The sequence below is a fragment of the Nocardia sp. NPDC051911 genome (assembly GCF_040681035.1).
Lineage (GTDB): Bacteria > Actinomycetota > Actinomycetes > Mycobacteriales > Mycobacteriaceae > Nocardia > Nocardia sichangensis.
Genome location: NZ_JBFAXY010000012.1, coordinates 132,067 through 187,879, shown reverse-complemented (window position 1 = coordinate 187,879; position 55,813 = coordinate 132,067). Strand labels below are relative to the sequence as shown.

Annotated in this window: 58 protein-coding genes, 1 tRNA gene and 1 pseudogene (1 of these 60 cut by a window edge); 44 read left to right on the top strand and 16 right to left on the bottom strand. The window is 69.6% G+C overall.

The genetic code is table 11. The features are described 5' to 3' along the window. The 3 genes from AB0L97_RS17670 to AB0L97_RS17660 all read left to right on the top strand — a co-directional run. Positions 1-1,320 carry the 3' portion of an LLM class flavin-dependent oxidoreductase gene (locus AB0L97_RS17670; RefSeq protein WP_364430534.1) on the top strand. 30 nt of this gene lie to the left of the window's left edge, so the window shows 1,320 of its 1,350 coding nt (coding positions 31-1,350); its start codon lies off the left edge, out of view; its stop codon occupies positions 1,318-1,320. Positions 1,321-1,789: 469 nt separating this feature from the next. Next, positions 1,790-3,010, top strand: coding sequence for an MFS transporter (locus AB0L97_RS17665; protein ID WP_364430531.1), 1,221 nt, complete (start codon positions 1,790-1,792; stop codon positions 3,008-3,010). A gap of 101 nt (positions 3,011-3,111) precedes the next feature. Next, positions 3,112-4,254: a lipase family protein gene (locus tag AB0L97_RS17660; protein WP_364430528.1), complete on the top strand. Its 1,143-nt coding sequence runs from the start codon at positions 3,112-3,114 to the stop codon at positions 4,252-4,254. 31 nt (positions 4,255-4,285) lie between these two features. Here the strand turns inward: AB0L97_RS17660 and AB0L97_RS17655 are convergent, their stop codons facing one another. Further along, positions 4,286-4,870, bottom strand: a complete 585-nt coding sequence (locus AB0L97_RS17655; RefSeq protein WP_355078292.1) for a TetR/AcrR family transcriptional regulator C-terminal domain-containing protein — start codon at positions 4,868-4,870, stop codon at positions 4,286-4,288. A gap of 103 nt (positions 4,871-4,973) precedes the next feature. Here AB0L97_RS17655 and bioB point away from each other — a divergent pair, with 103 nt between their 5' ends. The 6 genes from bioB to AB0L97_RS17625 all read left to right on the top strand — a co-directional run bounded on the left by bioB (position 4,974) and on the right by AB0L97_RS17625 (position 8,541). Next, complete coding sequence (bioB, locus tag AB0L97_RS17650) at positions 4,974-5,987, top strand: biotin synthase BioB (RefSeq protein ID WP_355078291.1); 1,014 nt, start codon at positions 4,974-4,976, stop codon at positions 5,985-5,987. Positions 5,988-6,019: 32 nt separating this feature from the next. Then, the gene (locus AB0L97_RS17645; RefSeq protein WP_355078290.1) at positions 6,020-6,247 is read left to right on the top strand and encodes a hypothetical protein; all 228 of its coding nucleotides are present in this window, start codon (positions 6,020-6,022) and stop codon (positions 6,245-6,247) included. Beyond that, positions 6,247-6,900, top strand: coding sequence for a DUF2567 domain-containing protein (locus AB0L97_RS17640; protein WP_364430523.1), 654 nt, complete (start codon positions 6,247-6,249; stop codon positions 6,898-6,900). Before AB0L97_RS17645 ends, AB0L97_RS17640 begins: the two co-directional genes overlap by 1 nt. Positions 6,901-6,989: 89 nt before the next feature. Further along, on the top strand, positions 6,990-7,523 hold the full coding sequence (locus AB0L97_RS17635; RefSeq protein WP_355078288.1) for a DUF1353 domain-containing protein: 534 nt from the start codon (positions 6,990-6,992) through the stop codon (positions 7,521-7,523). Between the two features lie 152 nt (positions 7,524-7,675). Further along, positions 7,676-8,221, top strand: coding sequence for an ATP-binding protein (locus AB0L97_RS17630; RefSeq protein WP_364430518.1), 546 nt, complete (start codon positions 7,676-7,678; stop codon positions 8,219-8,221). A 140-nt stretch (positions 8,222-8,361) separates the two neighbouring features. Then, positions 8,362-8,541: a hypothetical protein gene (locus AB0L97_RS17625; protein ID WP_364430515.1), complete on the top strand. Its 180-nt coding sequence runs from the start codon at positions 8,362-8,364 to the stop codon at positions 8,539-8,541. 70 nt (positions 8,542-8,611) lie between these two features. Here AB0L97_RS17625 and AB0L97_RS17620 read toward each other — a convergent pair whose 3' ends face one another. Further along, positions 8,612-9,376 (bottom strand): NUDIX domain-containing protein, encoded by a 765-nt coding sequence (locus AB0L97_RS17620; RefSeq protein WP_364430512.1) that lies wholly within the window; start codon positions 9,374-9,376, stop codon positions 8,612-8,614. Between the two features lie 77 nt (positions 9,377-9,453). Here AB0L97_RS17620 and nadA point away from each other — a divergent pair, with 77 nt between their 5' ends. The 3 genes from nadA (at position 9,454) to nadC (ending at position 13,103) form a co-directional block, all read left to right on the top strand. Next, positions 9,454-10,497: a quinolinate synthase NadA gene (gene nadA, locus AB0L97_RS17615; protein ID WP_364430509.1), complete on the top strand. Its 1,044-nt coding sequence runs from the start codon at positions 9,454-9,456 to the stop codon at positions 10,495-10,497. Between the two features lie 109 nt (positions 10,498-10,606). Beyond that, positions 10,607-12,175 (top strand): L-aspartate oxidase, encoded by a 1,569-nt coding sequence (locus AB0L97_RS17610; protein ID WP_364430506.1) that lies wholly within the window; start codon positions 10,607-10,609, stop codon positions 12,173-12,175. Positions 12,176-12,242: 67 nt separating this feature from the next. Then, positions 12,243-13,103 (top strand): carboxylating nicotinate-nucleotide diphosphorylase, encoded by an 861-nt coding sequence (gene nadC, locus AB0L97_RS17605; protein WP_355078283.1) that lies wholly within the window; start codon positions 12,243-12,245, stop codon positions 13,101-13,103. A 106-nt stretch (positions 13,104-13,209) separates the two neighbouring features. On the opposite strand, the gene AB0L97_RS17600 is transcribed toward nadC, so the two are convergent. The 3 genes from AB0L97_RS17600 to AB0L97_RS17590 form a co-directional block, all read right to left on the bottom strand. Further along, a complete protein-coding gene (locus tag AB0L97_RS17600) occupies positions 13,210-14,388 on the bottom strand; it encodes a winged helix DNA-binding domain-containing protein (protein ID WP_364430501.1) in 1,179 nt (392 codons plus the stop codon). Further along, positions 14,375-14,788 carry a hypothetical protein gene (locus AB0L97_RS17595; RefSeq protein WP_364430498.1) on the bottom strand — a complete coding sequence of 138 codons (414 nt, stop codon included), beginning with the start codon at positions 14,786-14,788 and terminating at the stop codon, positions 14,375-14,377. Before AB0L97_RS17595 ends, AB0L97_RS17600 begins: the two co-directional genes overlap by 14 nt. Positions 14,789-14,906: 118 nt before the next feature. After that, a complete protein-coding gene (locus AB0L97_RS17590; RefSeq protein ID WP_356967776.1) occupies positions 14,907-15,254 on the bottom strand; it encodes a helix-turn-helix domain-containing protein in 348 nt (115 codons plus the stop codon). Positions 15,255-15,360: 106 nt separating this feature from the next. On the opposite strand from AB0L97_RS17590, the gene AB0L97_RS17585 reads away from it, so the two are divergent. The 9 genes from AB0L97_RS17585 (at position 15,361) to hisH (ending at position 26,022) form a co-directional block, all read left to right on the top strand. Further along, a complete protein-coding gene (locus AB0L97_RS17585) occupies positions 15,361-16,581 on the top strand; it encodes an MFS transporter (protein ID WP_364430494.1) in 1,221 nt (406 codons plus the stop codon). 123 nt (positions 16,582-16,704) lie between these two features. After that, positions 16,705-17,589: a prolyl oligopeptidase family serine peptidase gene (locus tag AB0L97_RS17580; RefSeq protein WP_364430491.1), complete on the top strand. Its 885-nt coding sequence runs from the start codon at positions 16,705-16,707 to the stop codon at positions 17,587-17,589. 62 nt (positions 17,590-17,651) lie between these two features. Then, positions 17,652-18,512: an arylamine N-acetyltransferase gene (locus AB0L97_RS17575; protein WP_364430488.1), complete on the top strand. Its 861-nt coding sequence runs from the start codon at positions 17,652-17,654 to the stop codon at positions 18,510-18,512. A 56-nt stretch (positions 18,513-18,568) separates the two neighbouring features. Next, positions 18,569-20,320 (top strand): penicillin-binding transpeptidase domain-containing protein, encoded by a 1,752-nt coding sequence (locus AB0L97_RS17570; RefSeq protein ID WP_364430485.1) that lies wholly within the window; start codon positions 18,569-18,571, stop codon positions 20,318-20,320. 99 nt (positions 20,321-20,419) lie between these two features. Continuing rightward, positions 20,420-22,051: a protein kinase gene (locus tag AB0L97_RS17565; RefSeq protein ID WP_364430482.1), complete on the top strand. Its 1,632-nt coding sequence runs from the start codon at positions 20,420-20,422 to the stop codon at positions 22,049-22,051. Positions 22,052-22,262: 211 nt separating this feature from the next. Then, positions 22,263-23,600, top strand: a complete 1,338-nt coding sequence (hisD, locus tag AB0L97_RS17560) for a histidinol dehydrogenase (protein ID WP_355078274.1) — start codon at positions 22,263-22,265, stop codon at positions 23,598-23,600. After that, complete coding sequence (locus AB0L97_RS17555; RefSeq protein ID WP_364430478.1) at positions 23,597-24,730, top strand: histidinol-phosphate transaminase; 1,134 nt, start codon at positions 23,597-23,599, stop codon at positions 24,728-24,730. Before hisD ends, AB0L97_RS17555 begins: the two co-directional genes overlap by 4 nt. A 45-nt stretch (positions 24,731-24,775) precedes the next feature. After that, positions 24,776-25,390, top strand: a complete 615-nt coding sequence (gene hisB / locus AB0L97_RS17550) for an imidazoleglycerol-phosphate dehydratase HisB (RefSeq protein ID WP_039797249.1) — start codon at positions 24,776-24,778, stop codon at positions 25,388-25,390. After that, entirely contained in the window at positions 25,387-26,022 is a 636-nt protein-coding gene (gene hisH / locus AB0L97_RS17545) for an imidazole glycerol phosphate synthase subunit HisH (RefSeq protein ID WP_355078272.1), read from the top strand. Before hisB ends, hisH begins: the two co-directional genes overlap by 4 nt. A gap of 40 nt (positions 26,023-26,062) precedes the next feature. On the opposite strand, the gene AB0L97_RS17540 is transcribed toward hisH, so the two are convergent. Further along, positions 26,063-26,524: a hypothetical protein gene (locus AB0L97_RS17540; RefSeq protein WP_364430473.1), complete on the bottom strand. Its 462-nt coding sequence runs from the start codon at positions 26,522-26,524 to the stop codon at positions 26,063-26,065. 436 nt (positions 26,525-26,960) lie between these two features. Next, complete coding sequence (locus AB0L97_RS17535; protein WP_364430470.1) at positions 26,961-27,479, bottom strand: nuclear transport factor 2 family protein; 519 nt, start codon at positions 27,477-27,479, stop codon at positions 26,961-26,963. A gap of 256 nt (positions 27,480-27,735) precedes the next feature. Between AB0L97_RS17535 and priA the strand changes: the two genes are divergently transcribed. Genes priA through hisI form a run of 5 tightly spaced genes read left to right on the top strand, consistent with a single transcriptional unit; the run spans position 27,736 to position 31,460 of the window. Next, positions 27,736-28,467: a bifunctional 1-(5-phosphoribosyl)-5-((5-phosphoribosylamino)methylideneamino)imidazole-4-carboxamide isomerase/phosphoribosylanthranilate isomerase PriA gene (priA, locus tag AB0L97_RS17530; RefSeq protein WP_355078269.1), complete on the top strand. Its 732-nt coding sequence runs from the start codon at positions 27,736-27,738 to the stop codon at positions 28,465-28,467. Beyond that, the gene (locus tag AB0L97_RS17525) at positions 28,464-29,279 is read left to right on the top strand and encodes an inositol monophosphatase (protein WP_355078268.1); all 816 of its coding nucleotides are present in this window, start codon (positions 28,464-28,466) and stop codon (positions 29,277-29,279) included. The genes priA and AB0L97_RS17525 overlap by 4 nt, the downstream gene beginning before the upstream one ends. A gap of 4 nt (positions 29,280-29,283) precedes the next feature. Then, positions 29,284-30,057: an imidazole glycerol phosphate synthase subunit HisF gene (hisF, locus tag AB0L97_RS17520; protein ID WP_355078267.1), complete on the top strand. Its 774-nt coding sequence runs from the start codon at positions 29,284-29,286 to the stop codon at positions 30,055-30,057. Between the two features lie 59 nt (positions 30,058-30,116). Continuing rightward, positions 30,117-31,061 carry a TIGR03564 family F420-dependent LLM class oxidoreductase gene (locus AB0L97_RS17515; RefSeq protein WP_364430463.1) on the top strand — a complete coding sequence of 315 codons (945 nt, stop codon included), beginning with the start codon at positions 30,117-30,119 and terminating at the stop codon, positions 31,059-31,061. A 51-nt stretch (positions 31,062-31,112) separates the two neighbouring features. Continuing rightward, complete coding sequence (gene hisI, locus AB0L97_RS17510; protein WP_195082714.1) at positions 31,113-31,460, top strand: phosphoribosyl-AMP cyclohydrolase; 348 nt, start codon at positions 31,113-31,115, stop codon at positions 31,458-31,460. Between the two features lie 81 nt (positions 31,461-31,541). Here hisI and AB0L97_RS17505 read toward each other — a convergent pair whose 3' ends face one another. The 4 genes from AB0L97_RS17505 to AB0L97_RS17490 form a co-directional block, all read right to left on the bottom strand. Further along, entirely contained in the window at positions 31,542-31,994 is a 453-nt protein-coding gene (locus AB0L97_RS17505; RefSeq protein WP_356967890.1) for a MarR family transcriptional regulator, read from the bottom strand. A 201-nt stretch (positions 31,995-32,195) separates the two neighbouring features. Continuing rightward, the gene (locus AB0L97_RS17500; RefSeq protein WP_356967798.1) at positions 32,196-32,750 is read right to left on the bottom strand and encodes a permease; all 555 of its coding nucleotides are present in this window, start codon (positions 32,748-32,750) and stop codon (positions 32,196-32,198) included. A gap of 117 nt (positions 32,751-32,867) precedes the next feature. Further along, positions 32,868-33,323 carry a peroxiredoxin gene (locus AB0L97_RS17495; protein ID WP_356967800.1) on the bottom strand — a complete coding sequence of 152 codons (456 nt, stop codon included), beginning with the start codon at positions 33,321-33,323 and terminating at the stop codon, positions 32,868-32,870. A 135-nt stretch (positions 33,324-33,458) separates the two neighbouring features. Continuing rightward, positions 33,459-33,770 carry a hypothetical protein gene (locus AB0L97_RS17490; RefSeq protein WP_355078262.1) on the bottom strand — a complete coding sequence of 104 codons (312 nt, stop codon included), beginning with the start codon at positions 33,768-33,770 and terminating at the stop codon, positions 33,459-33,461. A 189-nt stretch (positions 33,771-33,959) separates the two neighbouring features. Here AB0L97_RS17490 and AB0L97_RS17485 point away from each other — a divergent pair, with 189 nt between their 5' ends. The 11 genes from AB0L97_RS17485 to AB0L97_RS17435 all read left to right on the top strand — a co-directional run bounded on the left by AB0L97_RS17485 (position 33,960) and on the right by AB0L97_RS17435 (position 45,493). Further along, on the top strand, positions 33,960-35,519 hold the full coding sequence (locus AB0L97_RS17485; protein ID WP_364430456.1) for an anthranilate synthase component I: 1,560 nt from the start codon (positions 33,960-33,962) through the stop codon (positions 35,517-35,519). Beyond that, complete coding sequence (locus AB0L97_RS17480; RefSeq protein WP_364430453.1) at positions 35,516-36,331, top strand: TIGR02234 family membrane protein; 816 nt, start codon at positions 35,516-35,518, stop codon at positions 36,329-36,331. Before AB0L97_RS17485 ends, AB0L97_RS17480 begins: the two co-directional genes overlap by 4 nt. Before the next feature lie 183 nt (positions 36,332-36,514). Further along, positions 36,515-37,333, top strand: a complete 819-nt coding sequence (trpC, locus tag AB0L97_RS17475; protein WP_039797261.1) for an indole-3-glycerol phosphate synthase TrpC — start codon at positions 36,515-36,517, stop codon at positions 37,331-37,333. After that, positions 37,330-38,595, top strand: a complete 1,266-nt coding sequence (gene trpB / locus AB0L97_RS17470; RefSeq protein ID WP_364430449.1) for a tryptophan synthase subunit beta — start codon at positions 37,330-37,332, stop codon at positions 38,593-38,595. The genes trpC and trpB overlap by 4 nt, the downstream gene beginning before the upstream one ends. Next, complete coding sequence (gene trpA / locus AB0L97_RS17465; RefSeq protein WP_355078258.1) at positions 38,592-39,392, top strand: tryptophan synthase subunit alpha; 801 nt, start codon at positions 38,592-38,594, stop codon at positions 39,390-39,392. The genes trpB and trpA overlap by 4 nt, the downstream gene beginning before the upstream one ends. Before the next feature lie 202 nt (positions 39,393-39,594). After that, a complete protein-coding gene (gene lgt / locus AB0L97_RS17460; RefSeq protein WP_364430445.1) occupies positions 39,595-40,719 on the top strand; it encodes a prolipoprotein diacylglyceryl transferase in 1,125 nt (374 codons plus the stop codon). 231 nt (positions 40,720-40,950) lie between these two features. Next, positions 40,951-41,448, top strand: a complete 498-nt coding sequence (locus AB0L97_RS17455; protein WP_364430442.1) for an NINE protein — start codon at positions 40,951-40,953, stop codon at positions 41,446-41,448. A gap of 211 nt (positions 41,449-41,659) precedes the next feature. After that, complete coding sequence (locus AB0L97_RS17450; protein WP_356967892.1) at positions 41,660-42,385, top strand: amino acid ABC transporter substrate-binding protein; 726 nt, start codon at positions 41,660-41,662, stop codon at positions 42,383-42,385. 12 nt (positions 42,386-42,397) lie between these two features. After that, on the top strand, positions 42,398-43,066 hold the full coding sequence (locus AB0L97_RS17445) for an amino acid ABC transporter permease (RefSeq protein WP_355078255.1): 669 nt from the start codon (positions 42,398-42,400) through the stop codon (positions 43,064-43,066). 103 nt (positions 43,067-43,169) lie between these two features. Beyond that, a complete protein-coding gene (gene pyk, locus AB0L97_RS17440) occupies positions 43,170-44,588 on the top strand; it encodes a pyruvate kinase (RefSeq protein WP_355078254.1) in 1,419 nt (472 codons plus the stop codon). 92 nt (positions 44,589-44,680) lie between these two features. Beyond that, complete coding sequence (locus tag AB0L97_RS17435; protein WP_355078346.1) at positions 44,681-45,493, top strand: acyl-CoA thioesterase II; 813 nt, start codon at positions 44,681-44,683, stop codon at positions 45,491-45,493. Between the two features lie 9 nt (positions 45,494-45,502). Here AB0L97_RS17435 and AB0L97_RS17430 read toward each other — a convergent pair whose 3' ends face one another. From AB0L97_RS17430 to AB0L97_RS17415, 4 genes are all read right to left on the bottom strand, one after another. Then, entirely contained in the window at positions 45,503-45,889 is a 387-nt protein-coding gene (locus AB0L97_RS17430) for a hypothetical protein (protein ID WP_364430437.1), read from the bottom strand. Positions 45,890-46,081: 192 nt separating this feature from the next. Beyond that, a complete protein-coding gene (locus AB0L97_RS17425; protein ID WP_355078252.1) occupies positions 46,082-46,702 on the bottom strand; it encodes a low molecular weight phosphatase family protein in 621 nt (206 codons plus the stop codon). Between the two features lie 245 nt (positions 46,703-46,947). Beyond that, complete coding sequence (locus AB0L97_RS17420) at positions 46,948-47,460, bottom strand: DUF4188 domain-containing protein (RefSeq protein WP_364430433.1); 513 nt, start codon at positions 47,458-47,460, stop codon at positions 46,948-46,950. A gap of 224 nt (positions 47,461-47,684) precedes the next feature. After that, positions 47,685-48,470, bottom strand: coding sequence for an amidohydrolase family protein (locus AB0L97_RS17415; RefSeq protein WP_364430430.1), 786 nt, complete (start codon positions 48,468-48,470; stop codon positions 47,685-47,687). Between the two features lie 93 nt (positions 48,471-48,563). Here AB0L97_RS17415 and AB0L97_RS17410 point away from each other — a divergent pair, with 93 nt between their 5' ends. After that, the gene (locus AB0L97_RS17410) at positions 48,564-48,965 is read left to right on the top strand and encodes a MerR family transcriptional regulator (RefSeq protein WP_364430427.1); all 402 of its coding nucleotides are present in this window, start codon (positions 48,564-48,566) and stop codon (positions 48,963-48,965) included. A 106-nt stretch (positions 48,966-49,071) separates the two neighbouring features. Here the strand turns inward: AB0L97_RS17410 and AB0L97_RS17405 are convergent. Then, positions 49,072-49,158 (bottom strand) — tRNA-Leu (locus AB0L97_RS17405). A gap of 224 nt (positions 49,159-49,382) precedes the next feature. Between AB0L97_RS17405 and AB0L97_RS17400 the strand changes: the two genes are divergently transcribed. The 6 genes and pseudogenes from AB0L97_RS17400 (at position 49,383) to AB0L97_RS17375 (ending at position 55,785) form a co-directional block, all read left to right on the top strand. Beyond that, positions 49,383-50,000, top strand: coding sequence for an ANTAR domain-containing response regulator (locus tag AB0L97_RS17400; protein WP_039797267.1), 618 nt, complete (start codon positions 49,383-49,385; stop codon positions 49,998-50,000). Positions 50,001-50,228: 228 nt separating this feature from the next. After that, a complete protein-coding gene (locus AB0L97_RS17395) occupies positions 50,229-51,428 on the top strand; it encodes a branched-chain amino acid ABC transporter substrate-binding protein (protein WP_355078345.1) in 1,200 nt (399 codons plus the stop codon). 93 nt (positions 51,429-51,521) lie between these two features. Beyond that, entirely contained in the window at positions 51,522-52,559 is a 1,038-nt protein-coding gene (locus tag AB0L97_RS17390; protein ID WP_355078248.1) for a branched-chain amino acid ABC transporter permease, read from the top strand. Further along, complete coding sequence (locus tag AB0L97_RS17385; RefSeq protein ID WP_355078247.1) at positions 52,556-53,974, top strand: branched-chain amino acid ABC transporter permease; 1,419 nt, start codon at positions 52,556-52,558, stop codon at positions 53,972-53,974. Before AB0L97_RS17390 ends, AB0L97_RS17385 begins: the two co-directional genes overlap by 4 nt. Continuing rightward, positions 53,971-54,915, top strand: a pseudogene (locus AB0L97_RS17380) (ABC transporter ATP-binding protein); the annotation flags it as partial. The gene AB0L97_RS17385 and the pseudogene AB0L97_RS17380, both read left to right, overlap by 4 nt. Before the next feature lie 174 nt (positions 54,916-55,089). Next, the gene (locus AB0L97_RS17375) at positions 55,090-55,785 is read left to right on the top strand and encodes an ABC transporter ATP-binding protein (RefSeq protein ID WP_245562527.1); all 696 of its coding nucleotides are present in this window, start codon (positions 55,090-55,092) and stop codon (positions 55,783-55,785) included. Positions 55,786-55,813: the final 28 nt, after the last annotated feature.

The following is a 55,813-nucleotide window of genomic DNA, read 5'->3' as shown; positions in this document are numbered from 1 at the left end:
GCCTTCATCTACCCCTCCGGCCACCACGAGGCGGCATGGCGGCATCCGTGGAGCAGCCCCGAACGGATCTACGACGTCGCCTACTACCAGGAGATCGGACGCACCGCCGAAGCGGCGAAACTGGACGCGGTGTTCTTCGCCGACGGACCCGCCCTGCACAACAACGTGAAGCCCAACGCGACCTCCGGCCTGGAACCGATCACCCTGCTCACCGCGATCGCCACCGCGACGACGCATCTCGGCCTCATCGCCACCGCGTCGACCACGTACTACGAGCCCTACAACCTGGCCAGGCTGTTCTCCACGCTGGACCACATCTCCCGCGGCCGGGCGGGCTGGAACATCGTCACCACCGGCACCGATCTCGCCGCGGCGAACTTCGGTCTGGACAAGCATCCCGACCATGCCGAACGGTACGCCCGTGCTAGGGAATTCGTCGACGCCGTGGTGGCGCTGTGGGACAGCTGGGAGGACGACGCCATCGTCCTGGACCAGGCCTCAGGCGTGTACGCCGACCCGGAGAAGATCCACCAGATCGACTTCGCCGGCGAATACCTGCGGGTGCGTGGACCGTTCAACGCGCCGCGCACGCCGCAGGGCCACCCGGTGCTGGTGCAGGCGGGCGCGTCGAACGACGGGCGGGCGTTCGCGGGCAAGTACGCCGAGGCGATCTTCACCGCGCATCAGCGGCTCAGCGACGCCCAGGCGTTCTACGCCGACATCAAGGGGCGGGCCCGTGGCTTCGGCCGCGACCCCGAGCACATCAAGATCCTGCCGGGGATCAGCCCGTTCATCGCCGACACCGAGGCGGCGGCCAAGAAATTGGAGCAGGAGTTCAACGAGCTCACCGTGCCGGAATACGGCCTGGCCCAGTTGGAGGGCATCGTCGGGATCAGCCTGCGGCACCTGCCGCTGGACGAGCCGATCCCGGTCGATTTGTTCGACGCGGCGGGCGATGTGACCGACAACGGGAAGAGCCGCTTGCAGGTCGTGGCGGGCATCGTGCAGCGCGAACGGCCGACCGTGCGCGGCCTGCTGCACCGCCTCGCCGGTGCGCGCGGCCACCGGGTGTTCGCCGGAACCCCCGAGCAGGTCGCCGACACCATCGAGGAATGGTTCCGCAACGGCGCGGCCGACGGGTTCAACGTCATGCCGCCGTACTACCCGGGCGGACTGGAGATCTTCGCCGAGACGGTCGTGCCGATCCTGCAGGAACGCGGCCTGTTCCGCACCGAGTACACCGGCACCACGCTGCGCGACCACTTCGGCCTGCCCCGCCCCGACAGCCGTTTCGCCCCGCAGCCCGCGCTGGCCCGGTGAGCGGCGCCGACGAAAGCGACTGTCCGCCTGGGCGCCGGGCTGTCCGCCACAGGACGGCACCGGTGCATGCGATGGGTCGGCCCCGCGCGTTCGGTGCGGGGCCGGCCGACGCCGTGCCCCGCTCACGGGTCGGGCATTCGAAGTCGGTCGCGCACGCTAGCGTGCGCGTCTTCGATCCACACGCTGTGCTGGTCGACTCGAACCAGCGAGTCGGGTTCCAGGGCAATGCGAGCCAGGTGCGCTCCGGGTGCTGGTGGTCGGCCGGTTCCGAGTCTCCTGCTGTCGTGTCGCGGGTTGCCTCCACCACGCCTACCGCGTGCCGTGAACCAGCTGCCTGCGGCCGCCCTCCGGTAGCGAGGTTCGCTGGAAATGGGGAATGGCAATCGGCGCGCGGTCTCGCCTCGGGCGGCGGCTTCGGGCTGAATGTGATCGGGCGGAGCGCGGCCTCGCGGCATCGATCGGCGATGCGATGAGCGAGCGGTCCGTCGTAGCGGGCGACATCGGCGGCGTGCGGTTGCGGTCGCTGACCTGGACGGTGTTCGTGCCGATGGTGGTGTACGGCATCGGGTCCGGCGCGGCGGCGCCGATGTACGCGCTGCGCGCGCTCGACCTGGGCGCGTCGGCCGGGCTGGCGGGGATCATCGTCGCGTTGTCCGGGTTGGGCATGGTGCTCACCGACCTGCCCGCGGGGCGGGTCGTCGCGACCATCGGGGAACGCGGTGCGCTTGCGGTGGGTTCGGTGCTCGGTGCGATCGGCGTGCTCGCGGCGATCATCGCGCCGAATGTCGGCGTGCTCGCGCTGGGCATGCTGCTGGGCGGCGCGGCGGGCGCGGTGTGGGGCCTGGCTCGCCAGTCCTATCTGGTTGCCGTGGTGCCCCCGAACGACCTCGGCCGCGCGATGTCGACGCTGGCCGGTTCCATGCGGTTGGGGTTCTTCTGCGGACCGTTCCTCGGTGCGGCCGTGGTGCATTCGCTCGGTCCCAACGGCGCGTTGTGGTTGCAGTTGGTGACCACGGTGGTGTCCGGCGCGGCCATGGCGGCGATCCGATCGCCGGAGGGATCGGGCGAGGCGGGCGCGGGGCACGCGCTGACGGCGATCGTGGTCCAGCACCGCAGGACCCTCGGCACGCTCGGCCTGGCCGCGCTGCTGGTCGGGGCCGCGCGTGCGGCCCGGCTGGCGCTGCTTCCGTTGTGGGCCGCGCACATCGGACTGAGCGCGTCGACCACCAGTTTGGTGTTCGGCCTGGCGGGCGCGGTGGACGTGCTGATGTCGTATCCGGCGGGCGTGTGGCTGGATCGCTACGGCAGGCGGGCGACCGGCGTGCCGTCGATGGTCCTGTTCGCCGCCGGTTTCGGTGTGCTGCCGTGCACCTCCTCGGTGCTCGGGCTCGGTTGCGCCGCCGTGCTGCTCGGGCTGGCCAACGGCATGAGCAACGGGCTGATCATGACGGTCGGCGCTGATGTCGCGCCCGACGGGCAGCGGGCCGAGTTCCTCGGGGCCTGGCGGCTCACCCACGACATCGGCATGTTCGTCGGACCGGTGGCGGTCGGCGCGATCAGCGCCGTGACCGTGCTCGGCGGAGCGGCCATCGCGCTCGCGCTCACCGCCGCGGCGGGCGCCTACGCGATGCATCGCTGGTTTCCGGGCGTGGTCGGGGCGCCAGGGCGGCGGTCGGCCCGGACCGGGTAGGCGCTCGCCCTCGCCGCCGTTGCGCGGGATTCGAGAATTTCCACTGGTGGCACGTGTCGCTAGGGTCTGGTCATCGGCGTGCGTCGGTATGGTGCTGCGGCATGTCCCTATCGTTCCTTCGGCGATCCGGCCTGGTCGCCGCCTCGATAAGTATGTGCGTCGCGGTCACGCTCGGGGTGGCCCCTGCGACAGCGGAAAGCCCGACGACCGGGCAATTGAGCGGGATCGAGCTGCTCGATCCCGCGTGGACTTTCCCCAAGGCCGCGGTGTCGCTCGGGATCGGTTACACCACGACCGATCAGCACGGCGCACCCGCGCAGGCATCCGGTGCGCTCTATCTGCCCCCGGGCCTGCCGCCGCAGGGAGGATGGCCGCTGGTGGTGTGGGCACACGGAACCGCGGGCATCGGCGATGCCTGCGCGCCGTCGCGCCGCCCGCAGTCCGAGCGGAACATCACCTATTTCGACCAGATCCTGGAGAACGGGTACGCGGTACTGGCTCCCGACTATCAAGGCCTCGGCACCCGCGGGCAGTTCAGCTACTACAACACGAACGTCGAGGGGATGTCGATAATCGACGCGGTCGCGGCGGTGCGCACGACTCCGATTCCGCTATCACGCAGATGGGCCTTGGTCGGTCAGTCGGAGGGAGCGCACGCGGTGATGAGCGCGGCCGGTCTGTATGCCGAGAAAGGCGGTTCCGCTACGGGGTTGAGCGGAGTGGTGGCCACCGGGCTGCGCACCGACCCGAGCAAGAGCCTGCCGGAGATGTTCCGGGCGGACTCGACCGGCTCCAAGAACCAGATCGCCTACGCCGCGTACTATCTGGCCTCGCTGGAGGAACTGAACCCAGGCAGCGTCACCCCGTACCTGTCCGATTTCGGCAAGGACTTCGTGGAAAAGGCCGCCCACGAATGCCTTTCGCATCTGGTCGAGCGCGCCGACGGCCGCCGACCGTCGGCGCTCGTCGCCGACCCCGACCGGCCGACGCCCACCTTCGCCGAAGACATCGCCGCCCTGACGGGATATCCGGAAGACCGGTTCACCAGCGATCTCCTGATCGGCTACGGCACCGCGGACATCGATGTGCCTCCGACCGACACCGCGAACTACGGGAAGAAACTGCAAGAGCTGAACCCCGGAATACGGGTGACGGTCCAGCAGTACCCCGGCCAGGACCACAGCGGCGCGTTCCTGGCATCGCTCCCGGACGCGTTGGCCTTCCTGAACACGCACCTGCGCTGAGGTTCGGAACGGCGTGGTCACCCGCCCGGCGTCAGCGGACGCGGGTGCCGAGCAAGTGCCGCACACCCGCGACGAACAATTGCAGGCCGAAGTCGAAACGGGCGGTGGGGTCGGTGGTCTCCTCCAACGGCGAGGCGCCCTCGGGCAGGGCGCCCGCCGAGTCCATCTGCATCCTGGACTGCTCGTCCACGGTCTCGCCGAGGACGTAGTAGAGCAGCGTGAACGCCGCGAGTTCGGCCTCCTGGCGCGGCATGCCCGCGCGGATGGCGGCGCTCACCAGCCGTTCTCGCCCTTTGCTCGTGGTGAGCCGGGACGCGTAGGTCGCCGACACCAATTCGGCGCCGTCGCGATAGGCCAGCAAGCAGTCGCGCAGCCGGTGCGCCAGTTCGGTGATCTGCCCGGACCATTCCTCGGCCGCGATCGGGTCCTCCATGGGCGCGAGGATCTTGTCCGCGACCGCGCCGAGCAGCGCCTGCTTGTTCGGAAAGTGCCAATACAACGCGCCGGGCTGCACCTGGAGCGAGCCGGCCAACCTGCGCATGGTGAGGTCGGCCAGGCCGTATCGGTCCAGAATCGCGATGGCTCCGTCGACCACGTCCGCCCGGTGCAGCTGCACTCGATGCCCTTCCCGTCGTGCTTTGACTCACTCCTACCGCTACCCTAGCCTGAACACCGTTCAAGTTGCACGGCCACCTCGGCCGGACGAAGGGATTCGTGCAGTGACCCAGGCACCTGTAGACACCGAAATCTTGTCGATCGCCCGCGAGCAGGTGCTCGAGCGCGGGGTGGGGCTGACCCAGGAGCAGACGCTGGAGGTGCTACGGCTCGGTGACGACCGGCTGGAGGAGTTGCTCGCCCTGGCGCACGAGGTGCGCATGAAGTGGTGCGGCCCCGAGGTCGAGGTCGAGGGCATCATCAGCCTCAAGACCGGCGGTTGCCCGGAGGACTGCCACTTCTGCTCGCAGTCGGGCCTGTTCCAGTCGCCGGTGCGCGCCGCGTGGCTGGACATTCCCAGCCTGGTGGAAGCCGCCAAGCAGACCGCGAAGACCGGCGCCACCGAGTTCTGCATCGTGGCGGCCGTGCGCGGTCCCGACGAGCGCCTGATGGCCCAGGTGGCCGCCGGTGTCGAGGCGATTCGCAACGAGGTGGACATCCAGGTCGCCTGCTCGCTGGGCATGCTCACCCAGGAGCAGGTGGACCAGTTGGCCGCCATGGGTGTGCACCGCTACAACCACAACCTGGAGACCTCGCGGTCCTACTTCCCGAACGTGGTGACAACGCACACCTGGGAGGAGCGCTGGGACACCCTGCGCATGGTCCGCGAAGCGGGCATGGAGGTCTGCTGCGGCGGCATCCTCGGCATGGGCGAGACGCTGGAGCAACGCGCCGAGTTCGCCGCGAACCTGGCCCAACTCGAGCCCGACGAGGTGCCGCTGAACTTCCTCAACCCGCGTCCGGGTACGCCCTTCGGCGACCTGGAGGTGCTGCCCGCGTCCGACGCGCTGCGCGCCGTGGCCGCGTTCCGGCTCGCGCTGCCGCGCACCATGCTGCGCTTCGCGGGCGGCCGGGAGATCACCCTCGGTGACCTCGGCGCCAAGCAGGGCATCCTGGGCGGCATCAACGCCGTCATCGTCGGCAACTACCTGACCACCCTCGGCCGCCCGGCCGAACAGGACCTGGACCTGCTCGGCGAGCTGAAGATGCCGATCAAGGCGCTCAACGAAACGCTCTGACCGGCTCGGTTGCGACGAAGAGGCGAGCGAGCATGAGTACTGTCATGGACATGGACGAGCGCTACAACCCGTTCACCGGCAAGCGAATCGTGCCGGGCCTCGACGACGCGATCCCGGCCGCCGCCGCGCTGGGCCTGGAGCCGCCGCGCTTCTGCGAACAGTGCGGACGCCGCATGATCGTGCAGGTGAGCCCGGACGGCTGGTGGGCCAAGTGCTCCCGGCACGGCGTCGTCGACTCGGCCGAACTGGAACGCCGCTAGTGGCGTCGCCGTTGCGCGGTGAGGTGCGGGCGGCGGCTGTGGTCGCCGTCGCCGTGGTGGTGGTGAGCGCGCTCGCCGGTGTCGGCTGGGGCCTGCTCGCGCCGACCGAGCGGCTGCTCGTGGTCGAGCCGGGTCGCGGTGTCGGACTGACCGGGGAGAGTGCGCATCAGTTCGACGCGCTGGCGTTGTTCGTCCTCGCGGGGGCGGTGCTCGGATTGCTGTGCGCACTGGCCGTGTGGCGCTGGCGCTCGGCGCGTGGGCCGCTGTTGCAGCTGGGCCTGCTGATCGGTTCCGGCCTGGGTGCGGTGGTGATGGCCGGTGTAGGGGAGCAGGTCGCCGAGTGGTCGCATCCGCGCCCGCACGACCCGCCGGTGGGCCAGATCGTCACCTTGCCGATCGAACTCGGCAGCGACCTCGCGCTGATCGTGCAGCCGTTGATCGCGTCGTTCGTCATGCTGTTCCTCGCGGCGCTGAGTACCTCGGCGGATCTCGGCAGTGGCCGCCGCGCCGCCCGGAAGGAGGAAGCCTCCTACGACGGCCAGGGCGCCTTCATACCCTATGGTGACGCTGCGAGCAGCGCAGAGCTGCCCTATGGTGGCTACCAGCCTGCCCCAGAGGGATATTCGCTGCCCGAATATCGCCAGCGCCGCTGACGCGTCGTCCGGCACGTCGCCGCGACGGGGAAGGCTTTCCGAACCACTTCGGGGTCGGGAACTCGTGGCGTGCTGGGAAGGAATGGGACGTGGCCTTCGTGGGTGGCGGTCCGGTCGTCGAAGAGCTCGACGCCAAGTTCTGGCGGGTGACCGAACCACTGGTCTATCGCGGTGCGAGTGAGGAATTCGTGGTCCCAGCTGGTTTCCGGACGGACTTCGCCTCGGTGCCGCGCCCGTTGATCTGGCTGATTCCCCGCTACGGCAGCTATACCCGTGCCGCCATCCTGCACGACTACCTGCTGAGCACGAACACGGTCGGCGTGGCCGACGCCGACGGCATCTTCCGCCGATGCCTGCACGAACTCGGAGTCTCCCTGCCACGCCGCTGGATGATGTGGGCGGCCGTGCGCGCGGCGCACCGGTTACGCGGCGCGAGTGCGGGCGACGTCGCCCGGTTCGTCGTCGTCGCGGTCCCTTCGGTGTTCTTCCTCGCCGTTCCCGCGACCGTGGTGACGGTGTTCCTCCTGTTGTTCTGGTTGGTGGAGTTGGCCTTCTGGGCCGGGTCGCGCCTAACGCAGCGGACCGAAGCTCCGCCGCCCGGTCCGCAGATGAAGACCGCCTGACCGACCTGGGGTCTCGGTGCGAACTTCGTGCGCGCTGCTGGCGAGCCTCGCGCCGGCGAGCCCGGCCGGGTCGCCGGATCCGCGCGGGCAACCCGCCACCGGCGCGGACGAGTTCTCGGCTGCCGCAGCGGCGCACGAGTTACGGTGCCGATATGAGCGACGGATCGCCCAGGCTCCCCACCCTCGTCGTCGTCAGTGGCCCGCCGGGGTCGGGCAAGACGACGCTCGCGCACGCTCTCGCCCGGGCGATCGGCTGCCCAGCCATCTGCCGGGACGAGATCAAGGAGGGCATGGTCCACGCGACGGAGAACTACGCCCCGAGCCGCTCGAACGAGCTGAACCTCCGCACGCTGCTGGTGTTCTTCCAGACGCTGGAACTGCTCCTGCGGGCCGGTGTCACGGTGGTGGCCGAAGCCGCCTTCCAAGACCGGCTGTGGCGTCCCGGCCTCACACCGCTGCGCGCCCACGCCCAGCTCCGCATCGTGCACTGCACGATCGATCCAGCTCTCGCGACACAGCGAATCCACCAGCGCCACCGTTCGGATCCGCTCCGCCGTGCCCACGACGATCCAGACCACCCCGCACCCGCCGCCTTCCAGCGCATCTCCCTCGACGCGCCGACACTCGAGGTCGACACCACCTCCGCCTACCGCCCCGACCTCCCGGCGATCGTCGCCTTCCTCGACGCCTCCTCATGATCAACGGCACACGACAGAGGGCCTTCTCGCGAAATGCCGCAACCATGTGCCGCTGATCTTGAAAATCCGTTGGAGCCGACGTGGGCGCGAGGATATGGTGGGCGGCCGGAGTGGCCGAGGGTTGTCGGAAAGGGGCTGGGGTGGTGAAGACCGCGCATGCGGTGGAGGACGGGGCGGCTTCTGCGCGGGGCGAACGGGCCGATCTGGCGGCGTGGCGGCGGCGGGATGCGCTGCGGCGCGGTAATGCGGCGCGGCCCATTCCGAGCAAACGGCAGTACCGTCGCCGGGACAAGCATCGCAAGACTGCGGCAGAAGGCTGAGCAATGCCTGACCGCCGCTTCCGCGGCCGGCATCTGGCGTACCCGCCGATATCGCCGGCTTTCCGGCCGGTTACGAAGGGCCGGGTGGGCGCAGCGCCGCGAATTCGTCTGTCACGCGCAGGCCGGAGTCGGTGAAGCGGTACACCGCGGCGGGGCGGCCGCCCGCGCGGCCGGGGGCGGCGGTGGCTCCGGTGGGGGTGATCACCTTGCGGCGGGAGAGGACTCGCTGAAGGTTCGTAGTGTCCACGTCGTAACCGAGTGCGGCGCAATAGATTTCGCGCAGTGTCGACATGGTGAACCGGTCCGGCGCGAGAGCGAAGGCGATGTTGGTGTAGGACAGTTTCGCCGCCAGCCGGGTGCGGGCGTGGTCGACTACCGTGCGGTGGTCGAAGGACATGTCCGGCAGTGCCGACACCGGGTGCCAGGCGGTGTCCGGGGGCAGCTGCGGGTCGGCGGTCAGCGGGACCAGCCCGAGGTAGGCCGAGGCGATGCGGCGCGGGCTCGGCACCCGGTCGGGGGCGCTGAACACGGAGAGCTGTTCCAGATGACTCAGCTCGCGCACGTCGACCTTCTCGGCGAGCTGGCGGCGCGCGGAGGCGTCGAGGTCCTCGTCGTCGCCGAGACGTCCGCCGGGGAGCGACCAGGTGCCCTTCTGCGGGTCGAGTGCGCGTTCCCACAACAACACCGCGAGTTCGGTCCGCTGGTCGGGCGGGCAACGTAGCAGCATGCCTTCTGCCCGGTCGGCAGGGGCGTGACCTGCGGCGATGTCCCGGGGGTAGCGACGAACCTGGAACACCGCGGTGAGCGATTCGTGGATGGTGCTACTATGGGCCACGTTTTCGATTATAAGTCGAAAACCTGGTTTGGTGCGAATCGGCGGTGTAGCCGACCGCACGAGGAAGGGAGCCATCCATGGCGACGACGGGTGCGAAACTGGCGCCCCCGCTGATGGGGCAGGTGTTCGACGGACCCTCCGGGTTCGCGGGTGTCGAGGCGACGCCGGAGTGGGCGCAGGAAGTCAAGCGTCTGGCCAGGGAGCGCAACGCGACAATCCTGGCGCACAACTATCAGCTGCCGGAGATCCAGGACGTGGCCGACCACGTCGGCGACTCGCTGGCGCTGTCGCGGATCGCGGCCGAGGCGCCCGAGGACACCATCGTGTTCTGCGGCGTGCACTTCATGGCCGAGACCGCCAAGATCCTGAGCCCGGCGAAGACCGTGCTCATCCCCGATCAGCGTGCGGGATGTTCGCTCGCGGATTCGATCAGCGCCGACGAACTGCGCGCCTGGAAGGCCGAGCACCCGAACGCGGTGGTCGTGTCCTACGTGAACACCACGGCCGAGGTGAAGGCGCTCACCGACATCTGCTGCACCTCCTCCAACGCGGTGGACGTGGTCGCCTCGATCGACCCGGACCGCGAGGTGCTGTTCCTGCCGGACCAGTTCCTCGGCGCGCACGTCAAGCGGGTCACCGGCCGCACGAACATGCACATCTGGGCGGGCGAGTGCCACGTGCACGCGGGCATCAACGGCGACGAGCTCACCGAGCAGGCGCGTACCCACCCGGACGCGGAACTGTTCGTGCACCCCGAATGCGGGTGCGCCACCTCGGCGCTGTACCTCGCGGGCGAGGGAGCGTTCCCGGCCGATCGGGTGCACATCCTGTCCACCGGAGGCATGATCGACGCGGCCAAGGCGGCGAAGTCGAATCAGGTGCTCGTGGCCACCGAGGTCGGCATGCTGCACCAGCTGCGCAAGGCCGCCCCCGGCATCGACTTCCAGGCCGTGAACGACCGGGCGTCCTGCAAGTACATGAAGATGATCACTCCGGCGGCCCTGCTGCGCTGCCTGGTCGAGGGCCGTGACGAGGTCCATGTCGATCCGGAAACCGCCGCGCTGGGCCGCAACTCGGTGCAGCGGATGATCGCGATCGGCAATCCCGGCGGCGGTGAATGAGTCCGACCGCTGCCCTCGCGGCGGCGGGTCGCTCTCCGGCGCAACGCGCTGACCACAGCGCCCGCGCCGCGGAACGTTCGCGGATCGGAAGACAGAGAGGCGCGGGGCGATGACAACCCGGGTTTCCATCGACTGGGAGGCCGAGGCCGATCTGGTCGTGATCGGCGGTGGCGTCGCGGGACTGACCGCGGCGCGCACCGCGTCACTGCGCGGGCTGCGGGTGCTCACGCTCAGCAAGGGCGGGCCGACGGATACGTCCACCCAGTACGCCCAGGGCGGCATCGCCGTCGTGGCGCCGCACGGTGACTCGGTCGAGTCACACGTGCACGACACGGTGGAGGCGGGCGTCGGCCTGTGCGACGTGGACGCCGTGCGCTCCATCGTCGAGGGCGGGCAGGACGCGGTGGCCGCGCTGACCGACCTGGGCGCGGTGTTCGACCTCGGCCGCGACGGCCAGATCTCGCGGACCCGCGAGGGCGGCCACAGCACCCGCCGGATCATCCATGCCGGGGGCGACGCCACCGGCGCCGAGGTGCAGCGGGCGCTGAACGAAGCCGGCTTGCCGGTGCTGTTCGGCGCGGCCGTCGGCGAGATCGTCACGGGGCCGAACGGTGTGCGGGGCGTGGTCGCGCTGTCGGACCGAGGTTTCGGTGTCGTGCACGCGCCCGCTGTGTTGCTGGCCACCGGCGGGCTCGGCCAGTTGTACGCGCTGAGCACCAATCCGCCGGGCGCCACCGCCGACGGCATCGCGCTCGGGCTGTGGGCCGGCGCCGCCGTCGCCGACCTCGAATTCGTGCAGTTCCACCCGACGGTGCTGTACACCCCGGGCGGTATCGGGCGCAGGCCGCTGATCAGCGAAGCGGTGCGCGGCGAAGGCGCGACATTGGTCGACACCGAAGGCAACGCGGTGACCGAGGGGGTGCATCCACGGGGCGATCTCGCGCCTCGCGATGTCGTCTCCCGCGCCATCGCCGCGCGCATGCGGGCGCTGGGCACCGAGCACGTCTATCTCGACGCCCGCTCGATCGACGGTTTCCCGCAGCGGTTTCCGACGATCACCGCCTCGTGCCTGGCGGCGGGCATCGATCCGCGCACCGACCTCATCCCGGTCGCGCCTGCCGCGCATTACCAGTGCGGGGGCGTCGTCACCGACACTCACGGCCGTACCGGAGTGCCCGGCCTGTACGCGGCCGGAGAGGTCGCGCGCACCGGACTGCACGGGGCGAACCGGTTGGCGTCCAACAGTCTGCTGGAGGGGCTGGTGGTCGGCGAGCGTGCCGGAGCCGCCGCCGCCGAGCGGCTCGGTGAGCGGGCCCGGGTGAGTGAGATTCCCACTCGCGTAGCCGAATACGTCGACCGCGACGTAGTGCAGCACCTGATGACCACGCACGCCTCGGTGGTCCGCGACCGCGCCGGACTCGCGGAAGCGCTCAAGCGACTCGACGACGTGGTCACCAACCGCGACACGCTCGCCGCCGCCACCCACCCGATCGCCGGAATCGAGGACGCCGCACTCACTCTCGCGGCCCGCGCGCTGCTGCTGGCCGCGCTCGCCCGCACCGAGAGCCGCGGCTGTCACACCCGGTCCGATCACCCGGACGCCCTGCCCGAACTCCGCCACAGCCTCCCGATCCGGCTCAACGGCGACGGCGTCCCCGAGTACGCCCCCATTCCCTGACCACACGCACCGAGCGCGGCATCCGGTGGACCGCGAGAACCCCGCTCGGTCAGAGAGGAACGCTTCGATGGCTCTGGACGACGCCCTGGATCGCGACGAGGTGCTGCGCGTCATCCGCGCCGCGCTGGACGAGGACCTGCGCTACGGCCCGGACGTCACGACGACGGCCACCGTGCCCGCGGACGCGGTGATCAAGGCATCGGTGGTGTCGCGGGAACCGGGAACCGTGGCCGGGCTCGACGCCGGGCTGCTGGTGCTCGACGAGGTGATCGGCGCGGACGCCTACGAGATCACCGACCGCGTCGCCGACGGCACCCGGGTGTCGCCCGGACAGTCCGTGCTGACCTTGATCGCGCCCACCCGTGGGCTGCTCACCGCGGAGCGCACCATGCTCAACCTGGTGTGCCATCTGTCCGGCATCGCGACGGCGACAGCCGCCTGGGTGGACGCCGTCGCGGGCACCCGCTGCCGCATCCGGGACAGCCGCAAGACGCTGCCCGGACTGCGCGCGCTGCAGAAGTACGCCGTGCGGGTCGGCGGCGGCGTCAACCACCGGATGGGTCTCGGCGACGCCGCCCTGATCAAGGACAACCACGTGGTCGCCGCGGGGTCGGTGGTCGAGGCGCTGCGCGCGGTCCGCGCCGCCGCCCCCGACATCGCCTGCGAGGTCGAGGTCGACAGCCTCGAACAGCTCGACGCCGTGCTCGCCGAGAACGTGGAACTGGTACTGCTGGACAATTTCCCGCTCTGGCAGACCCAGGCGGCAGTGCAGCGCCGCAACGCCGCGTCACCGCGGACGAAACTGGAGTCCTCCGGCGGCCTGAGCCTGGACGTCGCCGCCGACTACGCCCGCACCGGCGTCGACTACCTCGCCGTCGGCGCGCTCACCCACTCGGTCCGCGTCCTCGACCTCGGACTGGACATGTAGGTACCCGCCCGAACGCGCAAGCCGCGCAGCGTGGCTCGGTCGGACTCGGCGAATGCGCGAATCTCCATGTCGCCCGAGCTACCCGGCGGTGCGCCGGGGCGCTCGGTCAGGCGGTGAGTTCCCGTTCCAGCGGCGTCCGGAAACGGGGAATGGCGCGCACGTCGCCGTACCATTCGGCGACTCGCTGCGCCTGCGCGGCGATCATCGCCTCGGCGTCGGTCCCCACGTCTTCGAGCAGGCGGTAGACGATCTCGCCGTCACCGCGCTGCGCCCAGCCGCCCACGATGCGCCCGTCCCACCAGACGGTGGGCCCGATGTTCCCGTTGCGATCGAACAGGTTCGGTGCGTGGGGGCCGAGGAACCATTCTCGAGCCTGCCAGCCCATGGGCGTCGGATCGAGCGCGGGAAGCAATGCCGCCCATGGCTCCGGGGCGGCGACCGGCTCCGCGTCGTCGGCCAGTAGTACGCCCGTCACGCCGTCGAGGTCGACCTCGATCAGCTCGAGCGCGCCGAGCGCCGCGCGCACCTCGCCCAGCGTCCACCCGGTCCACCACTTGATGTCGGACACCGGCGCGGGACCGAACGCGCGCAACCAGCGGCGGACCAGCTCGGCGCGGGCTTCTGCGGCCGGAATCACGGGGACGGGGTCCGGCAACCACGATTCGATCGGCGCCCAGGTGTACTGGCTGCTGGTCCAGCTGCCGTTCGGCCGCCCGCGCACGATGCGGCCTTCGCAGCCGAGCGTCACCAGTACCCAGGTGGTGATGTTCGTCGGCTTCGAATACGGCTTGTCCGGCGCGGTGTTCACCTGGGTGCGCAAGCGTGGGACGTCCTTGCTCAGCTGCGCGCCGGTCGCCGCGCCGCGATCGAGCAGCGCCTTGTGCGTCTCGGTCTCGACTTCGGCCCACCAGCGCCGCACATCGCCGTCCCCGATGCCCGCCTGTTCCAGGTACTTGCCGTAGGTGCGCCGCTGTTTGTGCGCCAGCGCGTCCGCGCACGAACCCTGCAGGATCGCGACCAGCTCCACCGGCACGACGAACATGGTGCGGCGCATGGCCAGCATCCGTAGCAGCGAACGGTCGTCGTAGAGCGCCTGTTCGACATCCGCGGGCGCCAGCCCCTCGGCGCGGGCCGCGACGGAGAGGAAGACAGTCGCCGGATCGGTCGCGTGCAGGGCGACCAGCGAGCGGGCGATCTCCGCGACCTGTCCGGCCCGCTCCGGGATGGCCAGCCGGTGTCGCACCGCCAGCCGGGCGCGCCGCTCGGCGACATCAATCGAACGCATAGGCGAATCGTAGCGTTCGCACCGTCGGGTCAGAGGCCGAAGCGCTCCGGAGCCGGGTGCAGCGTCCGGCAGGCGTCGCGGACGGCCTCGGTCGCCGCCGGGCCGCACGCGCCCGCTTCGCCGCCGGGCCGCACGCGCCCGCCTCGCCGCCGATCAGGATGCCGGTGCGGACGACCGCGTCCGCCTCGGCCGGCTTGTGCATCGCTTTGGCGATCTGCCGCAGCACGTGCGCGCAGCCGAGGACCGGATCGTTCGCCAGCCGATTGCAGTTGTCCTCGAACAAGGCGCGCAAGTCGTCGACCGGGAAGTTGCGCAGCACCGGATCCGCCGCGACCAGTTCGGCGACGGTGCCGCGTCCGCCGCCGACGTCGCGTCGTCGGCCACGGCGACCAGCGCGCACAGGGCCACGGCGGCGTCGCGAAAGGACCCGCCGCGCAATTCGTTCCGCCTGGCGAGCAGTTGTTCGCGCCAGGTCGCGGCGATCTCGGGCGTCGGGTCCTGCCCCACAAAGTTCTGGATCAGTCGGCGGGCTCCCAGGCGCGGACCAGGTCGAGCAAGCCGGGAAAGCGCGCCTCGAGATCGTCGACGCGGACCTGGCTGCGGCGTTCGAGTCCGTAGCGTCGCTGCCGGGTGACGCCCGCCTCGCGCAGGACCCGGAAGTGGTGCGTCAACGTGGATTTGGGGCGATCGATGCCGAACCAGGAGCACGACCGGTCGGTGTCGGGGGAGTCCAGTAGCAACCGGCGGACCATGGTCAGGCGCAGCGGGTCGCTCAGCGCGGCCAGCACGTGATCCAGTCGCAGGTCGGCGCGGGCCGGCTCGGGCAGGACGGAGGTGGCATCGGCGGTGTCGGCGGCCGCTGGCATCGCGTTCTCCTCGGATTTCGGACGACTTGTACGACTTCTATCGTACTAGGCGCTAAGTTCGATTACTGTCGTACCAGTACGAAAAAATTCGAACCAAGGAGTGGTGATGGGATCGACGGTGACGGTGCCACGCACGGAAGCACCACGGACGGGCGGACGTTCGGTGTGGGCGGCGGCGTGGCCGGTGTTCGCGGTGTTCGTGTTGTCGAACGCGCCGACCCCGCTGTACGTGGTGTGGCAGCGGGCGATCGGCTTCTCCGCCGGGACGCTGACCGCGGTGTTCGCCTGCTACATCGCCGGATTGCTGGGTGCGCTGCTGGTCGCGGGCGTGGTGTCGGACCGGGTGGGTCGCAAACCGGTGCTGCTGCCCGCGGTGGCGGCGGCGGTGGCGGCCTGTGTGTTGTTCGCGGTCGCGCAGTCGGTCCCGCTGCTGGCCCTGGCGCGGCTGCTGACCGGCCTGGCGGTCGGCGCGACGGTGTCGGCGGGAATGGCGGCGGTCACCGATGTGGGCGGGTCCGACCGCAAACGGGTCGCCGCGCTGGCCGCGTCCACGGCGATGGTGCTGGGAGCTGGGAGCGGGCCATTGCTGGCAGGCATCCTGTCCGAAGCGCTGCCCGGCCCGACGGTGACGGTGTTCCTGGTCGAGATCGCCGTGCTCACTACGGCTTTCGCGGTGGTGGCCCGGTTGCCTCTGCCCGCCGGTGCCGGCGGGCGCGGACCGTGGATCCGGATCCCGTCGGTCGTAAGGGAAGGCCGCACCGCGGTGCTGCTGGGGATCGCGGTGTTCGGACCGGGCATCACCGCGACGTCGTTCGTCCTGTCGCTGGGGCCGTCGGTGCTGGCACATCTGCTCGGTGTCGCCGACCGGGTGCTCGCCGGTGCGGTGGCGTTCGCGATGTTCCTGGCCGCGACCGGAGTCCAGTTCGCGGCCCGGCGGTTCGGTGTGGGCGTCATCCTGCTCGGCGGCACGATCGCGACCGTGACGAGCATGGCCGCGCTGGTGCTCTCACTGGTCGCGACCTCGCTTCCGCTGTTCGTGACGGCGGCCGTGCTCGCCGGTGCCGGTCAGGGGCTCGGCCAGTTCGGCGGACTGACGGCGATCAGCGCGAGCGTGCCGGGCGAGCGGCTGGCCGAGGCCAACGCCGCGCAGAACGTCGGGGGGTATCTCCCCGCCGCGGTGCTACCGCTGGCCGCCGGGTTTCTCGGCGACGCTTATGGATTGAGCGCAGGTGTGATCGCGTTCGGCGTGGTGGTCGGCCTCGCGGCCGCAGCGGGCGGACTGCTCGTCGTGGCGCGCCTGCGCCGCGATGCCGCGCTGACGGCGTGACATCATCCGGGGATGCGATGGGCATCTCTCGTATCGTGCTGCGCGTTGGCCGGTGTGCTCCTGACGACAGTTCTTGTGGCGCCACGAGTTTCGGCGGATGGGGACTGCGCCGTCGATGTGGCGGTGCGCCCTGTTTCGCTGACCGTGGACGGGGAGGAGGCGACCGGCCGGGTATTCGAGCCCTATCGGTGCGCCGAGGACGACGCGACCGCGCACGCGCTCGTGGTCGCGGTGCACGGGCACGACGGGTCGTCGGCCGATTTCGCGGGCTACCTCGAGTCGATCGCCCGGCGCACCGCGACGCCGATCCTGTCGATGGATCTGCGCTCGGCGCAGAGCATGTGGCGCACCGGAGAATGGAATCTGTGGGCAGGGTGGCGCGACATCGTCGCCGCGACCACGTGGTACCGGGATACCCATCGCTCGATCACCCGCACGGTGCTGTGGGGCTGGAGCCAGGGCGGCATCACCAGTGGTCTCGCGGTGGCGCACGGCCCGCGCGGGATGTTCGACTACTGGGTCGACAATTACGGTCCCGCCGACGATTTCACGATGTGGTTGGGCGCCGGGTCCGTGGATCCGGCGCTGCCCGCGCAGATCGAGCGCGACGCGGGTGGCTGCCCGCCCGCCACCTGCCCGCTCGCCTACGCCGAACGCTCGCCCGCGCTGCTGGCGGCCCGGATGGACGTGCGGCGGGCGTTTCTCGTGCATGGCACCGCCGACGACGTGGTGCCGTATGCCACCAGCGTCGAGATGCGCGCGGGGCTGCTCGCCGCGGGCCGACCCACCTCGATGTACACCGTCGTGACCGGCCGCGATCTGAACGGGCAAGTGGTTCCCGGCGACCACAGCGTCGGACCGGCCCTCTTCGAGGGCGGTTGCGTCGTCGAGCGCCTGCTGCTCGGCGCGGAGCCGGTCGACGGCCCGGATCGCGACTACCTCGTGGACGTCGCGCACGACGTCGTCACCGCACCGGCCGCCCCGCCGGGCGCGAAGTGCGCGGCGTGAGGGAACACGATCGCCGTTGCGCGCAGTTGACCGAGAAGAACCGACGACGAAGTGAGGACGCGATGAGCAAACCCGCCGACCCGGCTTACCACTGGAACGGAGCGGATCTCGATCTGGACGCCTACCTGGCCCGGATCGGGTTCGACGGCGAGCGCGCCCCCACCGTCCGGACGCTGCACGAGCTGGTGCGGGCGCACACCACCGCGATCCCGTTCGAGAACCTGGAGATCATCCTGGGCCGGTCGATCCCCCTGGATCTGGCGACCTTGCAGGACAAACTCGTGCGGCGCCGCCGCGGCGGTTACTGCTACGAGAACGTCGGACTGTTCGCGGCCGCGCTGGAACGGCTCGGATTCGGTGTCACCGGCCTCAGCGGTCGCGTGAGCATGGGCGCGGGCACGGCGCTGCGGCCTGCCACCCATGCCTTGCTGCGCGTGACGACCGCCGACGACGACCGCGTCTGGCTGTGCGACGTCGGCTTCGGCGCCGGACCGCTGGTGCCGTTCGAGTTGTCCGCGGGCGAATTCACCGGCGGCGACTGGCAGTTCCGGCTGGAGAGCAGGCGCGGCGAGCTGGATTCCGACCTGTGGGTACTGCACCAATTCGGCCGAGACGGTTGGATCGACCGGTACAGTTTCACCTTGAATCCGCAGTACGGCATCGACTACGCCGTCGGCAACCATTTCGTGTCGACCTCGCCGCGTTCCCCGTTCACCACCCGGCCGTTCGTGCAGCGTTTCCACCCGGAAGTCCACCACGTGCTGGACGGCACCACGCTCGTCACCGAGTACCCCGACGGCACCGGCAACACAAGGGAACTGGAGCCGACCGAGCTGCCCAAGGTCCTCGCGGAGGTGTTCGACATCGACCTCACCGAGGCCGATGCCGCCGCACTCGCGAATGCTCCGTGGATACGCGACTGACCCCGCGAGCGGGCTGTTGACCGGTGATGTCCGGCTGCGCCCATTATGGTCGTCGGGTGCGTACCAACCGGAAAGCCCTCGTCCTGTTCGCCGCACCGCTGCTCGTGGTCGCCGCCTGCTCGTCAGGGCCGGACCAGCCCGATACCGTGGCAGGGCAGTTCGCCGAGGCGTTGAACCGCGACGATATCGCCGCCGCGGCCGCGCTCACCGACAATCCGGCCGTAGCCGCCGACACCCTCGGTGCGCTGTACGACGGCCTCGGCAAGGACGTGCGCTTCGACGTCCGCTCGGTCGACGACAACCGCTTCGCCCTGGCCGCCACCTGGAAGCTGGGCGCGGACGGCAAGTCGGAGTGGACCTACACCACCAACGGCGCCGCGCACGACGACGGGAACGGATGGCGGGTGAAGTGGGATCCCGCCACGGTCGCCCCCGGGCTCGCGGCGGGGCCATTGAGCTACGGCAGGGTTTATCCGCAACCGGCCCGCATCCTCGATTCCGCAGGCGGCGAGCTGATGACCGAACAGGTCGTCACGCTGGTCGACGTCGGCCCCGGCGCCGACATCCCCGCGGTCGCGGATCTGCTCGGCCCACTCGCGCCCGGCCTCACCGCCGGGTCGGTGCAAACGGAACTGGCGGCGGCGCAAGGAAAGCCGATCACCGCGATCACCTTGCGCGATTCCGACCTCGCCCCGATCCGAGACCGCCTGGCCGCGCTGCCCGGTGTCACCCTCGCGCCGCAGACCCGCCTGCTGACGACCGACAAGGCGTTGGCCGCCCCGACCCTGTCCGGACTGGCCGAGTTGTGGCAGCAGTCCGCCGACGCGCACGCCGGGTGGGCCGTGCGCGCCCAGACGCCGCAGGGCACCGAGCGGGTCGCGGGAACGGATCCCACGCCCACCGCCGACATCGCGACCACGCTCGATCTCGGCTTGCAGCGCGCGGCCGAGGCGGCGCTCGCCCCGATCGCACAGCCCGCGGCGATCGTCGCCCTGCGTCCGTCGACCGGCGAGGTCGTCGCGATCGCGCAGAACGCCCCCGCCGACGCGCAGGGCCCGATCGCGCTGACCGGGCTGTACCCGCCGGGTTCGACGTTCAAGACGGTCACCGTCTCCGCCGCGTTGCAGGCGGGGACGGTCACACCCGACACCGTGCTGCCCTGCCCCGGCACCGCGAACATCGAGGGTCGCCGCATCCCCAACGACAACAATTTCGATCTCGGCGCGGTTCCGCTGCACACCGCGTTCGCCCGCTCTTGCAATACCACGATGGGCGCCCTCGCCGTGCGATTGCCCGCCGACGCGCTGACGAAAGCGGCCACACAACTCGGCCTCGGCATCGATTACGTCACACCGGGCCTGACCACGGTCACGGGGAAGGTGCCCGCGGCCGAGACCTCCGCGTTACGTGTGGAGTCGGCGATCGGTCAAGGGCAGGTGACAGCGTCGCCGTTCGGCATGGCCCTGGTCGCCGCGTCCATCGCTCGCGGCTCGGTGCCCGCGCCCACCCTGGTCGCGGGCAAGCCGGGCACCCCGGACCGCACCTCGGACGCGCTGCCGCCGCAGGTCGACGACCAGCTGAAAGCCATGATGCGCGAGACCGTCACCGGTGGCACCGCGACCCAATTGCGCGACATTCCCGGCCTGCTCGGCAAAACGGGCACCGCGGAGTACATCGATGACGCCCACGCCCACGGCTGGTTCGTCGGCATCGACGGCGACCTGGCCTTTTCCGTGTTCATCAGCGACGCGGGCAGTTCGGCTCCCGCGGTGGACGCGGCGGGCCGGATGCTGCGTGCTCGCGGTTAGTCCCTTTCGGGCGATTCGAGGCAGTGTGAAGGCCCGGCTGACGCGTGCGAGCATTCCTACGCCCGCTACACTCATCCCCGGACCGCGTGAGTAATCAATATGCGGGATGTCACGATTTCGAGAAGGTTCGGAGTAGGCGCCATCGATACCGGTCAGTTGATCGCGGAGCATTACCGCCTGGTCGAGCGGATTGGTAGCGGCGGCACGGGCGTGGTCTGGCGTGCCGTCGACGAACGCCTCCAGCGCTCCGTGGCCGTCAAGCAGATCCACATCCAGCCGAGCCTGCCCGAGGCCGAACGCGACGTGGTGCGCCAGCGCGCGATCCGGGAGGCCCGCAACGCCGCCCGTTTCCAGCATCCGAACGCGATCGTCGTGTTCGACATCACCGAGCACGAGGGCGACCCCTGCCTGGTGATGGAGTACTTGAAGTCCAAGAGCCTCGCCGCGGTGATCGCCGCGCAGGGCACCTTGCCGCTGACCCAGGTCGCGCGGATCGGCGAGCAGGTCGCCTCGGCGCTGATCGCGGCGCATCAGGCGGGCATCGTGCACCGTGACGTGAAACCGGGCAACATCCTGCTCGATGATCACGGCACGGTGAAGATCACCGACTTCGGCATCTCCCGCGCCACCGGTGACGTCACCCTCACCGAGACCGGGCTGATCTGCGGCACCGCCGCCTACCTCGCGCCCGAGGTCGCCCGTGGCTCCGATCCGAGTCCCGCCTCCGATGTGTTCGCGCTGGGCGCCACGCTGTTCCACGCGCTCGAGGGCGAACCGCCCTACGGTGCGGGCTCCAATCCGCTCGCGGTGCTCTACGCGGCCGCGAACGGTCAGCTGAGCGAACCGCGCAACGCGGGCCCCGCCACGGACTTCCTGCTCGACCTGCTCAGCCCCGAGCCGCGCGAGCGTCCGAGCATGCGGGCGGCGCGCGAGCACCTCGCCGCGTTCGCCGACGCGGGCCCGGCCCCGGTGGCCGCCGGATTCGTGCCCGCCAGCGAGGCATTCGCCCGGCCGAGGGCGGGCCAGTCCGAATCGGCGACCCGCGAGCTGCGGCCTTCGGCGATGGCGTCGACGCCTTACACGCCGACCGAGCGCCAGCCGCGCTCCCGTCCGGTCCCCCCGCCGCCACCCGCCCACCCGGACACCGCGACGCACCCCCGCACCATGGCCCAGCCGCGGCCGCAGTCCCGGCAGGGCTCGGGCGGCAAACGTCGCGCGATCTTGATCGGCGCACTGATCGGCGCGGTCGCCGTCGTCGGGGCCATCGTGGTGAACATGATGAGTTCGTCGGGTTCGGGCACCAGCACGGCCCAGGGCAGCACGTCTTCCGTGGTCGCGTCGACGCGCCCAGGCGCGAACACGACGTCGGCCGCCGCCTCGGTCGGGGAGACGAAGAGCGTCGGCAAGGCCGACTCGCGGCAGTCCATCGATCTAGTGGTGAACTTCTACAACAATCTGACGTACTCGAGCTTCTCCGCTGCTTGGAAACAGCTGACCCCCGCTGCCCAGCAGGTATACGGCAGCCAGCAAGCCTTCGAGGACTATTGGACGCAGAATCGGGTGTCGACGTTCAACACCGTCGACACCGGCGGCGGTTCGGGCGTCAACGCGGACGGTTCGGTGGACGTCAACGTGGCCAGCGTGTCCTACGGGAGCCGGAACAAGTCGGTGACGCTCCGGTTGATCAATCCCGGAAACGGGTCCGTGCTCATCGACAGCGACACCCGCTGACGCGTGAACCCGGCGCACCCCCCGCGATAGATCGAGAGCGGTGCCGGACTCGGCGCGCCGCGGGAACACCCCCGCTGCCCGGACCTGCGCACATGGGTCCACTGCGACCCCGCCGCCCGGACCACGCGGATAACGGCTGGCGTCGGCCCATTAGGCTGGTAGCGGCAACTTTCCTGTTGCGGAATCAGCTGGAGACAAGGACCGACACCACATGACAACCCGCATCGAGCTCGCCCGCGTCGATCTGCGCGGTCGTACTCCCTCCGTCGCCGAGCTGCGCGCCGCGCTGCCGCGCGGGGGAGTCGACGTGGACTCGGTGCTGCATCAGGTGCGCCCGGTGGTCGAGGCGATCCGTGATCACGGTGTGTCGGCGGCGCTGGAGTTCAGCGAGCGCTTCGACGGGGTCATCCCGGCGACGGTGCGGGTGCCCGCGGCCGAGCTGGAAGCCGCGCTGGAGCGGCTGGATCCGGCGGTCCGCGCCGCGCTGGAGGAATCCATCGCCAGGGCGCGCAAGGTGCACGCCGACCAGCGGCGCGCCGACAAGACCACCGAGGTGGTGCCGGGCGGCACCGTCACCGAGCGCTGGGTGCCCGTCGAGCGGGTCGGCCTGTACGTGCCGGGCGGGAACGCCGTCTACCCGTCCAGCGTCGTGATGAACGTGGTGCCCGCGCAGACCGCGGGCGTCGGCTCGCTGGTGGTGGCCTCGCCGCCGCAGGCCCAGTTCGGCGGGCTGCCGCACCCCACCATCCTGGCCGCCGCGCAACTGCTCGGCGTCGACGAGGTGTGGGCGGTCGGCGGCGCCCAGGGCGTCGCGCTGCTGTCCTACGGCGGCGTCGACACCGATGGCGCGCAGCTGGAACCGGTCGATCTGATCACCGGGCCGGGCAACATCTACGTCACCGCGGCCAAGCGGCTGTGCCGCGGCCTGGTCGGCATCGACGCCGAGGCGGGGCCCACCGAGATCGCCATCCTCGCCGACGCGACCGCCGATCCGGTGCACGTCGCCGCCGACCTGATCAGCCAGGCCGAGCACGATGTCCTCGCCGCGAGCGTGCTGGTCACCGACAGCGAGCAGCTGGCCGACGCGGTGGACGCGGCGCTCACCACGCAACTGGCCGTGGTCAAGCACGCCCACCGGGTGACCGAGGCGCTGCGCGGCAAGCAGTCCGGCACCGTCCTGGTCGACGACATCGAGCAGGGCCTGCGCGTGGTGAACGCCTACGCCGCCGAGCACCTGGAGATCCAGACCGCCGACGCGCCCGCGGTCGCGGCCAGGGTGCGCAGCGCCGGCGCGGTGTTCGTCGGCGCGTACGCGCCGGTCAGCCTCGGTGACTACTGCGCGGGCTCCAACCACGTGCTGCCCACCGCGGGCTGCGCGCGGCACTCCTCCGGCCTGAGCGTGCAGACCTTCCTGCGCGGCATCCACGTCGTGGAGTACACCGAAGCGGCGCTGAAGGACGTGGCAGGCCACGTGGTGGCGCTGGCGAACGCCGAGGACCTGCCCGCACACGGCCAGGCCGTGCAGGCGCGTTTCGAGGCCCTGTCGTGACGCGCGCGGTGAGCGCGCCCGGCGCGGACCTGACCCTGGAAGATCTGCCGCTGCGGGAGAACCTGCGTGGCAGGAAACCCTACGGCGCACCGCAATTGACGGTCCCCGTGCAGTTGAACACGAACGAGAACCCGCATCCGCCGAGCCGGGCGCTGATCGACGATGTCGCCGAATCGATCCGGGCGGCCGCCGCGGACCTGCACCGCTATCCGGACCGCGACGCCGTCGCGCTGCGCACCGACCTGGCGCGGTATCTGACCGCGCAGACCGGTGTCGCGGTGCAGACCGGCAACGTCTGGGCGGCCAACGGCTCCAACGAGATCCTGCAGCAGCTGCTGCAGGCCTTCGGCGGACCGGGCCGCAGCGCACTGGGTTTCGTGCCCTCGTACTCGATGCACCCGATCATCTCCGAGGGCATCGACACCGAGTGGATCGAGGCCAAGCGCAACGCCGACTTCTCCCTCGACATCGAGCACGCGCTGGCCGCCATCGCCGAGCGCAGGCCGGATGTGGTGTTCGTGACCAGCCCGAACAATCCCACCGGGCACAGCATCCCGCAGGACGACCTCGCGCGCATCCTCGCGGCCGCCCCCGGCATCGTGGTGGTCGACGAGGCCTACGGCGAATTCTCCGCGCAGCCGAGCGCCATCGGGCTGATCGACCGTTTCCCCGCGAAGCTCGTGGTGACCAGGACGATGAGCAAGGCCTTCGCGTTCGCCGGTGGGCGTCTGGGCTATCTGGTCGCCGCACCCGCGGTGATCGACGCGATGCTGTTGGTGCGGCTGCCCTACCACCTGTCGGTGGTCACCCAGGCCGCCGCGCGCGCCGCCCTGCGGCACGCCGAGGAGACCCTCGGCAGCGTCGCCGAACTGGCCGCGCAGCGCGACCGGGTGGCGGCGGCGCTGCGAGAACTCGGTTACGACGTGATCCCCAGCGACGCCAACTTCCTGCTGTTCGGCCGCTTCACCGACGCGGCGCGCAGCTGGCAGCGCTACCTCGATCACGGCGTGCTGATCCGTGATGTCGGCCTGCCCGGCTACCTGCGCACCACGATCGGCCTAGCCGCCGAGAACGACGAACTGTTGCGGGTCAGCGGACTGCTGGCGGGCACCGACCTGGCGCCGCGATGAACCAGCGCCGGACATCCCTAGGCGACGATTCGATTGGACGTGAGCATGAGTAGGACCGCCCGGGTGGAGCGGGTCACCAAGGAATCCAGCATCGTGGTCGAGCTGGATCTCGACGGCACCGGCAAGACCGAGATCGCCACCGGCGTCCCCTTCTACGACCACATGCTGACCGCGCTCGGCGCGCACGCGAGCTTCGACCTGACCGTGCGCGCGGAGGGCGACATCGAGATCGAGGCGCATCACACGGTCGAGGACACCGCGATCGTGTTCGGTCAGGCACTGGGCAAGGCGCTGGGCGACAAGGCGGGCATTCGCCGGTTCGGCGACGCCTACATCCCGATGGACGAGACGCTGGCGCACGCCGCGGTCGACGTGTCCGGCCGCCCCTACTGCGTGCACACCGGCGAGCCGGATCACCTGCTGCACACGGTGATTCCCGGTTCCGGGCCCGGCGCGCCATACTCAACGGTGCTCAACCGCCACGTCTTCGAGTCGATCGCGCTGAACGCGCGCATCGCGCTGCACGTGCGGGTGCTCTACGGCCGCGACCAGCACCACGTCACCGAGGCCGAGTTCAAGGCGGTGGCGCGTGCGCTGCGCACCGCGGTGGAACTCGATCCCCGGGTGAGCGGGATTCCGTCGACGAAGGGAACCCTGTGAGCGGCAAGTCCGTGGCCCTGCTCGACTACGGCTCCGGAAACCTGCACTCCGCCGAACGAGCGCTGGCGAGGGCGGGCGCGCGGGTGGAGGTGACCGCCGACCCCGAAGCGGTGCTGGCCGCCGACGGTCTGGTCGTGCCCGGCGTCGGAGCGTTCGCCGCGTGCATGGCGGGACTGCGCGGGGTGCGGGGCGAGCGCCTGATCGGTCAGCGGCTGGCAGGCGGGCGGCCGGTGCTCGGCATCTGCGTCGGCATGCAGATCCTGTTCGAGCGCGGCGTCGAGTTCGGCGAGGAGACCGACGGGTGCGCCGAATGGCCCGGCACGGTCGAACGGCTGTCCGCGCCGGTGCTGCCGCACATGGGGTGGAACACCGTCTCCGCCCCGTCCGACAGCGTGCTGTTCGCGGGCCTCGACGCCGACACCCGGTTCTACTTCGTGCACTCCTACGCCGCCCAGACGTGGGATCTGCCGCCCAGCGAGCACTTCGCCGCACCCAAGCTGACCTGGGCCGAGCACGGAGTGCCGTTCCTGGCGGCGGTGGAGAACGGTGCGCTGTCGGCGACCCAGTTCCACCCGGAGAAGTCCGGTGACGCGGGTGCACACCTGCTGCGCAACTGGGTGAACGCGCTGTAGGCCGGTCCCGCGCACCGAGCGCGCGAGACCGGCCGTCCGGTCAGTGCTTCCTGACCTTGCTGACCAGCCAGCGCCCGTCGACCCGGTCCACCGTCACGGTCATCGACATGCGGCTGGTCTGCGGGAGACCGTCGGTCTCGTCGCTGGTCACCGTCCGTACCACGTCGACGTCCACCTCGGCCCGGTTGTCGTCACCCGAGACGATGCGGCAATCGGCCGAGTTGGCCTCGGCGCGAATGTGCGCGGCCTCCGCGCTCGACTGGATGTTGGCGCGGAAGTTCTCGAACTCGGTCCGGAATTCCCCGGTGCTGAGGTCGAGCATCCGCCGCGCGTGGTCGCCGAACCGCGCGTAGTCGTAGGTCGCCGCGGCGGAACCGAATTCGCATCCCGCCAGCCGCGCCTCCTCGGGCGGGGCGGCGGTGGCGGCGGGAGCGGCGACGAAGGCCGCGGAGCATGCGGCTGCCGAAAGAGACAGGGCGGCAGCGAGTTTGGATCGTGACATGCACTTCCTCGGTGCGAAATGGAAGCGGCGACCGGGGTGATCGCCGAGCGGAGACGATACCGCCCGCGCCACCGGGGATCGCGGCGATCTCGCGGCGGATCACGACATCCCGGCTTCGCTGAAACCATCGAGCGATTCGCGAGCACCGTCCCCGGCGAGGACCTCACCTCGGCGCAGCGCCGACGCTGCGCCCTGATCGCGGGCACGGTGTCGCCTGCGCACCGGACCGGGCGGCAGTAACTCGGCGCTATTCGTGACCGCGGGGCTGGATCCTGTTCGACCGCCGGAGCACGCCCACGCCCACGCTCACCGAGATCGAACGGACGGCGAAGGGAGGTCCAGGTCGACCGGGGTGCGCGGATCGCGGCGGCCGTGGTGACGGCCGTGCTCGCCGCTGCGGCCCGGAACCGCTCTCGCGTGTTCGACGCGCCCCTGATCACGGGCGCGTGCCGGTGGACCAGATCGGGGTCGTCTGCACCCGGGACAGACGCCACCCTTCGCCGGTGCGGATCGCGTCGAAGCGGTAGACCTCGCCGAGGGTGTAGACCGGCTGCGGAGGTGTGCCGTCGGAGGCGGCGAGCGCGAAGGTGGCGATCAGGTTGGCCCGCACCTCCGCCGTGTCGCCGCGCAGGTCGATCAGCACATTGCCGATGACGTGCTGGATGCGCAGATGTTCGCCGTGGTTGCGGCTCGCCTGGGCGATCAGCGCGTCGCGGCCCTCGGCCGTGCCGCCGGGTGTCTTCGCGGTCGCGTCGGGGGCGTAGATCGTCCGCAGTTCGTCGAATCGTCCCTCGTCCAGGGCGCGACCGAGCCGGTCGACCAACGCGGTGATCTGCCCGCGGTCCAGCAGTTCGCGCACCTCCGCCGTCGGCGTCGCGGTGGCCGAGGCGCAGGCGGCGGTGAGTGCGGCCAGCGGGAGGGTCAGCAGGGGGAGGGCGAGCCGGACTTTGCGCATCGAACGCACCTTTCAGGATAACGTTGGTGATTCCAACATTGGCTACGCCAACTTAACAGATTGTGGGCGCAGCCAACAAATTTTGGCGAGGTGGCCGCGTGGACGTCGCGCAGGTGAAGGTCCGCGGGGTACCCGCCAGGCTGGGTCGCACACCGGCGGCCACCGGCTCGCGTCGATCGGCCCGAATCCGTGATCGAGCTCCCATCCGCCCAGGCCCTGCACTCGGACGCGGCCGGGTAACCACTAGGCTGCTCTCGTGAGTCTTGTGCTGCTACCCGCCGTCGATGTCGCCAACGGAGAGGCCGTGCGCCTCGTGCAAGGAGAAGCCGGAAGCGAAACCAGCTACGGCTCGCCTCGTGAGGCGGCGCTGGCCTGGCAGGAAGCCGGCGCGGAATGGGTGCACCTGGTCGACCTGGACGCGGCCTTCGGGCGCGGCTCGAACCGGGAACTGCTCGCCGGCGTCGTCGGCGAACTCGACGTCAAGGTGGAACTGTCCGGAGGCATCCGCGACGACGAGAGCCTGGAAGCGGCCCTGAGCACCGGTTGCGCCCGGGTCAACCTCGGTACCGCCGCGTTGGAGGACCCGGTCTGGTGCGCGAAGGCCATCGCCCGCCACGGCGAGCGCATCGCCGTCGGCCTCGACGTGCGCATCGTCGACGGCGAACACCGGTTGCGGGGACGCGGCTGGGTGAGCGACGGCGGCGACCTGTGGGAGGTGCTCGAGCGCTTGGAGCGCGACGGCTGCTCGCGCTACGTGGTGACCGACGTGACCAAGGACGGCACGCTCACCGGCCCGAACCTGGACCTGCTGCGCGAGGTCTGCGCGGCCACCGACGCCCCGGTGATCGCCTCCGGCGGCGTCTCCACCATCGCGGACCTGGTCGCGATCGCCGAACTGGTGCCGGAAGGCGTCGAGGGGTCGATCGTCGGCAAGGCGCTCTACGCGGGCCGGTTCACCCTGCCCGAGGCGCTGGCCGCGGTGAGATGACCCAGGAGCTGTCGGCACTGCTCGCGGAGGCGAGCGAGATCCTGGACTCGGTGCGCCCGCGGTTCATCGAGGGCATCGGCGCGCCGAGCGCGGTCGCCAAGGGCCGCAACGACTTCGCCACCGAGCTGGACTTGGAACTGGAACGCACCGTCTCCGCCGAACTGCGCAGACGCACCGGCATCGAGGTGCACGGTGAGGAGTTCGGCGGACCGCAACTCACCTCGGGTACCGCATGGGTGCTCGACCCGATCGACGGCACCTTCAACTACTCGTCCGGGCATCCGCTCTCCGGCATGTTGCTCGCGCTGGTTCGCGACGGCGAGCCGGTGCTCGGGCTGACCTGGCTGCCGCTGCTCGACCGCCGCTACGCCGCCATGACCGGAGGCCCAGTGCTGCTGGACGGGCGACCGCTGCCGCCGCTGCCGCGCGGCAAGCTGGCCGAGGCGATGATCGGTTTCGGCGCGTTCAACGTCGACTCGCACGGCCGCATCCCCGGCCAGTTCCGCTTCGACCTGCTCGGCCCGCTGAGCAGGCTGTCCTCCCGGGTGCGCATGCACGGCTCGACCGGCATCGATCTGGCGTTCACCGCCTCGGGCGTGCTCGGCGGCGCGATCGTGTTCGGGCACCATCCCTGGGACAACGCGGCGGGCGTCGCGCTGGTGCGCGCGGCGGGCGGAGTGGTCACCGACCTGGTGGGCGAGCCGTGGACCATCGCCTCCGGCTCCGTGCTCGCGGCCGCGCCCGGCGTGCACGAGGAACTGCTCGACATGATCTGCACGGTCGCCGATCCGGCGGCCGCGGAGAAAGGGTGAGGCAATGACGTTGGCCGTACGGGTGATCCCGTGTCTGGACGTCGACGCGGGACGCGTGGTGAAGGGCGTCAACTTCGAGAACCTGCGGGACGCGGGTGATCCCGTCGAACTGGCCGCGCTCTACGACGCGCAGGGCGCCGACGAGCTGACCTTCCTCGACGTGACCGCCTCCACCGGCGACCGCGGCACCATGATCGACGTGGTGACCCGCACCGCCGAGCAGATCTTCATCCCGCTCACCGTGGGCGGCGGGGTGCGCACGGTCGAGGACGTGGACCGCCTGCTGCGCGCGGGCGCGGACAAGGTCTCGGTGAACACCGCCGCGATCGCGCGGCCGGAGGTGCTGCGCGAGATGTCCGAGCGATTCGGCTCCCAGTGCATCGTGCTTTCGGTGGACGCGCGCACCGTGCCGCAGGGGCAACCCGACACCCCCTCCGGGTGGGAGGTGACCACCCACGGCGGCAAACGCGGCACCGGCATCGACGCCGTGGAATGGGCCGTGCGCGGCGCCGAACTCGGTGTCGGCGAGATCCTGCTCAATTCCATGGACGCTGATGGCACCAAGGCCGGTTTCGACCTGTCGATGATCCGTGCCGTGCGGGCGGCGGTCACCGTCCCGGTGATCGCCAGCGGCGGCGCCGGCGCGGTCGAGCACTTCGCCCCTGCGGTGCACGCGGGCGCCGACGCGGTGCTCGCGGCCAGCGTGTTCCACTTCGGCGATCTGACCATCGGCCAGGTCAAGGATTCGATGCGGGCGGAGAAGATCGTCGTCCGGTAGCGACTGGCGGAAATTCGCCGACCAGGAAGGCGGGTCGAAGCGGCGCGGTTGCATCGGGCATGACCATCGGAATCGCGCTGTCGCCGTTCGCCCTCGACGCCCCCGGCAACGCCGTGGACACGGCGGTGTCGCTGGGTGAGTCGGCGCTCGCCGCCGGAGTGTCGTCCGTGTGGTTCGGCCAGACGCTCAGCTACGACGCCATCGCGCTGGCCGGGATCGTCGGCCGCGCCGTGCCGGGACTCACGGTCGGCACGTCCGCGGTGCCGATCACGGCGCGTCATCCGCTGCTGATCTCCAGCCAGGCGCAGACCGCGCAGGCGGCCACCGGCGGCCGGTTCACCCTCGGGCTCGGCCTGGGCGCGAAATTCCTCGCCGACCCGGTCTTCGGCGGATCCTTCGACCGGCCGATCACCCGGCTGCGCGAGTTCCTCACCGCGCTGCGCACCGTGTTGCACACCGGCACGGTGGATTTCCACGGCGAGACGCTCACCGCCGCCACGCCGCTGCCCGCCGCGGTGGCCGGCGCACAGCCGCCGGTGCCGATCCTGGTGGCCGCCATGGGCCCGCAGGCCCTGCGCGTCACGGGTGAGCTGGCCGACGGCACCCTGCCCTTCCTGGTCGGCCCGAAGGCGCTGGCCGAGCACATCGTCGCACCGCTCACCGCCGCGGCCGAGCGGGCCGGGCGGCCCGCACCCCGGATCACCGTCCTGGTGCCCGGCGTGATCACCGCCGACCTCGATGCCGCCCGTGCGGCCGCCGCGGCCCAGACGACGTTCTACGACGACATCCCCTCCTATGCGCGGGTGATCGAGCTGTCCGGTGCCTCGCGGGCGGCGGAACTCGTGGTGATCGGCGACGAGGACCTGATCGCGGCCCGCGTCGCGGAGTACTTCGCGGCGGGCGCGACGGAGGTCGTGTTCTCGCAGACCGATCTGACCACCCCGGAGGACCAGCGGCGCACCTGGGCGGTGCTCGGCGAACTCCAGCGCTCCCGGGTGGGCTGATCGTGCACTCCCGGCGCGCTCGGTCGCGGGCGCCCTTGTTATAACGGTGCTATGAGTCTCGACCCCGCCATCGCCGCCCGTCTCAAGCGCAACGACGCCGGATTGGTTTCGGCCGTCGCGCAGGAACGCGCCACCGGTGACGTGCTGATGGTCGCGTGGATGGACGACGAGGCGCTGGCGCGCACGCTGGAAACCCGTAAGGCCACGTACTATTCGCGTTCCCGTCGGCAGTACTGGGTCAAGGGGGAGACTTCCGGCCACACCCAGTACGTGCACGAAGTACGACTCGACTGCGACGGCGACACGATCCTGCTGATCGTCGACCAAGAAGGCGCGGCCTGCCACACCGGCACGCACACCTGCTTCGACTCGGACGTGCTCCTGGCCGCGCGATCCTGAACCGGGGATGCCCCGAATGGGCGCTGTCGGACGTCGTTCGTCCTCAGCCCGCGCATGGCCGCAGTGAAGGCGGAGGTACGTTCAGGAGCCGTTCGGTTGCTGGTCGTCCCGGCTCGCGGGCGTGAGTTCGCCGAGACGGTCGAGTGCGTCGGCCAGCCGCTCGGCCAGCAGTTCGCCGAGTTCGGCGACCTGCGCCTTCTGCGCCTCGTCCAAGCCGTCGAACACCAAGTGCCGCACGGCTTCCAGATATCCGGGTGCGGCCTCGACGACCTTCAGGTACCCGTCGTCGGTGAGTACCGCGTGCACGCCGCGCCGCCCCGCCGTCGCCGAACGCTGTGCCCAGCCCATGCGCTCCAATTTGGACACCACATGCGACAATCGCGATAGCGATGCATTTGCCTTGTGGGCAAGCTCACTCATCTGCAGGCGATGGCCCGGTTCCTCCGACAACAGCGTCAGTACCCAGTACTCGAAATGCGTCACGCCGGACTCGCGCTGCAGCTGGGTGTCCAAGGCTCCTGGCAGCCGCGTCATCAGCGCCACGATCGCACGCCACGCGCGTTGTTCGACCGGGTCGAGCCACTTCGTCACTGTGTGCCTTCTTTCAAGCCAAGTGACGTGGTTTTGTTCGTTGTCCTAGTGATTGTCGAAAATCTTGTGCACAGTCACCCGCGACATTGAGTTTGCCACGACTTCGCTCGACCGTCATAAAGATGCCGCATGACGTGAGTTCACTCACACGTGGCGCGGCGGCGTGTCCTCGGCCTTCGGTTTCGCCGGGTGGGTGCGCCGCCACCTGCGCAGCAGCAACAGCGCCACGGCGACGAGGAACAACAGTGTCGCGATGACGGCGCCGGTGAGCGCGGCGCCACGGAAGGCGGGCGCGTCGACATCCAAGATCCGCTGACCCGCGTGGGCGGCACTGCTGTTGCCCAGCACGATGGTCAGCGTCATCAGGTTGGGGATGGCGCACAGGATCGCGACCACCGCGGCCGCTCCGGCCAGGAACCTGCCTGCCTTACGCCGCCACACCAGCACGGCGAACAGCAGCAGGAAAAGCGTGACGACGGTACAGAATCCGCCGTAGAACAGCCCCCAGCCGATGCCCTTGGCGAAGCTTCCGTGCACCATCGACCCGACCCGCTGCGCCCACCAGCGCGGGACGAACGCGGACAGGACGAAGTACGAGACGACCAGCACCGCGAGAATCGCCGCGCCGACGATGATCCGCGTGCGCCAGACGGCTGCCGCGGGTTTGCGCTCGCCCGGCTGCACGTCGGTCGAAGTCATGCGTCCAGCCTAGGCCGCGCCGTCATCGGGAATCGGTCACGGCGCGCGCTCTTTACGTACCCCCGGCCTTCGCTGCGGCCATGCGAAGGGCTGATACGGACTGGCCGACGCGCTCGTCTACCGGTTGCGCAGGTAGTTCAGCGCTTCGTCGGCGTGGACGGCGGCGCGCAGCTCGCCGGTGATGATCTTGCGGATGGTGCGGTCGGTGTCGATGACGAACGTTTGCCGCTTCACCGGTGCGAGTTTGCCGAGCAGCCCGCGCTTGACGCCGAACTTCGCGGCGACGGCGCCGTCGGCGTCGGAGAGCAACGGGTAGCCGAGGCGCTGTTTCTCGGCGAACCCGGCCTGGGTGTCCACGTTGTCGGCGCTGATGCCGACACAGGTGGCGCCGAGTGCGGCGAATTCGGCGGAGAGGTCGCGGAAGTGACAGGCCTCGGCCGTGCAGACGGGCGTGTTCGCCGCGGGATAGAAGAAGAGGACCAGAGGGCCGTCCGCCAGCAGCGCGTCGAGCGAGCGGCGAGTGCCGGATTGATCGGGAAGCTCGAAATCAGGGGCGAGCTGTCCTTGCTGCATACCCGGGAACACTACCGCGCGGTCGGTCGAATCGGGTATTTCGTGCGCGCCGGACCTGGTGCTCGTGCCCGCCGTGCGCTGTCCGCGATCCGATCGCGGCGCCGGTCATCGGGCACGAGCCGAGGGGTAGGGCGGCTACGCGCCGATGAGCGCCGCCACCTCAGGGTTCTTGATCGCCATCACATCGAGGATGCCGTGGGCCCGCAGGAACGGCCTCAGCTCTTTGATGCGGTCGCTGTGGACGGCGTATTCGTCGGGGAAGCGGTTCTTGTCGAGGGACTCCAGTGCTTTGACGTAGGTGACGAAGGACGCGAGCGCGTTGGCCGGGGCGCTTTGCTGGTAGGCCGGATGACTCGTGCCCCCGGTGCGCGGGGCGTGCGGGCGCGGGACGCTGTGGTTCGGGATGTGCCGAGAACCCTCGGGCGCTACCGATTGCGAGGGGTACATCAGTTGTCTCCTCTCGAGATGGATACCGCATGCGACGTGGAACGCCGCGAGTGTAGTGAGCCTCGCCACACCTTCGGCGACCGCGTGAGAACCGGACGGTCGACCTGATTTGTCGGGTTTGTCGCGCCGGGTCGCCGCGTCGGCGGCACCGCTCAATCGCCGGTCGGTCCGGCCTGGGATGATGAGTACATGGCAGGCGCGTCCACTCCCACCACCACGACCCGCGAGCAGTTCCATCAGCTGGCCGCGGAGCACCGGGTGGTCCCGGTCACCCGAAAGGTACTGGCGGACTCGGAGACTCCGTTGTCGGCCTACCGCAAACTCGCGGCCGACCGGGCGGGCACCTTCCTGTTCGAGTCCGCGGAGAACGGCCGGTCGTGGTCGCGCTGGTCGTTCATCGGCGCGGGCAGCCCCTCGGCGCTGACCGTCGTGGACGGCGAGGCGGCCTGGCTGGGCAATGTCCCGGCCGACGCGCCCTCCGGCGGCGATCCGCTGGTCGCGTTGCGCGAGACGCTGGAGCTGCTGCGCACCGAGCGGCTGCCCGGGCTGCCGCCGCTGACCGGCGGCATGGTCGGCTACCTCGGCTACGACGCGGTGCGCCGGATCGAGCGGCTGCCCGCCCTGGCGGTGGACGATCTGCGACTGCCGGAGATGGTGCTGCTGCTCGCCACCGACCTGGCCGCGTTCGACCACCACGAGGGCGCGATCACGCTGATCGCCAACGCGGTGAACTGGAACGGCACCGCCGAGCGCGTCGACGAGGCCTACGACGACGCGGTGGCCCGCCTGGACCGGATGACCGCCGCGCTCGGCGCGCCCGCCGACTCCACCGTGTCGGTGTTCGACCGGCCCGAGCCGCGATACCGGCGCAAGCGCACCACCGAGGAGTTCGGCGCGGGCGTGCGCCGCCTGGTCAAGGAGATCGAGGCGGGCGAAGCGTTCCAGGTGGTGCTGTCCCAGCGTTTCGAGATGGATTACGACGGTGCGCCGATCGATCTGTACCGGATGCTGCGCGCGTCGAATCCGAGCCCCTACATGTACCTGCTGCACATCCCCGACGGCGCTGGCGGCACCGCGTTCTCCATCGTCGGCTCCAGTCCGGAATCGCTGGTGACCGTGAAAGACGGTGTGGCGACGACACATCCGATCGCGGGCACCCGCTGGCGCGGCGGCACCGAGGAGGAGGACCTGCTGCTGGAGAAGGGCCTGCTCGCCGACGAGAAGGAGAACGCCGAGCACCTCATGCTCGTCGACCTCGGCCGCAACGACCTGGGCCGGGTGTGCGAGCCGGGCACCGTGCGGGTCACCGAGTACCGGCACATCGAGCGCTACAGCCATGTCATGCACCTCGTGTCGACGGTGTCGGGCCGGTTGGCGCCCGGACGGATCGCGCTGGACGCGGTGCGGGCGTGCTTCCCGGCGGGCACCCTGTCCGGCGCTCCCAAGGTGCGCGCGATGGAACTGATCGAGGAACTCGAGCCGACCCGGCGCGGCGTCTACGGCGGCGTCGTCGGGTACCTGGACTTCGCCGGTGACGCCGACACCGCCATCGCCATCCGCACCGCGCTGCTGAAGGACGGCACGGCCTACGTGCAGGCGGGCGCGGGCATCGTCGCGGACTCGGACCCGGAGTACGAGGACGTGGAGTCCCGCAACAAGGCGATGGCGGTGCTCAAGGCGATCGCGGCGGCCGGAACGGTGCGGGCCTACGGCACGGAACCCGGCGCGGCGGACGGCGGCACGCGATGACGGCTGCCCATCCCGGAGACGAACCGGACCGAGGGCGAGAACCGACCCCGGACACCGCGGGGCCACAAGCCGTTCCAGCGGCCGACGGCTCGGCCGGATCGGCGAGCGCGGAAGGCCATTCGCGCCGCAACTACCCCGTCGCTCCAGTGGCGTTGCTCGCCCTCGCCGCCGCCGCGCTGTGGGCGTCGTCCCGGATGACCTGGGTGACGGTCACCTCGTCGGACGGTCTGACCCAGCCCCGCACCGATCATCTGAACGGCGGCGTGTGGTTCGGCGCGCTGACACCGCTGGCGCTGGTCCTGCTCGCCTCGATCGCGGCCGTGCTGGCCACCAAGGGCTGGTTGCGTCGCGTGGTCGGCGTGCTGATCGCGTTGGTCGCCGCGGTGGCCGCGGTACCCGCGTTCGCGTTGCTGACCGATTCCGGCAAGACCGCCGAGCGGGCCGCGAAGCTCGCGGAGCTCCCGGCGCGCGCGCAGGTCGAGACGGCGACCACCTCGGCGTTCCCCGCCGTGCTCGCGCTGCTCGGCGCGATCGCCGCGTTCGGCGCTGGCGCCCTGCTGGCCCGCATGCCCGCCGAGACGGCGCGGCTGTCCGGCAAGTACGACAACCCGGTCTTCCGGCGCGCCGCCGCCACGGCCGAGGTCACGCAGCGGCGCGCGCAGTCTCCGGACGACCGGTCGGCACCTCAGCTGTCCGAGCGCGTGCTGTGGGACGCGCTGGACGCGGGCACCGACCCGACCGACGAACCGCAGGCCGGGCAGGCGTCCCCAGAAGATTCCGACCCGGGCGAGGCGGGCCGACGTGGCCGCTGAGCTGTCTCCGCGCGGCGGGTGTGGCGGGTGCCACCTTGCGCGGAGCCCTTCCGCATGGTTCAACCCCAGCCCCGGCGCGAACGCGCCCGGTAGGTCCATTTATTCTTTGACAGCATCGGTGAGACAGCGCCTGGGGGGATTCTCAGGTAGCAAGTCCGTCTCCCCAGAAAGGATTCGAGCCAGATGACGGTACTCGACTCGATTCTCGACGGGGTCCGCGCGGATGTGGCCGCTCGGGAAGCCCTGCTGGACTTCCAGGCGGTCAAGGCGGCCGCCGCGGCGGCTCCCGCGCCGCTGGACGCCCGCGCGGCGCTGCTCGAGGACGGCATCGGCGTGATCGCCGAGGTCAAGCGAGCAAGTCCGTCCAAGGGCGAGCTGGCGGACATCCCGGACCCGGCGAGTCTGGCCAAGGCCTACGAGGACGGTGGCGCGCGGATCATCAGCGTGCTCACCGAGGGCCGCCGCTTCAACGGGTCGCTGGACGACCTGGACGCGGTCCGCGCCACGGTGAGCATCCCGATCCTGCGCAAGGACTTCGTCGTCGGCCCGTACCAGATCCACGAGGCGCGCGCGCACGGCGCGGACGTCATCCTGCTGATCGTCGCGGCGCTGGAACAGGACGTGCTGTCCTCCCTGATCGACCGCACCGAGTCGCTTGGCATGACCGCGCTGGTCGAGGTGCACACCGAGGAGGAGGCCGACCGCGCGCTGGAGGCGGGCGCGTCGGTGATCGGCGTCAACGCCCGCAACCTCAAGACACTCGAGGTCGACCGCGACGTGTTCGCGCGGATCGCGCCCGGATTGCCCACCGAGGTCATCCGGATCGCCGAGTCCGGCATCCGCGGCACCGCCGACCTGCTGGCCTACGCGGGCGCGGGCGCGGACGCCGTGCTCGTCGGCGAGGGGCTGGTGACCAGTGGCGACCCCCGCGCGGCGGTCTCCGAGCTGGTGACCGCGGGCACCCACCCGTCCTGCCCGAAGCCGGCACGGCGGGGTCGGTGACCGGCGTGGCGGCGGTACCTCAGGCCAGCGACGGCGTCGCCCAGCGCAGCGGCCACGAGCCCGACGTGGGCGGGCACTTCGGCGTCTACGGCGGCAGGCACGTGCCGGAAGCGCTGATGGCCGTCATCGAGGAGGTCACCGCCGAGTACGAGAAGTCCCGGCTCGACGACTCCTTCCTCAACGAACTCGATCGGCTGCAGCGCGACTACACCGGCCGCCCGTCGCCGGTGTTCGAGTGCAAGCGGCTGTCCGAGCAGGCGGGCGGCGCCCGCATCCTGCTCAAGCGCGAAGACCTCAACCACACCGGCTCGCACAAGATCAACAATGTGCTCGGCCAGGCGCTGCTCGCCAAGCGGATGGGCAAGACCAGGGTGATCGCGGAGACCGGCGCGGGCCAGCACGGCGTCGCCACGGCGACCGCCTGCGCGCTGCTGGGCCTGGACTGCGTCGTCTACATGGGCGCGGTCGACACCGCGCGCCAGGCGCTCAACGTGGCCAGGATGCGCCTGCTCGGCGCCGAGGTGATCTCGGTGACCTCCGGTTCGCAGACGCTCAAGGACGCCATCAACGAGGCGCTGCGCGACTGGGTGACCAACGCCGACGACACCTACTACTGCTTCGGCACCGCCGCGGGCCCGCACCCGTTCCCGATGCTGGTGCGCGATTTCCAGCGCATCATCGGCCTGGAGGCCCGCGCCCAGGTGCAAGCCACCACCGGCCGGTTGCCCGACGCGGTCGTCGCCTGCGTCGGCGGCGGATCCAACGCCATCGGCATCTTCCACGCGTTCCTCGACGACCCCGGCGTCCGGCTGATCGGTTACGAAGCGGCCGGTGACGGCGTCGACACCGGCAGGCACGCGGCCACATTCACCGGCGGGACGCCGGGAGCGTTCCAGGGCGCCTACTCGTACCTGCTGCAGGACGAGGACGGCCAGACCATCGAGTCGCATTCGATCTCGGCGGGCCTGGACTATCCGGGCGTCGGACCCGAGCACGCCTACCTCAAGGACGTCGGCCGCGCCGAATACCGGCCGATCACCGACGCCGAGGCGATGGACGCCCTGCTGCTGCTCAGTCGCAAGGAGGGCATCATCCCCGCGATCGAGTCGGCGCACGCGGTGGCAGGCGCCCTGCAACTGGGCAAGGAACTCGGCGAGGGCGCGATCATCCTGGTAAACCTCTCCGGCCGGGGCGACAAGGACATGGACACGGCAGCGCGGTGGTTCGGGCTGTTCGACGAGCCGAAGGAGGAGGGCCGGTGAGCCAGCAGTCCCGCTTGGCGAACACCTTCGCCGCCTGCCGAGCCGAGGGCCGCGCGGCACTGATCGGCTACCTGCCCGCGGGCTACCCCGACCTGGCCGGTTCGATCGAGGTCGTGCGCGCGATGGTCGAAGCCGGATGCGACATCGTCGAGGTCGGCGTCGCCTACTCCGATCCCGTGATGGACGGCCCGACCATCCAGGCCGCCGCCGAACAGGCGCTGCGCGGCGGTGTGCGGGTACGCGACGTGTTCGCGGTGGTCGAGGCGATCACCGAAGCCGGGGGCAAGGCCGTCGTGATGAGCTACTGGAATCCCGTGCTCCAGTACGGCGTGGATCGCTTCGCGCGGGATCTGGCCGCCGCGGGCGGCGCGGGCATCATCACCCCGAACCTGATTCCGGAAGAGGCCGACGACTGGTTCATCGCCTCGTCCACGCACAACTTGGACCGCATCTTCCTGGTCGCGCCGTCGTCCACCGAGGAACGCCTGGTGAAGACGCTGGAGGCCAGTCGCGGCTTCGTCTACGCGGCCTCGACCATGGGCGTGACCGGCGCGCGGGACGTGGTGTCCTCGGCCGCACCCGCCCTGTGCGCGCGGATCCGGGCCCACTCCGACATCCCGATCGGCGTCGGCCTCGGCGTCCGCTCGGGCGAGCAGGCCGCCGAGATCGCGTCCTACTCCGACGGCGTCATCGTCGGCTCGGCGCTGGTGAGCGCGGCGGGCCGAGGGCTGGACGCGGTGCGAGCACTCACCGCGGAGCTGGCCGAAGGCGTGCGGTCGGCGACCGTCGCGTCCTAGCAACCGGTCGGAGTCCAGCGCAGCGCACGGTTCGAAGCCCGTCCGACGGGCTCCGACTTCCGGACTTCGGACCCGGTAGCCGCCGAATCGCCATGATCCGGGCTCGACACGGGCGTGCTCTGGGCGTCTTCGGCGAACCCCGACGCGGCGAGGGCGGTGCGGTGGTGGCGGGCCGGTCGAGCATCTCCGCTACGGTGGCCCCGTGACGTTACGAGTCCTCGCAGACAGTGTCCTGGCCGACGGCGGCGTCAGCGGCGCCGTGCTGGCCTACCTCCCCAGCCCCGCGCGCGGCGTCTGGCAGCTCGGTCCGTTCCCGCTGCGGGCGTATGCCCTGTGCATCATCCTCGGCATCATCGTCGCGATCTGGTGGGGCGAACGGCGCTGGCGCGCTCGCGGCGGCCAGCCCGGCGCGATCCTGGACGTCGCGATGTTCGCGGTGCCGTTCGGCCTGGTCGGCGGCAGGCTCTACCACGTGGCCACCGACTGGCAGAAATACTTCGGCGCGGGCGGCCACCCGGTCGACGCGCTGAAGATCTACCAAGGCGGGCTCGGCATCTGGGGTGCGGTGCTGCTGGGCGGCATCGGAGCGTGGATCGGCTGCCGGGTATACAAGATCCCGTTGCCCGCTCTGGGTGACGCGGTCGCGCCGCCGATCCTGCTGGCGCAGGCCATCGGCAGGCTCGGAAACTACTTCAACCAAGAGCTCTACGGGCGCGAGACCGACCTGCCGTGGGGCCTGGAGATCTACCGGCGGGTGGGCGACGACGGTCAGCTCGACATGATGAACGGCGGCTCCACCGGCGTGGTCGAAAAGATCGTGCACCCCACCTTCCTGTACGAGCTGCTGTGGAACCTGCTGGTCGTCCTGCTGCTGGTGTACGTGGACCGGCGTTTCCGGATCGGTCACGGACGGCTGTTCGCGCTGTACGTCGCCGGCTACTGCTTCGGACGGTTCTTCGTCGAACTGATGCGCGCCGACGAGGCGACGAAGATCGCGGGCATCCGGATCAACTCGTTCACCTCCGCCCTCGTGTTCCTGGCCGCGATCGCCTACTTCGTGTTCGCCACCAAGGGACGCGAGACGCCCGAGCAGTTGCAACCCGGCGCGAGCCCCCGGCCGTGGCCGTGGCAGCTCCGCGCGCTGCGTGCCGCCGCAGCGGCGCCGACCGAGAAGTCCTCGGGTACCGGCGAATTCGAGAAGGCCGGGTCCGCCGCCGACGCAGCCGGCACCGGGACGTCCGCTGCCGAGCTGGGCGGACATCCTGATGGCTCCGAAAACGGTTCGGCGAAAACGAATTCCGGCACGGCCGCGTCGGACAAGGGCTGATCGCCGCCGGTCGCCGCGACGGCCCGATCCGTCGCGGGCGGCCTCGACTCTGCTCGGCGGCAACGATCGGGCGATCCGCCGCGATAACCACTGGTAGCGCCGAACGCTCCGGAGGCGACAACCCGGTCGTTCCCGGTGACAATGACTCGTGATCGTGACGAGCCGCGGTTCGGCGATCCAGTGAGGCCGGGGGCCGACAAGAGGGTGCCCGCACTAATGAGGAGGACATGAGTGACCGACCCTTACCAGCAGAATCCGGGCGCCGGGGGCCCGCAGTACGGCCCGCCGGGCACCGGCCCTGACCTGACCAAGCCGCTGGAGGAACAGAGCCAGCCGCAGTACAGCCCGCCGCCGGACCCTTACGGCCAGCAGCCCCAGTACGGCCAGCCCGTCGGAGCCTACGGCCAGCAGCCCGGTGGCTACCCGGCCGCGCCGTACCCGGTCGGCCCGCAGGGCTACAACCCGAACGACCCGGAGGCGCCCTGGGGCCGCGACCCGTTCGGTGTTCCGCTGTCGGACAAGCAGAAACTGGTCGCGGGCCTGCTGCAGATCTTCCTCGGCAGTTTCGGTGTCGGCCGCTTCTACCTGGGGTACACCGGCCTCGGCATCGCCCAGCTGGTGGTCACGATCCTGACCTGTGGTCTCGGCGGCATCTGGGGTCTCATCGACGGCGTCATGATCTTGGTCGGCAAGGTCCCCGATTCGCAGGGCCGTCCGCTGCGCGACTGACCGCCGCGGTATCGACTATGCCGGGAGGTGGGGATACCCGCCTCCCGGTCGTTCGGGCGAAATCAATGAGCACAACCTTTTCGAGCGTGGTGATCGCGATACTGTCGCGCGCACGGGTCCGGGCGTAGCATGACCGGACTCGCGTGCCGTGTGTGGAGGTCCACGCACCGAAGAGAGGATTTCCGTGCGTCGCAAGCTGTTCGCCGCCGCCATGCTCGCCATCGTCGCCGCCACCGGACTGAGCGCGTGCGGTGACAGCGACCCGAATGTGCTGAAGGTCGGCACCGAGGGCACCTACTCCCCGTTCAGTTTCCAGGGCTCCGACGGCAAGCTCACCGGCTACGACGTCGAGGTGATCCAGGCGGTCGGTGCCAAGCTCGGCAAGAAGGTCGAGTTCGTGCAGACTCCGTGGGACGCCATCTTCGCGGGCCTGGAATCCAAGCGCTTCGACCTGGTGGCCAACCAGGTGACCGTGAACGACGAGCGCACGGTCAAGTACGCGCTGTCGGCGCCCTACACCACATCGGCGGGCGTGATCGTCACCCGCGCCGACAACAACGCCGTCACCGGCCTCGCCGATCTCAACGGGAAGACCTGCGCGCAGTCGGCCACCAGCAACTGGAGCAAGGTCGCCACCGACGCGGGTGCGAAGGTCGAGGCCGTCGAAGGTTTCGTGCAGGCCATCCAGCTGCTGAAGAACGGCCGCGTGGACGCCACCGTCAACGACAATCTCGCCGTCGCCGAATACACCAAGAAGACCGGCGACACCAGCGTGAAGATCGCGGGCCGGACCGGATCGGTGAGCAAGCAGGCGTTCGCCGCGCGCAAGGGCGACGCCCTGATCACCGACGTGGACAACGCGCTGAACCAGCTGCGCGCCGACGGCACCTTGGCGAAGATCTCCGAGAAGTATTTCGGGACAGACGTCAGCCAGTAGCCGACATCGTTCATGGACGCCGCCACCCGGGACCTCATCTGGCACAACCTGTGGCCGATGCTGCAGGCCACCGTCACCAAGACCCTTCCGCTCACCGCCATCAGCTTCGCCATCGGCCTTGCGCTCGCGTTGTTCGTCGCGCTGGCCAGGATGTCGCCGGTGCGGCCGTTGTCGGCGGCGGCCCGCTTCTACATCTCCCTCATTCGCGGCACACCGCTGCTGGTGCAGCTGTTCATCGTGTTCTACGCGCTGCCGCAGTTCGACATCGTGATCGACCCCTTTCCCGCCGCGGTGATCGCGTTCAGCCTCAATGTCGGCGGGTACGCGGCCGAGGTGGTGCGCGCCGCCATCCTGAGCGTCGCCACGGGGCAATGGGAGGCGGCGCAGGCGCTCGGCATGTCGTACCCGATGATGCTGCGGCTTGTCATCCTGCCGCAGGCCGCGCGCATCGCCGTGCCGCCGCTGTCGAACACCTTGATCTCCTTGGTGAAGGACACCTCACTGGCCTCCACCATCCTGGTGACCGAACTGCTGCGCGTCGCCCAGCTCGCCGCCGCCCCCACTTTCGACTTCTTCGCGCTCTACGGAGTCGCGGCGCTGTACTACTGGGTGATCTGCCTGATCCTCGGGTTCGGGCAGACCCGGCTGGAAACGAGGTTGGCCCGTCATGTCGCTCGCTGAATATCCGTTTGTACCTGCTATGGAGCTGTCGTTCATTTTTTTCACCAAGGATTCACCATGGCCACGGCGGGACCTGCCCACCGAGCGGGACTAGGCTCTACCCGTGATGCGACGGACGAAGATTGTGTGCACGCTCGGACCGGCCACTGCCACCGAGGACCGTATCCGCGAACTCGTCGAGAGCGGCATGGACGTGGCTCGGCTGAACTTCAGCCATGGCGAGCACGCGGACCATGCCGAGAACTACAAGAAGGTGCGTCAGGCCTCCGACCACCTCGGCCGGGCGGTCGGCATTCTCGCCGACCTGCAGGGTCCCAAGATCCGCCTCGGCCGCTTTCTGGAAGGCAAGACCGTCTGGGCGACGGGTGAAGAGGTCCGCATCACCGTCGACGACATCGACGGGACCCACGACCGCGTGTCCACCACCTACAAGGAACTCGCGCAGGACGCCAAGCCCGGCGATCGCCTGCTGGTCGACGACGGCAAGGTCGGCCTCATCGTCACCCGCGTCGATGGCAACGACGTGGTCTGCCGGGTCACCGAGGGTGGGCCGGTCTCCAACAACAAGGGCGTCTCGCTGCCGGGCATGGACGTGTCGGTCCCCGCGCTCTCGGAGAAGGACATCGAGGACCTGGAATTCGCGCTGAAGCTCGGCGTGGACTTCATCGCGCTGTCGTTCGTGCGGTCCCCGTCCGATGTCGAGCTCGTGCACGACGTGATGGACCGGGTGGGCCGCCGGGTGCCGGTGATCGGCAAGCTGGAGAAGCCGGAGGCGATCGACAACCTGGAGGCCGTCGTCCTGGCCTTCGACGCGGTCATGGTCGCGCGCGGCGATCTCGGTGTCGAGCTGCCCCTGGAGCAGGTTCCGATCGTGCAGAAGCGCGCCATCCAGATGGCCCGCGAGAATGCCAAGCCGGTCATCGTCGCCACGCAGATGCTGGAATCGATGATCGAGAACTCCCGCCCCACCCGCGCCGAGGCCTCCGACGTCGCGAACGCGGTGCTCGACGGCGCCGACGCGGTGATGCTGTCGGGCGAGACCTCGGTGGGCAAGTACCCGATCGAGACGGTGCGCACGATGGCGCGCATCGTGCACGCGGTGGAGACCGAGTCGACCCGGGTGCCGCCGCTGACCCACGTGCCGCGCACCAAGCGCGGCGTGATCTCCTACGCCGCCCGCGACATCGGCGAGCGGCTCAACGCCAAGGCGCTGGTCGCGTTCACCCAGTCGGGCGACACGGTGCGCCGCCTGGCCCGCCTGCACACCCCGCTGCCGCTGCTGGCGTTCACGCCGCTGCCGGAGGTCCGCAGCCAGCTGGCGCTCACCTGGGGCACCGAGACCTTCATCGTGCCGACCGTGAGCAGCACCGACGCGATGATCCACCAGGTGGATGTAGCACTTTTGTCGATGGACCGATACCAGAAGGGTGACCTGGTGGTCATCGTCGCCGGGTCGCCGCCCGGTACCGTCGGTTCCACCAACCTGATCCACGTTCACCGAATCGGTGAGGAGGACCATTAGTGAGTGCTTCCCTGAGCAGCCCCGTCGACGTCGCGGACGGCACGCAGCGTTCCGACCTGGATGTGCTGCTTGCCCTGCTCGATCTCGAGCAGATGGACGAGGACGTGTTCGTCGGCCAGCACCCGGAGAAGGTGTGGAGCCGTACCTTCGGCGGTCAGCTCGTCTCGCAGGCGATCATCGCCGCGGGCCGCACGGTCGGCGACCGGCCGGTGCACGCGGTCAACGCGCACTTCGTGCGCGGCGGCGATGTGAAGAAGCCGATCGAGTACCGGGTGGACCGTCATCGCGACGGCCGGGCGTTCGCCAACCGCACGGTCACCGCCAGCCAGGACGGCCAGGAGCTGTTCGTCATGCTCGCCGCGTTCCAGGACTGGGGCAGGGGACTCGAGCACGCGCACGCCCAGCCGGAGGTGCCGGACCCGGAGACACTGCCGCGGGTCGAGGAGAGCTTCGAAGGCTTGGAGGACAAGCTGGAGATGTTCGTCAAGGCGCCGCATCCGATCGACATGCGCTACACCAACGATCCGGCGTGGATCCTGAAGGGCACGGGGGAGCGGCTCAACCACAACCGGGTGTGGATGCGCGCGGACGGCAGGCTGCCCGACGATCCGCTGATCCATGTGGCGACGCTGGGCTACTCGTCCGACACCACGGTGCTGGACTCGATCATCACCACCCACGGGCTGTCGTGGGGTCTGGACCGCATCGTCGCGGCCACGGTCAACCATTCGATCTGGTTCCACCGCCCGTTCCGTTTCGACGAGTGGGCGCTGTACTGCACCGAATCGCCGGTGGCCGCGGGCTCCCGTGGCCTCGCGACCGGCCGCTTCTACTCCCGCAGCGGCGATCTGCTGGCCACCACGGTGCAAGAGGGACTCATCCGCCACTTCCCCTCGCGGCGCTGAGGTCCGGAGTTACAGCAGTTCGAGATCGCGATCGATGTCGAGATCGACGTCGGTGCGTTGCGATGCGCGGATCGAGACCGGGATATCCGATCCCGGCTCGGTTCGCGCCAGCCCTGAGATGCGCTGCAGCAGTTGGCGTTCCAGTGCGGCCATATGGTCGTCGGTCAGCTGGTCGGGTGCGCCGACCAGACTGAGCGCGATCTCGTAGGTGCTGCGACGGTCCGAGCGGTCGCCGGGCGGATCCGCGGGGCAGCGGCTCTCGAGAGCCGCGTGGGCCGGGTCGTCGGCGTCGACCGGCAGGGTGAAGCGCCAGGCGAACACGTCCCGGTCGGTGAGATGGTCGTCGACCACCTCGCGCACGGTGTCGACGACGCGTTCGAGAGTTTCCGGTGTCACATAAACATGGAGCGAAACATCCGAAATGCGTTTCGGCATGTCTGATTCCTGTCCTGTGTCGAACCAGCAACGGCGGAGAGTGTTGTCCGGCGGGAGTTTAGTGCGTCCGATGCGGAAATGAACACAGCCCGTTGATAACAGGTTCGATACGCGACGGCTGCGTGCGCTGTCGCGTGCGGTTTTCGCCTGCGGTCACCGGGTGCGTTGGGCGGCGAGGAATGTCGCCAGCGGCGCCGGTGCGCCGCCGGGGCGGATCACCAGTCCACGGCGCTCGTCGTGCGGCCAGCGCGGCTGCTCGTGCGGGGCGAGCGCGAGCAGCAGCGGCACCAGCGCCTCGGCGATGCGGTCGCCGACCTCGCAGAACGCCTGGGGGGACAGCCCGACCGGGTCGGCGATGTTCTCCCGGCCGACCAGCGACAGATCGTTGCGCGCCCGGTGCAATTCGGCGACCGTGCGCGCGCCGGTGACGTGCGCGATGCGATGGGCCTCCAGCAGCGTGAAGGTGCGCGCTCCGGCGCCGAAAGCCAGGTCGACCACCTGGTCGCGGATCTGCTCGGTCATCGTGAGCACCAGGTCGGCCTTGTCGACCAGCTCCGGCTTCAGGCGACGTGCCCGGAAGTTGCTCGCGTCGGCGCCGAGCCCGGTGATGGTCTGCGCGGCCAGTGGCTCGACGGGAAATCCCACCAGCGCACGGGTTCCCGCGCTTTCGGCGGTGAGGTAGGGGAGATCGTGTTCGACCGCGAGGGCGCGCGTGAGCCGCTCGGCGATCACCGAACGGCAAACGTTGCCGTTGCAGACGAACAAGACGTGCATACCGATAACGATAAACGGCGCAGAGGCTATCAGAAGGGCATGAGTCGTTAGTCCCACATGTGGGAACAACATATTCATCTGCTCGTAGCGCGCCGTACACGAAGTACGCCGCTTCCGGCCTCTGGCCTGCGACGTACGTCACTCCGAGGAGTGGCGCTGTCCGATTCTCCTTCTTGCTGTACCCCGGCGCGCAGGCATTCAAACGCTGCATTGTGATTGCTTCGTGATATGACAGCGCGCGCAGACTACTCGGATTCGCTGCCGTAGTAGACGTTTTCGCTCACCACGGGCTCGACCCCGGCCGGTCTGCCCTGGACCCGACCGCGAGTGGAGAAGCGCTGACCGCGCGAGGCGACCACGGGCGCGAACCGCGCGAGTCCTGTCGCGGGGTCCATGTCGTCGTACATGGCATCGATGCCGCCACGAGCGAAGTACGCCTCGTGCCAGAAGCCGGTGCCGCCGGAGTCGCGCAGGAACTCCCGCCACCAGTCCCGATGTGGCGCCGTCCGGGTCCAGGCTTCGAGGCTCTCGAGATCACGCCAGTACTGCCGTGCGCCCCAATGCGGCGGGAACAGCGCCCACACGAGATCTTCGTGCAGCAGCAACCCGTCCGGACGATCCTTGTGCGAGCGATAGAGTTTCGGCCCCAGCCCGAGCAACCGCAGCATCCCTCGAGGCCGCCGCACCCGCATGCCGATATAGATGACCACCAGATCCGGATACTCCGACAGATCCACGGTGGTCCTGTTCACTCGCATCGCATACCTCCGCTGGCCCCGGATGTCGAATGCCGCCACAGGGACAACGATTCGACACTCGGATCGGTTCGATGAGGACGCATGCTCGCCATCCGCGATATCGCCCCGGCCGTCGAGTACCCATCGCCATCCGCTGGTACACGGTTGGCTGCGACAGTGGCCGGGGCGTGTCGATCACGGCTTCGGCGGGTGTCGGCGGTGGCCATCGCAGTGACCGGTCGGTGTCAGAGTTCCAGTAGCCGGGCGATGGTTCCGCCGAGCACGCGTTCCCGCACTTCGCCCGAAGCGGTGACGCGTTCCACCGTCGCGCGGGCCAGGAAAGGGTCGCCGTAGGGGGCGTCCGAGCCGAACAGAGTACGGTCGGGAATTTCGTCGATCGCGAGCCGAACAGCGAATATGACGTTGGCGGTGGACAGTTCGAGGTACATGTTCGGAATTTCACGGACCAATTCGATGGCTGACAGCCAGTTGAGCCCGCCCATCTGGCTGATGATCAGTGGAACGGTCGAATGCCGACGTGCGAGGTCCGCCAGAGTTCTCAAGTCCCGGGCCGTGGTCGGGGCGAATCCATGGACCACCACCGGAAGGCCCCCGTGGTCGGCGGCGGCTCGCAGGACCGGTTCGATCCGCGCCGCGTTGTCGGGCTGTGGTGTCAGTTCGCCGATGCCGCGCAGGCCTCGGCCGACCACCTCGCGGTACACGTACTCGGCGATCTCCGACGCGGGCAGATCGAGCCGCACCGTGCCGAAGCCGATGAAACGATCGGGATATGCCGCGAGCGCCGCGTCGAGTTCCTGCCACGCCAGGCGGTAGCTGTCGGCGTCTTTCCCGCGCCCGTCGAGGGCGGCGGTCAAAGCGCTCATCTCGTTTCGGAGCGACACGAGATCGGTCGCCCGTTCCGGATGCGGACGTGTGGCGAACAGCACCGCCCGGTCCACTCCCGCTTCGTCCATGAGTTCGATATGAGTCCGCACCGGGTCGTGAACATGGCTGTGCGCGTCGATGATCAAGGGATGCCTCCCGTGGCGTTCGAGGAATAGGGCCGCGGGTGCAGTGTTGAAGGTTGACGCAGTGCAAGGTCAAGAGATCGGGAGTGACGTCGCATGTTGATCGGAGAATTGGCCGAACGCACCGGCGCCAGCGAACGTCAGCTGCGCTACTACGAGCACGCCGGTTTGCTCACACCGCAGCGGCAGGCCAATGGCTACCGCGACTACGACCGCACCGCGGAACAGACCGTCCGGCAGATCCGGGCCTTACTGGCCGCGGGCCTGTCGACGCGCTTGGTTCGACAAGTGCTGCCCTGCGCTCTGGACGAGGGCTCCCTGCGTCCTTGCCCCGGCGTGCTGGACAAGTTACGCACTCAGCTGGTCCGGCTCGATCACCGTGCGACCGACCTGGCGCAGGCCCGGGAAACCCTTCGCGAGGTGATCAGAACCGCCGAAGACGCCGAAGCACGGCAACCACGGCCGAAGCTGCGGCAGCCAACGACGCCGGACGTTTAGGCGGAGGCGTGGCCGTGGCATCACGTGGTGTGGCACCGCGCTTGCGCTCGGCGGGGGCCGCGTGACGGGATCAGGGAGTGGCAATCGCAGAGATCGCGTTCCACCTTGGTGCCGAGTGTGGGACTCGAACCCACACGTCCTTTCGGACAACGGTTTTTGAGACCGTCGCGTCTGCCAGTTCCGCCAACTCGGCGCACCGGGTGGAACTATAGCGGGTCGGGTGGCGTGGACGGAAATGGGTTGGCCCGAACGGCGCGGAGGCGCGGTTTGCGCAGGGTATATGCGTTCTATGCCGAAGTGAAAGGTACTCTTTACATCACTCGACAGCCCGAAGGATGGCCGGAGCTCGCCCCGTGCGAGCGCGGCTTTCCTTTGGTTGGGTCGGGTACAGGGCATCGGAACCAGAGGGGTCTACCTATGAGCACAGCAGCTGGGGGCGCCGGCACCAAGAAGGACGCCGGGGCGAAGCGGGTCGTCGTCGCCGAGGACGAGGCGCTCATTCGCATGGATCTGGTCGAGATGCTGACCGAAGAGGGCTATCAGGTGGTCGGCGAGGCGGGTGACGGCCAGCAGGCGGTGGACCTCGCCGTCGAGCACCGGCCCGATCTGGTCATCATGGACGTGAAGATGCCGCGCCGTGACGGGATCGACGCGGCGGCGGAGATCGCGTCGAAACGCGTTGCCCCGGTGGTCATCCTGACCGCGTTCAGCCAGCGCGATCTGGTGGAGCGGGCCCGTGACGCGGGTGCGATGGCCTACCTGGTGAAGCCGTTCACGAAATCGGATCTGGTGCCCGCCATCGAATTGGCCGCCAGTCGCTTCCACGAGATCACCGCGCTGGAGAGCGAGGTCGCGAATCTCGCCGAGCGACTCGAGACGCGCAAACTGGTTGAGCGTGCCAAGGGTGTGCTGATGCAGACGCAGGGCCTTTCGGAGCCGCAGGCGTTCAAGTGGATTCAGCGCACCGCAATGGACCGCCGCACGACGATGAAGGCGGTCGCCGAGGTAGTGCTGGAGAACCTGACACCGAAGTGACGGCGCCGTTCGCGGGAAAATTTACGCGAACGAAACGTAGTCGTGAACAAGAATTCGAAACGATGTCGCGCGCATGATCCGAATGTGATGCGGAACTAACGTACCGACGCTATGTTCTGACCGGGCTGATGTGAGTCGGCCTCCTCGGCGATCCCGGGGGAGCACAGAACTTAGATGAGGTGAAACGTGCTTAGTTCGACATGGCGCAGTCGCTCGACGCGAGCTGTTCTGGCCGTCGGCGCCGCCGCCGCGCTGGTGCTGACGGGTTGTAGCGACAAATCCACCAGCAGCGGTTCGGATTCCTCGGGTACCAGCGGGGCGGGCGGCCTCTCCATCCAGCCGGTTCTGCAGGTCGACCAGCAGGGCAAGGAAGTGCCGAAGGCCGACGCGGCCACGGCGGCCGATCCCGCGGGCGACGGCAAGGCGACCTGCGCGCCGGGCACGGCCATCGCGATGGCGGGCGCGCTGACCGGCCCCGACGCCGCGCTCGGCATCAACATCGTCAACGGCGTCAAGCTGGCCCTGGACAAGCACAACAAGGCCAACCCCGGCTGCAAGATCGAGCTCAAGCAGTTCGACACCGAGGGCGACCCGCAGAAGGCCACCCAGGTGATCCCGCAGATCGTCAACGACCGCTCGATCATCGGCCTGGTCGGTCCCGCCTTCTCCGGTGAGACGAAGGCGACCGGCAAGATCCTCAGCGACGCGGGCCTGGTCTCGGTCACTTCGTCGGCGACCAACGCGACGCTGACCCAGAACGGCTGGACCACCTTCTTCCGCGGTCTGGCCAACGACGACGTGCAGGGTCCCTCGGTGGCGAAGTACCTGGTCAACAGTGCCGGCTACAAGAAGGTCTGCGTCATCCAGGACAACACCGACTACGGCACCGGCCTGGCGAAGTCCATCACCGAAGGCCTCGGCGCCGCCGCCGACCCGGCGTGCGCGGCCAGCATCAAGAAGGGCGACAAGGACTTCTCCGCGACGGTCACCAAGGTGGCGGCGGCGAATCCGGACGCCATCTTCTACTCCGGCTACTACTCCGAGGCCGCGCCGCTGGCCCAGCAGTTGAAGTCCGGTGGCGTGAAGGCGGTCTTCGTCTCCGCCGACGGCACCAACGACCCGCAGTTCGTCGCCCAGGCGGGCAGCGCGGCCAAGGGCGCGAAGCTGTCGTGCCCGTGCGGTCCCGCCCCGGAGAAGTTCGCCAAGGACTACGAGGCGCTCAACGGTCAGGCGCCGGGCGTCTACTCGGTCGAGGCCTACGACCTCACCACGATCCTGGCCAAGGGCATCGACGGCGGGAAGGTCACCCGCCCGGACCTGCTCGACTATGTGCGGACGTACGACGGTGCCGGCCTCGCGCGTCAGTACAAGTGGAACCCGAACGGTGAACTGTCGAACGCGCTGATCTGGGTGTACGAGGTCAAGTAGCCCGGGATCCCGGGCGCACGGCACGTACGGGGATTCGGACGAATCCCCGTACGTGCCGTTGTTCGGTGGGCGAATGGATGAGGGCAGAAATAAATGAAACAAACGGCATTGGCCGCCGGGGTACAACTCGCGGCCGGCTCGGTCGACTTCAACTACGAGGGCCTGATCGATAATTTCTGGCGGCTGACCGTCGACGGCGTGACCTATGGCGCCATCTATGCCTTGGTCGCCGTGGGCTACACCTTGGTGTACGGCGTATTGCGGCTGATCAATTTCGCCCATTCGGAAATTTTCATGCTCGGGTTGTTCGGCCAGTTGATCGGATTGATGATCTTCGGATTCACGGCAGGCCCCGACGCCTACACCCAGGGCGTGGCGCTCACGGTCGTGTACCTGGGCTTGGCGATGGTGGTGGGCATGCTCGTATCCGGAGGCGCGGCCGTCGGATTGGAGCGGGTGGCCTATCGTCCGCTGCGCAAGCGCGGCGCCAAACCGCTGGCCTTCCTGATCACCGCGATCGGCATGTCGTTCGTCCTCCAGGAACTGGTGCACTTCGTGCTGCCGAAGATCCGCCCCGATCTCGGCGGCACCAACGCGCAGCAGGCCATCCGGCTCGTCGAGCCCACCGTGCAGTTCAGTTTCGGCGGCGCGGACGTCACCAACATCATGCTGCTCATCGTGATCGCGGCCGTGGCGCTGGCGATCGTCACCGAGGTCCTGATCAACCGGACCAAGTTCGGGCGCGGTATCCGCGCCGTGGCGCAGGATCCCGACACCGCGACGTTGATGGGCGTTTCGCGGGAGCGGGTCATCATGCTGACCTTCCTCATCGGCGGTGTGCTCGCGGGCGCGGCGGCGATGCTGTACACGCTGAAGATCCCGAACGGGATCATCTACTCCGGCGGATTCATCCTCGGTATCAAGGCGTTCAGCGCCGCGGTGCTCGGCGGCATCGGCAACCTGCGCGGCGCGCTGCTGGGCGGTCTGGTGCTCGGCGTGGTGGAGCAGTACGGCCAGATGCTGTTCGGCACCGAGTGGCGTGACGTGGTCGCGTTCGTGGTGCTCGTTCTGGTGCTGATGGTTCGCCCGACGGGCATCCTCGGCGAGAGTCTCGGAAGGGCGCGCGCATGACCGACACGACTACGACGGCGTCCACGCCGGACCCCGCGCGCCGCGGCCTCGGGGACGCGATCCGGACCTGGTGGGACGGCTTGAGCAGGCCCGCGCAGTGGGGCGTCGGCGTCCCGATCCTGCTCCTGCTCGCCTTGCTCCCGCTGTTCCCGCCGCCGCTGCTGAACACCCCTTCCTACAATTTCGGCCTGGTGATGGCGCAGGTCGCGATGTACGCGCTGCTGGCCATCGGCCTCAATGTCGTGGTCGGGCAGGCGGGCCTGCTCGATCTCGGCTACGTCGGCTTCTACGCGGTCGGCGCCTACACCGTCGGCCTGCTCACCAGCCCCAACAGCCCGTGGAACCAGACCGACGGCGGCTGGCTCGATCCGAAATGGGCCTGGCTGGCGTGCCTGCCGATCGCGGTCGCGGTGACCGCGGTGTCCGGTCTGATCCTCGGTTCGCCGACGCTGCGCCTGCGCGGCGACTACCTGGCGATCGTGACGCTCGGCTTCGGTGAGATCGTCCGGTTGCTCGCGGAGAACCTCACCGAGATCACCAACGGCAGCCTCGGCCTGTCGGGTGTCGCGTACCCGCACGTCGGCGAGTCCGCGAGCAGACCGGAAGGCGTGTTCTCCGGCGGCAACAGCGGCAACCCGGACAGCGCCGACCTGCTCGACCGCGCCGGCTACGGCACCTATTGGTACTGGCTCGGCATGGTGCTGGTGGTGATCGTGCTGCTCTTGGTCGGGAACCTGGAGCGCAGCCGCGTCGGCCGCGCTTGGGTCGCCATCCGCGAGGACGAGGACGCGGCCGAGATCATGGGCGTGCCGACGTTCAAGTTCAAGCTGTGGGCGTTCATGATCGGCGCCGCGGTGGGCGGCATGTCCGGCGCGATCTACGCCGGACAGGTGCAGTTCATCAATCCCACCGGGTTCAACATCATCAACTCGATGCTGTTCCTGTGCGCGGTGGTCATCGGCGGGCAAGGCAACAAGCTCGGGGTGATCTTCGGCGCGTTCGTGATCGCCTATCTGCCCGCAAGGTTGCAGTCGGTGAACCTGGTGAGCAACGAGTCGACCGGGTACGTCCTGCTGGCGATCGATGTCGCGGTGTTCGTCGCGCTGATCGTCGCGTGGCGGCTGTGGTCGGGCCGGCTGAGCGTATGGCCGCGGCGCGGCGTGATCACCGCGATGGTGGTGACCGGCGTGCTGGCATTGCTGCTGCTCGGCAGTGTGCTGCTGTTCCGCAAGGGCGGCGCGCAGTCGCTGGGCGACCTCAAATATCTGTACTTCGGCATCGCGTTGGTGGTGATGATGATTCTGCGTCCGCAGGGTCTGTTCCCGGTGCGGCAGAAGCTGCTCACCTACGGCAGGCAGGTGTACCAGGCCGTGCGCAGACCGGCCCCCGTCGAGCCGATCGGAGCGGGCCGATGACCGGGCCGGGTGCGGGCGACGCGCTGTTCGACAACGAGGACATGGCCGCGGGCTACGCTGCCGAGCCACAGGCCGAGTCCGCGGGCACGGTCGACGTCACCCAGGTGATCCCGGAACTCGCCGACGCGGAGGCCGTGGCGGAAGTGGTCGCCCCGCGCCGCGAGATCGAGACCGCGGTGGGTGCGCCGCTGCTGCGGACCGAGGGCCTCACGGTGCAGTTCGGCGGGCTCACCGCGCTGGACCAGGTGAGCTTCGAGATCCGCCGCGGCGAGATCCTCGGTCTCATCGGACCCAACGGCGCCGGCAAGACCACGTGCTTCAACGCGATCACCGGCGTCTACCAACCCGCCTCCGGACTGGTCTACTTCGACGGCAAACCGCTGACCAAGACCAAACGCAACGCGATCACTCGCCTCGGCATCGCCCGCACGTTCCAGAACGTGCGCCTGTTCGGTGAGATGACCGCGCTGGAGAACGTCGTGGTCGGCACCGACGCGCGGCACAAGACCTCGGTGCCGGGCGCGGTGTTCCGGACGCCGCGGCATCGGCGCGAGGAACGCGACGCCATCGAGCGCGGTATGGCGCTGCTGGAGTTCGTCGGGATCGCTCCGCGCGCGGTGGAGAAGGCGCGCAACCTGTCCTACGGCGACCAGCGTCGCCTGGAGATCGCCCGCGCGCTGGCCACCGAGCCGAAGCTGCTGTGCCTGGACGAGCCAGCGGCCGGGTTCAATCCGAGCGAGAAGTCCGCGCTCATGGACCTGATCCGCAAGATCCGCGACGACGGGTTCACCGTGCTGCTCATCGAGCACGACATGCGGCTGGTGATGGGCGTGACCGACCGGATCGTGGTGCTGGAGTTCGGCCGCAAGATCGCCGACGGGCTCCCCGGGGACATCAAGGACGACCCCGCCGTGATCGCCGCGTATCTCGGCGTGCCGGACGCCGAAGCGGTCGAAACCGGCTCCGCCACGGGCGAAGACGGCGCGTCCGGGGATGTCGCGCCGTCCGGGCCCGAGCCGGAGGCGGTGCCGCTCGCCAAGGCCGCGGCCACCGAGCCGGTGGCGGAGACGGCACGCGAGACCGCAGCGGGCACACCGCTGCTCGAAGTCGAGGGCATGGTCGTCAACTACGGCAGGATCCAAGCGCTGCACGGGATCTCGCTGACCGTCGCGGAGGGCGAGCTGGTCACCCTGCTCGGCGCCAACGGCGCGGGCAAGACGACCACGATGCGCGCGATGTCGGGACTGCTGCCGTTGACGCGTGGCCGGATCCTGTTCGAGGGTCGCGACATCACCCAGATGAAGGCGCACGAGCGGGTGCTGCACGGGTTGATCCAAGCGCCGGAGGGCCGGGGCGTCTTCCCCGGCATGACGGTGCAGGAAAACCTCGACATGGGTTGCTACGGAAGAGGTTTCAAGCAGAAGGCTGAGTACGACCGGACCTTGGAGTGGGTGTTCGAGCTCTTTCCCCGGTTGCTGGAGCGGCGCAAGCAGGTCGGCGGCACGCTCTCCGGCGGTGAGCAGCAGATGCTGGCCATCGCCCGCGCGCTGATGGCGCGGCCGCGGCTGCTGCTGCTCGACGAACCGTCGATGGGGTTGGCGCCCATGGTGATCCAGCAGATCTTCCGGATCATCGGCGAGATCAACCAGCAGGGCACCACGGTGCTGCTGGTGGAGCAGAACGCACAGCAGGCGCTGGCCCGCAGCGACCGCGCCTACATCATGGAGACCGGTGAGGTCACCAAGACCGGCCGCGGCGCGGAATTGCTCACCGATCCCGCGGTGAAATCGGCGTATCTCGGCGTGGGCTAGGCGTACCTCCGCCTTCGCTGCGGCCATG

What these genes read in the sequence shown, in the direction of transcription:
- AB0L97_RS17665 (WP_364430531.1), top strand. Translation starts at nt 1,790, where the DNA reads ATGAGCGAGCGGTCCGTCGTAGCGGGCGACATCGGCGGCGTGCGGTTG.
- AB0L97_RS17660 (WP_364430528.1), top strand. Translation starts at nt 3,112, where the DNA reads ATGTCCCTATCGTTCCTTCGGCGATCCGGCCTGGTCGCCGCCTCGATA.
- AB0L97_RS17645 (WP_355078290.1), top strand. Translation starts at nt 6,020, where the DNA reads ATGAGTACTGTCATGGACATGGACGAGCGCTACAACCCGTTCACCGGC.
- AB0L97_RS17630 (WP_364430518.1), top strand. Translation starts at nt 7,676, where the DNA reads ATGAGCGACGGATCGCCCAGGCTCCCCACCCTCGTCGTCGTCAGTGGC.
- nadA (WP_364430509.1), top strand. Translation starts at nt 9,454, where the DNA reads ATGGCGACGACGGGTGCGAAACTGGCGCCCCCGCTGATGGGGCAGGTG.
- AB0L97_RS17610 (WP_364430506.1), top strand. Translation starts at nt 10,607, where the DNA reads ATGACAACCCGGGTTTCCATCGACTGGGAGGCCGAGGCCGATCTGGTC.
- nadC (WP_355078283.1), top strand. Translation starts at nt 12,243, where the DNA reads ATGGCTCTGGACGACGCCCTGGATCGCGACGAGGTGCTGCGCGTCATC.
- AB0L97_RS17600 (WP_364430501.1), bottom strand. Translation starts at nt 14,388, where the DNA reads ATGCGTTCGATTGATGTCGCCGAGCGGCGCGCCCGGCTGGCGGTGCGA.
- AB0L97_RS17590 (WP_356967776.1), bottom strand. Translation starts at nt 15,254, where the DNA reads ATGCCAGCGGCCGCCGACACCGCCGATGCCACCTCCGTCCTGCCCGAG.
- AB0L97_RS17585 (WP_364430494.1), top strand. Translation starts at nt 15,361, where the DNA reads ATGGGATCGACGGTGACGGTGCCACGCACGGAAGCACCACGGACGGGC.
- AB0L97_RS17575 (WP_364430488.1), top strand. Translation starts at nt 17,652, where the DNA reads ATGAGCAAACCCGCCGACCCGGCTTACCACTGGAACGGAGCGGATCTC.
- AB0L97_RS17565 (WP_364430482.1), top strand. Translation starts at nt 20,420, where the DNA reads ATGCGGGATGTCACGATTTCGAGAAGGTTCGGAGTAGGCGCCATCGAT.
- hisD (WP_355078274.1), top strand. Translation starts at nt 22,263, where the DNA reads ATGACAACCCGCATCGAGCTCGCCCGCGTCGATCTGCGCGGTCGTACT.
- hisB (WP_039797249.1), top strand. Translation starts at nt 24,776, where the DNA reads ATGAGTAGGACCGCCCGGGTGGAGCGGGTCACCAAGGAATCCAGCATC.
- AB0L97_RS17540 (WP_364430473.1), bottom strand. Translation starts at nt 26,524, where the DNA reads ATGTCACGATCCAAACTCGCTGCCGCCCTGTCTCTTTCGGCAGCCGCA.
- AB0L97_RS17535 (WP_364430470.1), bottom strand. Translation starts at nt 27,479, where the DNA reads ATGCGCAAAGTCCGGCTCGCCCTCCCCCTGCTGACCCTCCCGCTGGCC.
- AB0L97_RS17525 (WP_355078268.1), top strand. Translation starts at nt 28,464, where the DNA reads ATGACCCAGGAGCTGTCGGCACTGCTCGCGGAGGCGAGCGAGATCCTG.
- hisF (WP_355078267.1), top strand. Translation starts at nt 29,284, where the DNA reads ATGACGTTGGCCGTACGGGTGATCCCGTGTCTGGACGTCGACGCGGGA.
- AB0L97_RS17515 (WP_364430463.1), top strand. Translation starts at nt 30,117, where the DNA reads ATGACCATCGGAATCGCGCTGTCGCCGTTCGCCCTCGACGCCCCCGGC.
- hisI (WP_195082714.1), top strand. Translation starts at nt 31,113, where the DNA reads ATGAGTCTCGACCCCGCCATCGCCGCCCGTCTCAAGCGCAACGACGCC.
- AB0L97_RS17505 (WP_356967890.1), bottom strand. Translation starts at nt 31,994, where the DNA reads ATGACGCGGCTGCCAGGAGCCTTGGACACCCAGCTGCAGCGCGAGTCC.
- AB0L97_RS17500 (WP_356967798.1), bottom strand. Translation starts at nt 32,750, where the DNA reads ATGACTTCGACCGACGTGCAGCCGGGCGAGCGCAAACCCGCGGCAGCC.
- AB0L97_RS17495 (WP_356967800.1), bottom strand. Translation starts at nt 33,323, where the DNA reads ATGCAGCAAGGACAGCTCGCCCCTGATTTCGAGCTTCCCGATCAATCC.
- AB0L97_RS17490 (WP_355078262.1), bottom strand. Translation starts at nt 33,770, where the DNA reads ATGTACCCCTCGCAATCGGTAGCGCCCGAGGGTTCTCGGCACATCCCG.
- AB0L97_RS17485 (WP_364430456.1), top strand. Translation starts at nt 33,960, where the DNA reads ATGGCAGGCGCGTCCACTCCCACCACCACGACCCGCGAGCAGTTCCAT.
- AB0L97_RS17480 (WP_364430453.1), top strand. Translation starts at nt 35,516, where the DNA reads ATGACGGCTGCCCATCCCGGAGACGAACCGGACCGAGGGCGAGAACCG.
- trpC (WP_039797261.1), top strand. Translation starts at nt 36,515, where the DNA reads ATGACGGTACTCGACTCGATTCTCGACGGGGTCCGCGCGGATGTGGCC.
- AB0L97_RS17450 (WP_356967892.1), top strand. Translation starts at nt 41,660, where the DNA reads ATGCTCGCCATCGTCGCCGCCACCGGACTGAGCGCGTGCGGTGACAGC.
- AB0L97_RS17445 (WP_355078255.1), top strand. Translation starts at nt 42,398, where the DNA reads ATGGACGCCGCCACCCGGGACCTCATCTGGCACAACCTGTGGCCGATG.
- AB0L97_RS17435 (WP_355078346.1), top strand. Translation starts at nt 44,681, where the DNA reads ATGGACGAGGACGTGTTCGTCGGCCAGCACCCGGAGAAGGTGTGGAGC.
- AB0L97_RS17425 (WP_355078252.1), bottom strand. Translation starts at nt 46,702, where the DNA reads ATGCACGTCTTGTTCGTCTGCAACGGCAACGTTTGCCGTTCGGTGATC.
- AB0L97_RS17420 (WP_364430433.1), bottom strand. Translation starts at nt 47,460, where the DNA reads ATGCGAGTGAACAGGACCACCGTGGATCTGTCGGAGTATCCGGATCTG.
- AB0L97_RS17410 (WP_364430427.1), top strand. Translation starts at nt 48,564, where the DNA reads ATGTTGATCGGAGAATTGGCCGAACGCACCGGCGCCAGCGAACGTCAG.
- AB0L97_RS17400 (WP_039797267.1), top strand. Translation starts at nt 49,383, where the DNA reads ATGAGCACAGCAGCTGGGGGCGCCGGCACCAAGAAGGACGCCGGGGCG.
- AB0L97_RS17390 (WP_355078248.1), top strand. Translation starts at nt 51,522, where the DNA reads ATGAAACAAACGGCATTGGCCGCCGGGGTACAACTCGCGGCCGGCTCG.
- AB0L97_RS17385 (WP_355078247.1), top strand. Translation starts at nt 52,556, where the DNA reads ATGACCGACACGACTACGACGGCGTCCACGCCGGACCCCGCGCGCCGC.
- AB0L97_RS17375 (WP_245562527.1), top strand. Translation starts at nt 55,090, where the DNA reads ATGGTCGTCAACTACGGCAGGATCCAAGCGCTGCACGGGATCTCGCTG.